The sequence below is a fragment of the Corynebacterium maris DSM 45190 genome, assembly GCF_000442645.1.
GTDB classification, from domain to species: domain Bacteria; phylum Actinomycetota; class Actinomycetes; order Mycobacteriales; family Mycobacteriaceae; genus Corynebacterium; species Corynebacterium maris.
In genome coordinates this window covers 1-45,973 of record NC_021920.1, presented here as the reverse complement: position 1 = coordinate 45,973, position 45,973 = coordinate 1, and the positions used below count along the sequence as shown (strand labels likewise).

The following is a 45,973-nucleotide window of genomic DNA, read 5'->3' as shown; positions in this document are numbered from 1 at the left end:
ATGGGTATCTTCTCCGGTCGTCATTTCCCCCGTGACATCATTCTGTGGGCAGTGCGGTGGTACTGCCGCTACGGGGTGAGCTACCGCGATCTGGAGGAAATGATGACCGAGCGGGGCGTGCCAGTCGATTACACCACGATCTATCGGTGGGTCCAGAAATACGCCCCTGAGCTGGACAAGCACACCCGGTGGTACCGGCAGGTACCTGACTGGCAGGCTAGGTCCTGGCGGGTGGATGAGACCTATATCCGGGTCGGGGAAAGTGGTGTTATCTCTATCGGGCGATTACCGCCGGTGGCCATACCCTGGACTTTTACCTCTCCCCGAAGCGCAACGTCGCGGCCGCGAAGCGTTTCCTAGCCAAGACCCTGCGGGCAACCGTGTCGGCTGGGTTCCCCCGGGTGATCCGTACCGATAAGGCACCCGCCCTGGCGAAGGCGATTGCCGAATTGAAGGCGGATGGCATCTGTCCTCCTACGGTGGAGCACCGGCAGGTGAAATATCTGAACAACGTCGTCGAGGGAGATCATGGCCGGCTGAAACGGATCCTGGGGCCGAAAGGTGCATTTAAGAATAGGACGTCCGCCTACCGGACGTTGAAAGGGATGGAGGCGATGCACTCATTGCGGAAAGGCCAGGGCACGATGTTTGCCTACGGACAACCGAACCCGGATGCGGTGATCGTCAGCCGGGTATTCGAGACAGCCTGAGAACGCCCACACGCAGCGGCCATCAGGGAATGAGAAACTGAGTCTTCGCTGCTCTCCGCCCAACTTTGCAACAGCACCACCGCGAACCACAGCGCCTGCATCCGATGGAATCGAGCGCGCGCGTCATCGAGGCTCAGCGCGACCAACTCATCCAACCACGGCATAAGCAAACCGGCGTGATGCTCGCCTAGGCGAATGACCTGCGCAGGCTCAGTGAAGGTCTCCTTGACGAACACCGGCGCATCGAGCCGATCATGCAGAAGGCCCGCGTACTGCCAGAACGCCTGGTCGATCACATAGTCGGTATCCGCGTAGATCGTGGTGACCGTGATGTGCCCCTCGGGTTCGGACCCGCACAGAACGTTCGGGCCAAGCACGATCACATCCCCAGGCCGGACGGGCTTCTGTCCGAACTCACTGAACAGGACCGCGGTGCCATCTCTGACGACGATGACCTTCACGCAGTCATACGCCACCGGCCCAATTGGCCGGTGCACGGTCCGGGTCCTCGCGAGCAGCACTTGATAGTTCGACAACGGGTGTTTATCCGTCACCGCTCATCACCATCATCTTTGAATGCCGTCGAGCGGGATGGTGAGTCGCAAAGATTCCTAGACATCTCCTGCTGAAGCTCGAGTGAGGTTCGCGAACGCGGCTGCCGCGGCGGTGAACGTGCCAGAGGAACTTCTTTGCTGGGGACGAGTATCGCCTCGGCCATGACCGCTACTTACGCATCGCGTCTGAGACTCTGCCGGTTGGCGACGAAAGCCGCGGTGAAGACGCATGCGGCGGAGACGGCGACCGCGGAGAGCAGCGGTGCTGCGATGTCCGCGAGCCCGGACCCGGGTGTGGCCAGGAGCGTCGTCGGCGCCCAGGGAGCGAGAGCATCGATGCTGCTCAGCAGCGGCAGCACGAGCATCAATACCGTGGCGGCGGCGATCGCGGCGGCGGTGCGCCGGGTGAGCACCATGATGAGGTAACCGATACTCATCGCCATGACGAGGTAGAGCGCAGAAGCAATACCGACGGTGACGATCAGTCCGGTCTCGATCGGCCCGAGGAACACGACGGTGAGTCCGGCGGCAAGCAGCAGAGCCACGGTGTAGCTGGCGATGACGGCGACCCAGTCGATGGCGAGACGGGGCACCGTGAGCCGGGCGAGATGTCTCACGCGGGTGCGGTAGAAGATCGAGGAGCCTGGCCGGGCATCCCAGTTCAGCGAGGTGATCGCGACGGCGACGGCGAGGATGAGTCCGAGTTGCATGGCGCTCTGGTTGAACAGTGCAATCCCGTCTTCCGGGATTGCATCGGCGGCTTCGATGGTGAGTTGCTCGGTGCCCGCGGCGGCTCCCAGGATCTCGGGCATGTAGAGGGCGAGGGCGGGGCCGGAGAGCCCGAAGAACGCGAACACGGCGAGTAGCCCGATGAACAGGCCGGATCGGGTGAGGCGGCGCGTCTCGACGCGGGCCGAGGAGAGGATGAGACTCATCGGTGTTCCTGATTCTGGACGATGCGGGCGAAAGAGGCGTCGAGGTCGCGGTCGCGCAGGGTGACCTCGATGATGGGTGAGCGGAAGATGTGCAGGGCGGTCATGAGCTGGGTCGCGGCGGCTTCGAAGCTGCGGAAGCGGGCGGTGCACAGCGTGTCCGTCTCGAACTCGAAGCAGGCATCGGGAACAGCGACGGCGAGATCGGAGGCGCTGATCTGTGCAGGTTTGCCAAGACGAATCGTCCAGACGGGTTCGAGTCCGTCGGTGAGAATCGACGCCGTGGTGCCCTGCGTGACGACGCGGCCCTGATCGATGACGACGATGTGGTCGGCGAGCTGTTCGACCTCGCTGAGCATATGGCTGGAGAGCAGGATGCAGCGGTGGCGCTTCTGCTCGGTGATGATGTCGCGCACGTCGGCGCGGCCGATGGGGTCGAGCGCGCTGTTCGGCTCGTCGAGGATCAGGATCTCCGGATCGGTGACCAGTGCCGCTGCGATCCCGAGGCGTTGCAGCATGCCGCGGGAAAAGTCCGCGACACGACGATCCATCACCGAGCCGAGACCGCACGCCTCGAGTGCCCCGCGTGCGAAGCCGTCACCGCCAGTGCCGCGGGCGATCCGTGCCTGGACCGTGCTCTCGCGTGAGACGGCGAGGGAGGTCTCCACGACTTCGAGGGCGGTGAGCCAGGACTCGAACTGGGGTACGTCGGGGCAGTACGCCACTCGCGCTTTCGGCGAGGCGAAGTAGACGGTGCCCGACTCGGCCTGGGCGAGGCCCGCGATGATGCTGAAGAGCACGGTCTTTCCCGCCCCGTTAGGGCCGATGACCGCGGTCACGGCGCGTTCGTCGGCGGTGAAGCCGATGCCCCGGACGCCCCCGCCTCCGGGGTAGACGCGGGTGAGATCCTTGACGGTCAGGGCCGTGGTCATCGCAGGTCCTCATCTCGGAGCTTCTGACCTCGGGTGCGGCCGATGATGAGGTAGACGACCGCGCCGAGCGGGATCGCGAGCAGCACGATCAGCGCCCACGCCCACTTTGGGAGGTGCCGGACAGGCTTCCGTGCGATGTCAACGAGCGACCATCCGATGAGGAGGACTGCGAGGATGAGCACGGGGATGAGCGGGATGAGCATCGCCGCATCGAAGTTCACGAGATTCACAAATGGTTCCGCTCGTTCGGAGGAGTTCAGTTGCCGAGCACGCGGGTGCTGCGGAAGCCCCGTGCGGTCAGCCGGATGAGGATGAGGCTCGCGAGCAGGGTTACTGCCAGCACCAGTGCGAGTGCGGGCAGCACCCACTCGGGCAGGAGCAGCACCGAGGGCACCGCGATGAGCGCTGGCAGCATCGCCACGAGGCGGATGGGCCCGCCGTTGAGCCCCGCCTTGGTATCGAGACTGCTCGGGTACAACAACGCACCAAAGAGCGTGGCGGTGGCCGACCACAAGCCCATCGACAACGGCACGACGACCAGTGCGACGCCGTAGGTCGGTGACAGCGACACCGACGCCCCGATGACGAGGGAGGTGACCACCGCAGCGAGGAAGAAGGCGAGCATCGCGACGATCCAGGCCACAGCGGTCAGCACGAGCGCGGCACCGAGATAGGCCGAGAACAGGTGCCGACGCGGGATCGGCCCGGCCAGTAACGCTTCGATCCCACCCCCGGTGATGTCGTCGGCGACCACGCCGGGAAGCGTCAGCGTAGCGACGATGGCCACGAGCATCCCCAGGATCGCCGGAGTCATCGTCAGCAGATACGAGGTCATCGGCAGGAATTCCCCGGCCGTGTCGCGAACGGCGACCAGCCCGTCGGGGTTCGTGGGAATCAAGTCGGGCATGTTCGCCAGCGTGTTCACACCGCCGGAGCCGAGGAAGACGAGCACCCCGAGCGCTCCGCCGACAAGGGCGGCGAGCCACACGGCGGTGGTGCCCTGCTGAATCCAGGCGCGTCGCGCGAACGCGGACACGCGGCGTCGGGCAGGGACGGTGGTCGTGGTCATGCGTGGGCCTCCAGCACGTCGAGGATCGTCGTCTCGGTCACCGCTTCGTAGTCGCAGTCCAGCTCGATGAGGTCGCGGCCCTGGACGATCAGGAAGTGCCGCGCCAGTTCGAGCGCTTCGGGCACGCTATGTGTGGAGTAGAGCACCGTGCGGGTCTCGCCCCATTCGCTCAGCAGGGCGCGGGTCTGCGCGGCATAGACCGGATCAAGGCCGGTGAGCGGCTCATCGAGCACGATGAACTCGGGATCGGTCATCGCGAGCCTTGCCAGATCGACCCGCTGCCGCTGACCGCGGCTGAGCGAGGACACCTTCTTACTCATCAACGAGGCAAGGTCGAAACGCTCAACCAGTTCCTCGGCGGAGACGACGGTGGCATCCGGGTAGGTGCTCGTGATGTCCGCCCAGAACCGCAGGTTCTCTTCCACGGTGAGCGCGCTCGCGAGCGCGGACTCATGCCCGAGATAGCCCACGCTGGACCGGACTGCAGCGCCGTCGGCCACGGCAGAGCCGAGCACCGTGCAGGTGCCGCTCAGAGCGGGGATGATGCCGCACAGCGTGCGCATCAGCGTCGTCTTGCCCGAGCCGTTGCGACCCAGCAGTGCGGTCACGCCCAGCCGCAGCGACAGATCGACCGGACCGAGCACCTCAGTGTCGCCGTAACCCGCCACGATCCCGGAGACGTTGGCAGTATCGGTCGCGCTCATTCGTCTGCCTCCGATCCCTTCTGTGTCGCTTCTCGTCGAGCGGCGTCTCCTGGCACGGCTTCCTCTCGCGGCATCAGCACCGTGCTGAGGGTGCGGCGACGACGATCCGGGGCCGCATCGTTGGTCAGCAGGCCTTCGAGTGCCGCCATGAGGGCACGGCCAAACTCATCGACCTCCTCATCACTCGCCCAGAACGAGGCCTGAGCGAAACTCACGCGATCGGCGTACAGGTCAGGGTCTCCCGCCTGCAGGTAGTCGCCGAAGTCGCGGATCAGACCCGAGGTGAACACCGTGAACGCCGTCAGGAGCTCTTCGTTGCTCAGAGAGTTCAGCTCCTCTGCCGAAGGGTTCGCGAACCCCGGAGCCAGCCGGTAGGTCTTCTCGCTCGCACCCCGAATCTGCTGCTCATCGGCCACCTCGATCAACTCGTGCTTGACCAGGTGGCCGACGTGCCGGTACAGGGTGGCGATCGGAACATCGGACAACCGCTCATGAAGCTGGTGCGTCGTCAGCTCCCCCTCACCCAGCAGCGACTGGACGATACGAAGCCGGACCGGATGCAGCAGTGCCGAAGAAGTAGCCATGCCTCAATGCTATCAGTATTGATATTGATAACGCGAAGTGCCTTCGTGGCTGCACTGTTCACCTCGTCGGTATGACGGTCTCGATGCGCGTGATGAGCGCGGGCGACGGGTACAAGTACCTGCTGCGCACAATCGCCGCCGCCGACGGCGACCGTTCCCTCTCGACACCGCTGACGAGGTACTACACGGAGGAGGGCACACCTCCGGGCAACTGGATGGGCTCGGCCCTGCCCGGTCTCGGTGACGGGCAGATCGGTGCTGGGGATCAGGTGTCCGAGGCGCAGTTGCAGTTGCTGATCGGGATGGGCCGCGACCCCATCACCGGCAAGCCACTGGGCCGGGCGTTCCCGCGGTACGTCTCGGTCGCCGACCGCATCAGCAAGCGCGTGAAGGGTCTTGATGCGGGGTTGGGGATGGGTGAGCGTGCCGAGCAGGTCGCCCAGATCGAGGCCGAGGAGACCGAGCGTGGCAACCGGCGTGCGGTCGCGGGCTTCGATTACACGTTCTCGGTGCCGAAGTCAGTCTCGGTGCTGTGGGGCGTCGCGGACGCCGGCACCCAGGCGCTGATCGCCCAAGCGCATCATGATGCCGTGGCGGAGGTGCTGGAGTTCATGGAGCGGGAGGTCGCCGCGACTCGCACCGGGTACACCGCCGCCGATGGCGCGGTCGCCCAGGTCGATGTCACCGGACTGGTCGCCACGGCGTTCAATCACTACGACTCCCGGTCCTCCGACCCGCAGCTCCACACGCACGTCGTGGTCTCGAACAAGGTGCAGACAGCGTTGGATGGGCGGTGGCGATCGCTGGACGGTCGGCCGATGCAGGCGCCGTCGATGACGGGGGTGATGTCGACGAGCACGGTGACAAACGAGTCCGGCTCACCGGCCCGGTGGGTGTGCTTCCACACGTGCTCGTCCACGCCCAGCACGCGTACCCCGGCAAGGTGCCCGGGGTCGTCGTAGACCAATGCACGACAAGCATCCAGGGCGAGGTCGTTGACCATATCCCAGCCCAAGCCCAGGGCTTTGGCGGTGGCGGAGATACTCATTTTGTCGATCGCCAACCGTTGCAGAATCCAGCGGGTCACCCGCCGGGTGACGGTACGTCCGCGTTCCGCACAGTCCAGTTCTGCTTGGTAGATCCGCTGGGCACACGTCTGATTCAGGCACAGGAACCGAGGCACGCGCACCTGCAGCCTGGTGGGGAACCCGACCACCGGGAGGTCGGTCAGTCGGCGCACGACGTGATCACGCAGGCGACCAGCCTGTCCGCAGCCCGGGCACTTATCGCACACCTCTACGGGGCAGGCGTTGATGACGGTGAACTCGCCGGCGTCCGCGGCATCGGTGATCGTTAATCCCAGCTCCGCGGTGCGGCAGATGGTGTCGGCGACGAGGTTGAACGTAGGCTGCATTGTAGGGTCCTGGTTCGGTCAGATGGTTGTGTGGTAACTCTCATCTTGTACCGGCCAGGGCCCCTACATGTTGTGCCACCCCGACATATCACTTCCCGCTAATTACGCACTCCAGATCCGGATGAGCCCGATAAGGGCCTGCTGCACGCCGGGTGAAAGTGAAAAGGGGCTGGATAGTGCCCTACGTTGTTAAATCTTCACAAACCTGTCGTCTCATTAGGGCACACCCTAGTGGGACACTTCCGGACCGGATATTTCAACTTTTCCAAAAGGCCGTAAACCACTTTCGACGTACCTTGTAAGGTGCTGTTGCAAAGAGTGAATTTCGGTTACGCCCGTTTGGAGAGCCGCAGTACACAACGGTGGGAAGGTCTACGACATGGGCCCAAAACGCGAGCGTGCAACAGCACCAGGAAATGAAAATCGGGCGTTCGTGGCCCCTCCACCCAACTTTGCAACAGCACCAGATCGATGGGCTTACCCGTAAGTCGTGGACGCCACGCTAGTGGGTCCTCTGTGTCCTGTGGAAAGATGTTCACGAAAAGAGGGTAACCCCGGGTCGCGACTGGGGCTTCTACCGTAGGCCTCGTTGCCTAACCGACACCAACACCGTGTCCACTACTCGGGGGACACCCCCATCGGCGCCAGAAGGACATCCTGGCGTACTTCGACATCGGCGCATCCAACGGACCGGTCGAAGCGATCAACGGACGTCTGGAGCACCTGCGCGGTATCGCCCTGGGATTCAAGAACCTCGGCCACTACATCTTGCGGTCCTTGATCCACTCCGGGCAGCTGCACACCAAGATCAACGCACTCTAAAACCGGATGAGCCAGAAAAAGACGCCCTGTCGCACTGGGGCAAGGCGCTGACAGGGCTGGTTGAGGTGATTGGCCGGCTAGCGGCGACATCCTGACTGATTTGCGTCAGATCATCGCCGCCGGTGACGGCTCCGGATGGTATGCACCGCCGCCGCCGAGGCCACGGTGATCAGGAGTACCACGAGGGCCCCGGCAACCGAAGAATGCCGCACGCCGATCCACAGGCTCAAGACCACGCCGATCAACAGGACGATGAGAGCGTTCCAGTCGCGGCCGCGAGGCTTATACACAGCTGGTCCCCTGCGGTTGACCAGCCCAGTTGTAGTGAAAGCGAATCCAGTTATCGCCGCACGGGCGATTATGGCTCAAGACCACGGTAGCTCCCGAGATAATGGCCCCCACCACGGTGCAAGCCGCCCAGCCGACCCCAGGTATGGCGCAAATGGCAGCCCCTAGAGCGACACCGCCCCCGCCAGCAATAAGATCTTGTTCAAGTGGTGTGAAATCGATGTAAAAGCCGTTGTCGTCAATTCCTCCGCTGACGTACGGTTGGGGTGCTTCGAAGTCGGGCAGCGTCAGCTCAACGCCGTCTTTGAGCGTAAACGTCACAGTTTGTTCGCCTTCATGAGCATGCTCCCGGGGGAGATCGGAAGCGATGAGCTCGTTGTAGGCTGCAACGATCGTCTCGGTGTCAAGCGCATTTTCCGGCGGATGAGCGGGGTTTTCATTACCGTGAGCGAGCGCTGGACCTACGCCAGCGAGGAGGACCGCTGAAAAGACAGCGATGACGGTGCGGGCAAAGTTACGAAATTGTTTTGCGGTGTCCATTCCTGCGGTGTCCATTCCTGCGGTGTCCATTCCTGCGGTGTCCATTCCTGCGGTGTCCATTAAGATCGGACCCCCGTGTGGGACACTTCATAGGCTATTTCCGCATGGGTCACCTGGCAATGGCGAAACAGTTATCGGGGTGGTCCCAATTACTGACCCAACGTGACCGGCGGAGACCACCGGACGCTTTGGACCTGACCCCTGTTTAGTGGACACCCAACACCCCGGCTTCACGCCGGGGATGAAAGGTAGTCTGCCACCATGCCGATCAAGACCTACACCGAGGAATTCAAGCGCGACGCTGTTGCGCTTTATCAGAGTTCCCCAGGCTCTTCGGTCCAGGAGATCGCCACTGATCTCGGGATCAGTCGCACCACGCTGAAGAACTGGATCACCAAGTACAGCACGAGCACTTCCACCGCGCCTGAGACGGCTCACGCACTGACTGAAGCAGAACGCATCCGACAACTGGAACGAGAAGTACGCAGACTCCGGGAGGAACGCGACATCCTGCGTAAGGCCGCGAAATATTTTGCGGAAGAGACGAACTGGTGATCCGCTTCCAGTTCGTTGATGACGCTAAGAACAGCCATTCAGTTAAGCGGTTATGCGAGGTCCTGAAACTCAATCGGTCTTCCTATTACAAATGGAAATCCTCTGTGCCTGCCCGCAGAAAACGACTGGTCAGCGACGCGATCCTCGGAGCAAGGGTCAAGGACGTGTTCACCAAGGAACGCGGCTGCTACGGCTCCAAGCGCATCACCGCGGAACTCAACGACGATTCGCCCGCAACCCCGGTCAACCACAAGGGTGCTGTTGCAAAGTTGGAGCAGTAGGAAGACCTGCGTGGAATAATCAGGGCCATGGGCATCTTCTCGGGTCGTCATTTCCCTCGCGAGGTCATTCTGTGGGCGGTGCGGTGGTACTGCCGCTACGGCGTGAGCTACCGCGATCTCGAGGAGATGATGACCGAACGGGGCGTACCGGTCGATCACTCCACTATCTACCGGTGGGTGCAGAAATATGCGCCTGAGCTGGATAAGCAGACTCGGTGGGACCGGCAGGTACCCGATTGGCAGGCCCGGTCCTGGCGGGTGGACGAGACCTATATCCGGGTCGGCGGCAGGTGGTGCTACCTCTATCGAGCTATCACCGCCGGTGGCCAGACCCTGGACTTCTACCTCTCTCCGAAGCGGAACGTGGCCGCAGCGAAGCGTTTCCTGGCCAAGGCCCTCAGGTCCAATGCGTCAGCCGGGCATCCCAGGGTGATCAACACCGATAAAGCACCCTCCCTGGCCAGGGCAATCGCCGAGTTGAAGTCAGAGGGAATCTGCCCGCAGACCGTGGAACACCGGCAGGTGAAATACCTCAATAACGTCATCGAAGGGGACCATAGCAGGTTGAAACGAATCCTGGGCCCCAAAGGCGCTTTCAAGAACCGAACCTCGGCGTACCGCACGTTGAAAGGGATAGAGGCAATGCACTCATTACGGAAAGGCCAGGGGACGATGTTTGCCTACGGCCACCCCAATCCGGACGCGGTGATCGTCAACCGGGTGTTCGAGGCTGCCTGAGAACGCCGACCCGCGTCAGCGAGCATCAGAGGATAAAGACTGGGTCGTCACAGCTCTCCACCTGAAGTTTGCAATAGCACCTTCCATACCTGCGTTTTAGTCACTTTTTCCTATAAATCCAAAAGTAGCCAATCATCCCCCCGACAAAGACAACGATCCCCACCCATGCTAACTCCATTTTACTCCTTCATTTAGCAGTTATTGGCAACCCATGTCATAAAACCTGCTTGCCCCAAGGTCAGAAGAACTCCTGCGAGTGGGTTAATTCCGATAGCCGCTAGAACAGCGCCAAGACTAAGAGTCCCTCCCGTACCTATGATCGAAACAACATAAGGGCAAATTTCAAAAGGATCAAGATTTGCCTGTAAAAGAATACCGTCAAGATCAACCGGTTGACTCTCGGTACTTAACGCATGCAACTGAACCGCGACTTCTCCAGCGGTAATTTCTTCCACTCTCCCATCTGGGTAGGTGGTAGTGATGATCCCAGTTTCATTATTAATAGTTGCCCAAACTTCGCCAATACCCTCTATGTATGCCGATTGAGCAGTTTCTCCACCCTCGTTACCGCCGAGGAAAATTGGAGCTTCTTGTACTGTCCCATAGATTTCTTCCAGTTCTACCTCCGTCGGCGTGGCCACTCCCTCGTCAGAATCTCCTGCCTGAACACTAGGAATGGACATACCCGACTCAATGCCCTCACCCGGCGGGATAGTGCTGGGATTTGCATGTGCAGCAGGGACAGCCGTAGACAAAACCAACCCCATAGCCACGACTGGCGCTAACCACCTGAACTTGAACATGAGTAGAGCCCCTCTATATCTTCTTGATTATTGAAACTACCTATAGCGACCTTGCTACTGGCGGGGATTTTCTCAAAACTATCATTCACTTACTTCCCCTATAATGGTTTAGCCCGGATTTTTCAGGGGAAGTCCGGGTTAGAGGACATGTCCAATCCAAAGAGCCCCTGACCCGCTACAGGAAAGGGGGAGTCCACGCGATACGTGACCCGATAGGCCGCCAGGGGAAGTTGTGAAAAGTCTCCGAACGAAGCGGCGAATCACAGAATAGTTTTATGGAAGGCGGATCTGCCTGCTGGGGCACACCCTATTGAGACGCTTTCTACGCTGGCGTTTCCCCTGTGGCTTGTAGCTTCGAATGGCGGTTTTCCGCAGCTTCGAATGGCTGTTCAGTCGACGCCGATGACAGTACTCCGAGGACTTCCTCCGGCGGCTCCCCGCCCACGTCGACATCGACTAAGTCTTATCGACACCGGTCCGCTGGCCCAGGAGCAGCAGGGGACGCGGGCGTACTACACGGTTATCCCGACAGCCTTCGAGGAGCTGCGCTCGGCGCTGAACCTGGGAGAGGCCATCGCCCCGTCCCCCAGGGGCGGATGGGGCGGGTTATTTCACCGTTTTGCCGACCGAGGTGGCGATCTGTCGGGCGGCCTGCTTGGCATACGGGCCTACCCCGGTAATCGTCGCAGCCCCGGGTCCCGCCCAGTCGCCGTAGCCAACCAGATGCAGGCCCGGATGCCTCGGGGTGTTTCCGTCGAGCAGCCGGCGCACCGGCCCCAGGGCCGGGCGAAACCCGGTGCACCAGATCAGGTGGTCGGCGTCGACCTCATCGAGGGAGGTGAACATCGGCGTGGCCCGCAGCTGCCCGGTATCCCGGGCGCCGCGCACCTCGGGCAGGACGACGATATCCCCCAGTTGGGAGTCTGCCCCGGGGTCAGGCTCCCCACGCCCAATGGCGAGCGCGCGTTGACGGTTGCGGCGAAACAACACGCGTCCGTCCACGTCATCGGGCATCCAGCGCGGGGAGCGGCGGGTGTACCAGGTCACCTCAGCGACCCGGGTGAGTTCCGCGGCGATCTGGGCACCGGAGTTCGCGCCCCCGACCACCGCCACCTTCGTGCCCCGGAAAGGCTCGATGCCAGGGTAGCTCGCCGAGTGCCAGTGGGTACCAGCAAAGGAACCGGGATAGAAGGGAATGAACGGGGCGGACCAGGTGCCCGTGGCCGCGACGACGTGTGTGGCCGTGAAGGTCTTCTTCCCCGCCCGGATGTAGTAGATCCCGTCGTCGTAGTTGACCCGGTCCACGTGGACCGGGCGCTCCACCGGGATCCGGTAGCGCTGCTCATACGCGGTGAGATAGTCCACCACATGTTCGGCCGGAGGAAACCCATCGTAATCGGGCATCGGCCAGCCAGGCAGGTTGGAGAATTCCGCGGTGGAAAACAACGTCATCGACGGCCACACATGCACCCAGCCCCCGCCCGGGCGGGGTTGGTCATCCAGGACCAGGGTGTCCACCCCTGCCCGGAGCAGATAGTAGGCGGTGGCCAGCCCTGCCTGGCCACCGCCGATGATGATCGCCTCGTGATGGTCGCTGCCGCTCACATATTCTCCTGTCGTGTCGTGCCCCGTCATCGCCTGCCGCTTAACCGATCTGCAGGACGGTGCGCAGCTCGGCGAACAGTTCCGGTTTCACCCGGTGGATGACGCTGCGCCCCTCCCGGGTGCGCTCCAGCAACCCGGCTTCGGTGAGCCTTTTCAGGTGATGGGAGATCGTCGGCTGGCTCAGGCCCACCATGTCGGTGAGCTCATTGACGCTGACCGGCCCACACCCACCGGCGGCCAACTGGGAGAGGATCTGCAAACGGACCGGCTCGGCCAGGACCTTGAACAGTGCGGCATACCGGTCGGCCTCCCCGTCATCGAGCGGGCCGGTGCCCAGGGAGCAGCAGGCCGAGAGATCGGTGAGCGGAAGGATCTGTGCGGTCGTCATGCCACCACTATATATTGACGCACATCGATATTGGAAGTAGTTTGAGTATCGACCATGATCAATACAACGAGAAGGTGACGCATGACCGCACCCGCCCAACCCCGGGCCATACCTGCCCGGATATCTTTCCTGGATCGTTTCCTGCCCGTCTGGATTCTGCTCGCCATGGTCGCGGGTCTGCTGCTGGGCCGCTCCCTGCCCGGGCTGGCACCTTTCCTCGGTTCCCTGGAGGTCGGTGGCATTTCCCTGCCGATCGCGCTCGGCTTGCTGGTGATGATGTACCCACCGCTGGCCAAGGTCCGCTACGACAAGACCAAGGAAATCGCCGCCGACAAACGGCTGATGAGCGTCTCATTGCTGCTCAACTGGGTCGTCGGACCGGCGTTGATGTTCGCCCTGGCCTGGATCTTTTTGCCCGATGAGCCGGAGCTGCGCACGGGGTTGATCATCGTCGGCCTGGCCCGCTGTATCGCCATGGTGCTGGTCTGGTCGGACATGTCGTGTGCCGACCGGGAGGCCACCGCCGTGCTGGTGGCGATTAACTCCGTCTTCCAGGTGTTCATGTTCGGCGTACTCGGCTGGTTCTACCTGCAGGTCCTGCCCAGTTGGCTGGGTCTGGAAACCACGTCGGCGGAGTTTTCCTTCTTCTCGATCGTCACCTCCGTGCTCGTCTTCCTCGGCATCCCCCTGCTGGCCGGGGCGGCCTCCCGGATCATCGGCGAAAAGACCAAGGGCCGTGCCTGGTACGAGAACAAGTTCCTGCCCGCGATCTCCCCGCTGTCACTGATTGGCCTGCTGTACACCATCGTCCTGCTGTTTTCCCTGCAGGGCGAGCAGATCACCTCGCAGCCCTGGACCGTGGCCCGGCTGGCCGTGCCCCTGCTGATCTACTTCGTCGGCATGTTCTTCATCTCGCTTATCGCCTCCAAGGCCTCGGGCATGAACTACGCCCAGTCCGCCTCGGTGTCGTTCACGGCCGCGGGCAACAACTTCGAACTGGCCATCGCCGTCTCGATCGGCACCTTCGGCGCGACCTCCGCGCAGGCGTTGGCCGGCACGATCGGCCCAATGATCGAGATCCCCGTGCTCGTCGGCCTGGTCTACGTCATGCTGTGGCTGGGACCGAAGCTCTTCCCCGGTGATCCGACCCTGCCGGCCACCACCCGCCCCAGTACCACCATCCCTACGTCCGAGAAGGAGACCATCACCTCATGAGCACCCGACCGAAAGTCCTGTTCGTCTGCGTCGGCAACGGCGGCAAATCCCAGATGGCCGCAGCACTCGCGACCAAGCACGCCGGTGACGCACTCGAGATCCACTCCGCCGGCACGAAGCCGGGCACCAAGCTCAACGCCCAGTCGATGGAAGCCATCAGTGAGGTCGGCGCCGACATGTCCGGTGACCACCCGAAGGGCATTGACCCGCAGCTGTTGCGCGAGGTTGACCGGGTGGTCATCCTCGGCTCGGATGCCCAGCTCGAGCTGCCCGACGATGCCCGCGGCACGCTTGAGCGGTGGGTCACCGATGAGCCCTCCGAGCGCGGCATCGACGGCATCGAGCGGATGCGTCTAGTCCGCGACGACATCAACGCCCGCGTGCACAAGCTCGTTTCCGAGCTGACCGGCAACTGACTTCCCTCCCGCCGGAGAGATGGATAAGACCCTGTCGTGACCACCACTCCGGAAACCGCCCTCAGTGGGTGCTGTTGCAAACTCGCGTTTTGAGCCCATTTCGCGGACCTTCCGACCGTTGTGTACTGCGGTTCTCTAAACGGGTGTAACCGAGATTCGCTCTTTGCAACAGCACCCTTGCCCAGAGTCGAGGCCGAGAGTGGGGCATGCTCCAGTCGTTGCTGGTCACGTTGTCGAAAGCGTCGAATAGCGACTCAGCATCCTCTTTCCGGGCTGTGGTCTTCCCCGGCGGGCCGCACCGCATTTAGGTCCTGGCCTTATCTGCCATCTGCTCGTGTTCGTTTGTTCTGGCTGCCTCGACGGGGGCAAGTTCCGAGTGTTTGGTGCGGGCGGCTCGCAGGCCGTTGGCGATGACGATGACCTCGGCGACCTCATGGACCAGGACGACAGCGGCCAGTCCCAGCACGCCGGTGATCGCCAGCGGGAGCAGGATGATGATGATCGCCAGGGACAGCACAATATTCTGGTTGATGATTGCCCGTCCCCGTCGGGCATGATGCAGGGCCCGGGGGATCAGGCGCAGGTCATCGCCGGTAAACGCCACGTCCGCGGACTCGACCGCGGCATCCGAACCCTTGGCACCCATGGCGATGCCGATATCGGCCGATGCCAGGGCGGGGGCATCGTTGATGCCATCGCCGATCATCGCCACCGGACCCCGCTCGGCTAGGTCGGCCACGGCGGTGGCCTTGTCCTCTGGGCGCAGCTCGGCCCGGACATCCGTGATGCCAGCCTCATGAGCCAGGGCATTCGCGGTACGGGTGTTGTCGCCGGTGAGCATGGTGATCCCGAAACCCTCGTCCGTCAGCGACGCGATGACCTCGGGGGTTTCCGGGCGGAGTTCATCGCGCACCCCGACCGCTCCCACGGGCCGGTCATTGCGGTGGACGATGACTACGGTCATGCCCTTGCTCTCGAGGGCCTCGACCTGGGCTGCCAGGGGGCCAGGCGTTAGCCAGCGGGGGCTGCCGACGGCGATCTGCGCCCCGTCGATGACGCCGGTGATTCCCTGGCCGGCGGCCTCGTCGACCTGCTGGGCGGTAGGGGCTTGCGGTGAGGCAGTAGTAATGGCCGCGGCCAGCGGGTGGGTGCTGTGGGCCTCCAGCGCGGCAGCCCAGCCGAGGACATCCGCCCGGCTGGTGTCCTCGGTGGTGAGCACGTCTGCGACGGTGGGCTGGTTGCGGGTCAGGGTGCCGGTCTTGTCCAGGGCCAGGTGGCGGATACCACCAAGGCGCTCAAACGCGGCGCCGGACTTGATGACCACGCCGAACTTGCTGGCCGCCCCGATCGCGGAGACGACCGTGACCGGTACCGAGATCGCCAGCGCACACGGCGACGCCGCGACCAGGACGACCAGGGCGCGTTCAATCCACACGCCCGGATCCCCGAGCAGGGACCCGACCACGGCGACCAGCACGGCCAGGATGAGCACCCCGGGTACCAGGGGGCGGGCCAAACGATCGGCGATGCGCGCCCGTTGGCCCTTGTCGGCCTGGGCCTGTTCCACCAGGGCGACGACGGTGGTCAGGGAGTTGTCCGTGCCGGCGGCAGTGGCCTCGACCTCCAGGGCACCGGTGGTGTTGATCGACCCGGCCAGCACCGCATCACCGGGGCCGACCTCGACGGGGATGGATTCCCCCGTGATCGCAGAGACATCCAGACTGCTGCGTCCGGACCGGACCACCCCGTCGGTGGCTAGGCGTTCCCCGGCGGCCAGGCGCAGCACATCCCCGGGGACGAGGCCCTCGACCGGCACGGTACGGGTGGCCCCGTGGGTGATGATGGTGGCGGTGGAGGGGATCAGGGCCAGGAGGGCGCGCAGGCCTGAACGCGCCTTGTCCATCGCCCGATCCTCCAGCGCCTCGGCAATGGAGTAGAGGAAGGCCAGGGCGGCTGCTTCTTCGATGAAGCCGAGGAGGACGGCACCGGTGGCGCTGATCGTCATCAGCAACCCGATACCCAGTCGGCCGGAGGTGACCAGCCCCTTCAGTGCCCCGGGGGCGAACTGGGAGGCACCCAACAGCAGCGAAACCCAGAACAAGGCGGTGGCCACCAGCCCGGCCCCGGGGATAAACCACTCGAGGATCAGGCCGATGAGCAGGGACATACCGGAGGCCACCGGGATGAGGACGGCACGGTCACGCCACCAGGGGGTGTGCTCCTCTTCTTCAGTCATCGGTGCGGACGGTTCACAACCACAAGCGGAGGTCATTACTGCTGGCCTCCGTCCGTATCGCAGCAACCGGCGACCGGGCACTGCGGGTCGAGACAGGCGGCGTTCTCATCAACCGCCAGGGTGGTCTCCACCAGGGCATTGAGTGCGCGGGCGAGGTGGGCGTCGACGATCTCATAGCGGGTGCGCCGGCCCTCCGGCTCGGCGACCACGATCCCGCAATCCCGCAGACACGTCAGATGGTTGGAGACATTCGAGCGCGTCAACTCCAGGTCTCGAGCCAACTGCGCTGGATAACCAGGGGCCTCCAACAGGGACAACAGGATCCGGGACCGGGTGGGATCGGCCATGGCACGTCCTAGCCGGTTCATCACGTCAAGACGGGAAGCAATAGTCAGCATGCACTGACCATACACCGATTACTGACCTATTGGGCAAATGCCCTTTCCATCTGCCCTACCTCTCCTACAGGGGAACAGGGAGTGCGCTGCCCCTGGCCTCGACGGAGACTGGCGAGGACACAGTTGAAGTCGACGAGGCTGAGCTGTCCTGCACCGCACCTACGTCGGATCCGTGGAACGCGGGGAGCGCAATATCGCCCTCACCATCCTCACTCCGGCCACTGTCCTGGACACAGACGCTGGAATGCTGCTGACGGGCGTGCAGCGCCAGCCGCAGTAGTTCCTTCCCAAAGGACACCCCGCAGCTGCACTAGGAAGTTCGCAACTCGACTCCCGTTTTTTCGCGTGTGAGATCACGCCTCTTCCTGGGACTCCTGGGAGGACATGGCGACGTGGGCCCAGTGGTAGACCTGCTCAAGTGGCACCTCCGTCAGGTCGGCGATCTCATCCGGGGAAAGATCCAGGTCGATGAGCTCGGCAACGATCTGGCCAAGGGTGGTTTCCAAGGTCTGGATCATGTCGAGGTGAGCGATCAACGCGGCCATGCGGTCGGCGCGTTGTTGCTGCTTGAGCCGGGGACCCGCCAGGAGGGCACGGGCTCGTTGCCTCGCTGCCTGGTGACTATCGCGGGTCATCGACACGTTGTCCTCACATCCGGAAACAGGGACATCACCCAACCTAACTCCCCTCCCCGACACAACCCTAGAGGGATTCGAACAGAATCGAACACGCCGGTGTTTTCTCCCATCCTGTCCAGCATCGTCTGTGCCCCCCTATCGGGGAGGGTGCGCGGTGGTGACCCACAGTGTTTTTGGTGCTGTTGCAAAGTTGGGGCAGTAGGAAGAGCGACGTGAAATAATCACAGCCATGGGTATCTTCTCCGGTCGTCATTTCCCCCGTGACATCATTCTGTGGGCAGTGCGCAGGTCACTGCCGCTACGGGGTGAGCTACCGCGATCTGGAGGAAATGATGACCGAGCGTGGTGTGCCGGTCGATCACACCACGATTCTCACCGCTGGGTCCAGAAATACGCCCCTGAGCTGGACAAGCAAACACGGTGGTACCGGCAGGTACCTGACTGGCAGGCCAGTTCCTGGCGGGTGGATGAGACCTATATCCGGGTCGGCGGCAGGTGGTGCTACCTCTGATCTGGCGATCACCGCCGGTGGCCAGACCCTGGACTTTTACCTCTCTCCGAAGCGGAACGTGGCCGCAGCGAAGCGTTTCCTGGCCAAGGCCCTCAGATCCAATGCGTCAGCCGGGTATCCCAGAGTGATCAACACCGATAAAGCACCCTCCCTAGCCAGGGCAATCGCCGAGTTGAAGTCAGAGGGAATCTGCCCGACAACAGTGGAACACCGGCAGGTGAAATACCTTGGGCAACATCCTGGAAGGCGACCATGGTCGGCTGAAGCGGATCCTCGGGCCGAAAGGCGCGTTTAAGAACCGGACATCTGCATATCGGACGTTGAAAGGGATGGAGGCGATGCACTCATTGCGGAAAGGGCAAGGCACGATGTTTGACCTCACGGGCAACCGAACCCGGACGCGGTGATCGTCAACCGGGTCTTCGAGACGGCCTGAGAACGCCCACACGCAGCGGCCATCAGGGAATGAGAAACTGAGTCTTCGCTGCTTTCCGCCCAACTTTGCAACAGCACCAAATAAAAGGCGGAGTTATGGCTGAACACATTGATTCTATCGACGATTTAAAGCGTGCCCTTAGCATCGAGGATCTCTGAAATATGAGCAGCGAAAAAGTCCTTGAACTAGTCAAGTTGATTCAAAACGGCCAGGTAGGCGAAATTGTCCTACCTACCCTCTTTGCTGCTGCGCCAGACACTATGGCGAAAGTGTCTCAAGCAATGGCCGATTCTTTCCAACAGGCCCTATCTAGCAATAAATACAGCTCAGATAGGCTTTATGACAGTTTTGATAAGACGAAAAGCATACTTACGCAAGTCATTGACGACCCTAATTCATCAGAAGAAAGTCGCCGAGATGCCCTCGATCGGTTAGAACGCCTTGACGACAAGCTCATGGAGCATGACGTCAACAACAAAAGATTTAATCTGCAATCACTGCAGGTAAGTAAAGAAACAATTCTTATAGGCTCAGTTTTGGTTGCGAGTGCTGTGGTGGCAACTGTCAGTCCAGAGGCCAAGAAGCTTTTGGCTCAAAATGCACCAAAGGTATTATCCTCAACCGCCAAAATGTTACTTCCAGGTAAGAAATAGTCCCTATTTATAGATAGCTCCTGGCGGTTAATCCTGTCATCCTGGCTCTCGTCGAGCTGCAACTCTCGCATAGCGTGGTTGCTAAGGAGGTGTGCCCAATTGGATTACAAGTACCTACACACTTGATCGGTGCTGCACGTTTCAGGGTCCGGGTGCGCGGCGTCCTGTCTGAGGTCCTCGATAGTGTCGCGCAGCACGGAGAGCTGCGCGATCTGCTGCTCGATCTCAGCGAGGCGCACGTCAAGCAGGTCGCGCACGTGCTCGCAGGGCGCATGGCCGCCGTCGCGGATGTCGAGGATCTGGCGGATCTGGGCGAGGGTGAGGCCCGCGGCCTGGCCGCGGTGGACGAAGTCGATCCGAGCGACCGTCTCGGGCGCGTAGTCGCGGTATCCGGACGGCGTGCGCTCGGTCGGGGGCAGAAGGCCCTGTTCCTCGTAGAAGCGAAGGGTCTTCGCGGTAGTGCCCGCCCTCTCGGCGAGTTCTCCGATCCGCATTGCTGTCTCCCTCCGTGGCCGCGCTTGACCTTCCCCTGCACTGGAAGGTCCAGTATGGCTGAGACAGAGCAGAAAGCCAAGAGTTGACAGGAGCAGCGATGCCTACGAAGTACGATCTCGCCATCATCGGATCGGGAGGCGGCGCGTTCGCCGCTGCGATCCGCGCCAGCACGCTCGGAAAGTCGGTGGTGATGATCGAGCGCGGGACGCTCGGCGGCACCTGCGTGAACACGGGCTGCGTCCCGTCGAAGGCGCTCATCGCCGCGGCCGGCGCGCGGCACGTCGCCGTCGACGCCGCAACCCGGTTCCCCGGGATCGCGACGACGGCGGATCCCGTCGACATGCCCGCGCTGATCGCTGGGAAGCAAGCGTTGGTGGAGTCGCTGCGCGGCGAGAAGTACGCCGACGTCGCCGACTCCTACGGCTGGCAGGTCCTCCGCGGCGACGCCTCGTTCGTGGGCACCCCTGATGCGCCAGTTCTCGATGTTGCCGGAGCCGACAGAAGCGTCGAGACCATCGAGGCCCACCACTACCTGGTCGCGACTGGTTCTCGCCCGTGGGCACCGCCGATCGACGGCCTGGAGGAGACCGGATACCTGACCTCGACCACGGCGATGGAGCTGACGGAGGTCCCCGAGTCGCTGCTGGTGCTCGGCGGCGGCTACGTCGCCCTGGAGCAGGCGCAGCTGTTCGCCCGCCTCGGCTCGCAGGTCACGCTGCTCGTGCGGTCCCGGCTCGCCTCGAAGGAGGAGCCGGAGGTGTCGAAGGCGCTCCAGGAGGTGTTCGCCGACGAGGGCATCCGCGTCGTCAGCCGCGCAGTGCCCACCCGGGTCTCCCGCGGCACGGGAGGCGAGGCCGTCGTGACCGCCGCCGTGTCCGGCGGCTCGCAGGAGTTCCGCGCCGACCAGGTCCTGGTCGCCCTCGGACGCCGTCCCGTCACCGATGGCCTGAACCTCGATGCGGTCGGGGTGAAGACCGGAGACTCCGGCGAGGTGGTCGTCTCCGACCGGCTGCAGTCCTCGAACCCGCGGATCTGGGCCGCGGGCGACGTGACCGGGCACCCCGAGTTCGTCTACGTCGCCGCCCACCACGGCACCCTCGTCGCCGAGAACGCGTTCGCCGACGCCGACCGGTCCGTCGACTACGCCCGCCTGCCGCGGGTGACGTTCACCGGGCCCGCGATCGGCGCGGTCGGGATGACCGAGAAGGACGTCCTCGCCGCGGGGATCCGCTGCGACTGCCGCGTCCTGCCCCTGCACCACGTGCCCCGCGCCTTGGTGAACCGCGACACCCGCGGGTTCATCAAGATCGTCGTGAACGCCGAGACGAACGAGATCCTCGGCCTGACCGCCGTCGCCAAGGACGCCGGGGAGCTCGCCGCCGCAGGCGTCCACGTGCTCGGCAGGACCGTCGCCGAGGTCGCCGACGCCTGGGCCCCCTACCTGACCATGGCCGAGGGCATCCGGATCGCCGCGAAGGCCTTCACCACCGACCCGTCGCTGCTGTCGTGCTGCGCATGAACGGCAACGCAGGCAATCGGGGAGATCTCATCCTGAAGAGGTGCAGACGATGAGCGCCCCTCCCCCTTGGTGGCTCCTGCCGGTTTTGAGATAAAGATGATTCGATAGGGCACACCCTATTGGGACACTCTCCCGCCAGACATTTCCCCTGTCCCAAAAAGTGGGTTCGCTCTTTTGATACACTATGTATCATAAAGTCAATGACCTTTTGGCACACTAGGGGAATCAGATGGCCAGGCCGGGCACACTACTCAACGAGGACCTGCGGACCCCGCAGGAAGAAATACGCATCGTACGCAAACACAAGCACGCCACCACGATCCAGCGCCGCGTCCAACGTGGGCACCGCTGGGTGTGGGACTCCACCGCCGAGAAGGTGGCCACCGAGCGCGTGCTTGACGACGACGCGGCGCGGTGGCGCGCTTTCGAGAACAACCCGAAGCTCGCGACCTGGCACAGCACCCTTCGTGAGCCGCAAGCCCTGGTGAAGATCCACCGCTCCTACAAGTTCGTCACCAAAGCGCAGGTCTACTACGGCCGCGACGACACCGGTGCCACCCGGTGGGGTGAGATTGAGGAGATCTCCTCACCGGATGTCGTGCGTGATGGCGGGGCCGGCTGGGGCTTTCACCCACCCGCCTGGGAGACGACCCCCGACACATCCGTGGAGGAGCAGAACAGCCAGGCCGACGAGAACGCCGTCGATGGCCGCACCGACACCGCGGCAGCGGCCACAAAGACCAATGACCAGGCTGTAGCCCCCGAGGTAGACACCGCGGCGACACCCGCCCCGGCAGCCGACCCTACGCCGGCGCCAACCGCGCCCGCACCGCCACCGACGGGCCAGAAAGTCTCCTACCTGCGGGTATCCAGCAAAGACCAAAGCATCGCCCGCCAACGCGAAGCCCTGGCCCACCTCGGCATCCGCAAAGAGTTCATCGACGAGATCTCTGCGCGCTCCCGCGCCGACCGTCCCGGTCTTGAAGCCTGCCTGGAGTATCTGCGCGACGGCGATGAGCTGCACGTGGCCAGCATCGACCGACTCGCCCGCTCCCTCATTGACCTCAAAGAACTGGTCACCGAGCTCACTACCCAGGGCGTGACGGTCGTTTTCCATAAGGAGGGCCTGCGGTTTGCCGCCGACACCGACGACCCGACCGCCAACCTCATGCTCGGCGTCCTCGGCTCCTTTGCCGAGTTCGAGCGCGCGATCATCCGTGAGCGCCAAGCCGAAGGCATTGCACTGGCAAAGAAGGCCGGCAAATACACCGGCCGACCCAAAGCACTCTCTGAGGAGCAGGTGGCCGACGCGCGGCGACGCATCACAGCCGGTGAATCGAAGACATCCGTGGCCAAGGCACTCGGTGTAGGACGCTCCACCCTGTATCGCTACCTCTAAACCAACCTTTTACCTGGCCTTATCGATGAAACTCCGGAATCGCCCTGCCTGCGCGGGCAAAAATCCCGCCACGAAGCGGTACCCAATACGCAAAGAAACTTCGCTTCCCTCGTCGTCAGCGCTGGCCCAACACCCCACCCACGTCATGCCGGCAGCGACCACACACAGCACCACCTGTGGCGGGGAGAGGTCCCAGTCTAGGGGCGCTGCATCGTGGGGTTGCCGTACTCGTCGTAGTAGCGCGGGGAAGTCTCACCGGTCATCTTGTCGAACCAGATCGGGTTACCGTACTCGTCGTAGTACCCGCACACCGCAGCAGGACCGACGCACCCATCCGGATTCGGTTCCTCTTCGTAGAACCCGGTCTGTGGTTGTGGTGGGCCCCAGGCGGGGTCATCGTTAAAGCAGTTGACTGTGTCGGCGACAATCGAGCCATCCGACATCAGCGCTGCATTCGGCTCCCAACACTGCACGAACTTCGGCGGCCCGTAAGGGTCATAGTCTTCCGGGCGCATCATCGGCGGGACTGGGGGTGCGACAGCGCTCTGGTCGGTAACAACTGCCGGATCTGGGGAGGTTTCCTCGACGATCGGCGCCGGCTCCGCGGGGGCTTGTTCGGCGACCGCCTCTTGTGTCGCCGGCTCCGCAGAGGTGGTGGTCTGACTGGTCGTCGTAGTGGTCGTCTTCGACGTCGTCGTCGTGACCTCGCTACTGCTGGACACAGGCTCCGGAGCATCACTTGCCCCGCACCCTGCCAACCCGAGCGCAAAAACCACGCTGGCCAGTGTGGTGATGATCTTGTTCATGCCGCTTCCCCGCTCTGTTTTGATGTACGGCACAGATTAGCCTGACAGAGACCTGACACCTTTACTGCAGCGTCTTTCCAGCCCCGACTACCCCACCCACACCGCTTGCCGCGGGGTAGCTAGACGCAATCACCGGTGTCGGTGCACATAGCGAATCTCGGCTGCGCCCATTCGGAAAACCGCAGTACAAAACGGTCGAAAGCTTCGCGAAATGGGCTCAATATGTGAGTTTGTACCAGCGCCTAAAGCACTATCTGTGACACGAAAGCTCACAGAGCACGGCTCGCCTCCCGGCACCGCTTGAGATTCCCTGGAGCACGCAACCACTGGACAAACGGAACGGGCTCGGCGTCGTCTGTGACCTCGTGTTCCCAGACTTTTCGCCACACTCGCCACTCCTGCATGGAGGTGCGGAACTTCGCCGGCAGGACGCGTTGATGTAGTTGATATTCCAGCCCGGGGTCGTGGCTGACATCAAGAGCAGTGGCACGCAGCGGCCAGTTCTTTTTGCTGAGTGCCCAGGTGTCTTTGTCCTTATAGAACAAATGCGTGTTCATGGACTCTTCCCAGACCTCGCGCACCAGGCCGACATCATCTTTTCCGGTGACGGGATCCACGCCGCCGGGGTGACCGCGCAGCTGGATCAGCACGGGCTCGGTAGCGATCCATCGCACGCCCAAGAACTGGCGTCGCAGGGCGCCGGCTTTGGGCAGATCGTATCCGGCGTCCTGGGGCACCATGTTGTGGCCAAGGCAGGCGTCGCGGTAACCGGTCAGGATTTCGCGCATGCGGGAAAGGGATTTTTGGGCGGTTTCGACCTCGATGGCACGTAGCTCACCGCGGTCGGTGACCTCCAGTAGATCCGGGATGCGAAACGCTGTGTGCACGCCCGGCATCGGGAGCGTCAGCCACCGCTCGACGCTGCCGTGTTCGGTGTGCTCCACCGCCGGAACAACACCGGGGGAACCGTCGATGCTGCGGCGCACACCAGCCTCAGCGAGGAAGTGATCCCGGGCGTCGAGATTGGCGCCGGAGACTGTTTCGTAGAGACGGATTTCGCGTTCGGTGATAACCGTTTTTCCGGCCGCCAAAAGGCGTAGCGCTTCCTCGGCCACCAGCAGTCGGTGCGGCAGGGTGGAATCCGCCGGAGTTTCCATCACGCGCAGCGGTGAATCCTCGTCCGTGGCCGCCTGTCGGCCAATGGTGGTGGGCCACACGACGGTGCCTGCCCACGGGGCTGTGTCAAGACGTTTCACCAAGCCTGCTTGGGCCATGCGGCGAACACGTTTGCGCGCGTAATCATGGCTTCCTTTATAGATGTAACGAGCGGCCTGACGCACCGTAATTACCCCCAGCCGCGTGGACCATTCCAGCAGTCGTTGATCGGCTCCAGATCGGCGCCACCCGTCGCCTTTATTCAGGCCCGCATCCGCTCCGCGATTACGTTGGCGTCGCTTCCGTGAAATGACATCATAACTAGGGGTCGTCGGCACCTGTAAGCGCACCTGCTCAGACACATCTACGACACGAGCCACAGACAACCTCCTACGGGGTGATGAAACATGCTTCTAGGGTACGCGAAAACCACCCAAAAAACTGGGCCGCCAACTGGGCCGCGGCCCGGCCTGAACACTCACCCCACACCCAAACCCCCTGACCTGCGCAAACACCCCCTTTTACTGGGCCACGTGTGACCGTCATACACGATTGACCACCCTCCCCTGCGGTCGGTCACACCCCCACACAGATCCTGGCTTCGCTGCGGGGTGGTGGTGTGTCCGTCTGGCAGTCTCGGGTCCGTCCCTTTCGGTCCTTCCGTGACACTGACTCCAGGGGCAGTCTCCGCCTGTGAAACCTGCGCTTGCTCGGTTCCCCAATCGGTGCCTGCTCCCTTGTCGTCCGGGCGTGTCACTCCAGGCTGCGTAAGGGTCGGTTCGGCGGGTGCCGGACTGGTGGCGCAGCGCCATCCTCGTTCCTCGGATGTCGTGCTATGCCACCGTCCGTCAGGTCCCGCCGAAGCGTGCTGCGGGTGGTGCGTTCGGTGTTGACCGCGGGGCTAGCTTCGTAGTGTTCTTCGGGCGCGGCGAGGTCACGCCGACGGTGTCTCTGGTGGGGCCTTTACCCGAGAGCAGGCGCACAGTTTTTCGCGACGAGATCGGGCTGTCGACGGCGCCCGGTGGGGCACTTGGCCGAGACCACATCGACAGGTTGTGCGCGGCCGTCGCAGACCGCAAAACTTGGTGAGGCGGGGTGCTGTTGTGCCGTTGTCATACACCCGCACCGTCACCGGTGCCGAGGCCGGCGACGAAGTCGTCGTCCGAAGAAATCCACGGGAGAAAACTTCCGCGACCGTACGCCGCCGCGGACCGTGATCACGCGTCGCCCGGCCGGCACGGATCACCCGCGTCGCGCCGCCACCGCGACCCCCGCGCAGCGCCGCGTGCCTCACTGAGTTGGAGGATCGTCGGCGCCGCGAAAAGCGTGCCGCGCACACACCGGTGAAGGCCCCACTAACGCGATCGTCGGCGTGGTTTCGTCGCGCCCTGCTGTGCGCCCCCCCCACCGCCGCAGCCCCCACCGGGCGCATCGTCGGCGTGACCGCAGCGGCGAAGCTCGCCGACTGTCTTGCCTCCGTCACTACCGACGGCACGCAGCCCGTCCGCTTATTCGTCCGCCGACACGGTCACAGCCCAAGGCACACACACCGGTAAAGGCCCCACCAGAGGCATCGTTGGCGTGTCCTCGCCGCGCCCGAAGCACACCCCGAAGACTCCCCCGCCGTTCACCGCGACGCGTACGCCACTCAGCCCGAGGCACGCACACCATGGCAGCCCCCACCAGACGCATCGTCGGCGTGACCGCATCGGCGAAGCCCGACCCTTGTCCTGCCTCCGTTACCACCAGCGGCACTCAGTCCTTCCGATTGTCCTGCCGCCGTCACGGTCACAGCCCAAGGCGCACACTCGGGTAAAGGCCCCACAAGTCGCATCGTCGGCGTGATCTGGTCGCGCCCGAAGACAACCCCCGTCGTCAACGACGACGTGAGCCACGCCCACGCCCGTGACAGACACGGGCCACCCGCACGCGGACGACAGCCAGGCCTCGGTCTGCGCCCGCAGCGACGCCGCCGTGCCGGCGCCGCGGCCACAGCCGCGTCTGCTGTGCGCCCACACACGGCCGCAGCCCCCACCAGACGCATCGTCGGCGTGACCTCAGTGGCGAAGCTCTCCGCTCAACTCACCTCCGTCACCACCAGCGGCACCCGCCCGTCCGCTTATCCGTCCACCGTCACCACCACAGCCCAAGGCACACACACCGGTAAAGGCCCCACAAGTCGCATCGTCGGCGTGATCTGGTCGCGTCTGAGGAAAGCCCCGTCGTGGACCCCAGCTGTCTACGACGGCGCCCGCCCCGGCCGCGCACACACCGGGCCTCGGACACCAGGCGCTCACGGCCCGCGCGGGCCACGAAGATCACCCCTGTAGCCCACCCCGCGGCCTCACACGCCGGCCCAGCTCCTCGACTGGAACAGCGCCGCGCAGGCGCGCGGCACACGCCCCCCTGCCGGGGGCTCGGCACAGCGCGCTGACGCGCGCAGGCGCGAGCCCGCCCGCTTACGCGGGCGCGTGGCCGGCGCCTGTCGCGAGCATCAGCGAGCGAGTCTGGTGTGTCTTCGCAGGGCGGGGGCGCTCAGTCGCCGCTGTGGCCTGCGCTTACTCGCCACGCGGGCTCGCCCTCTGACGCCGGGCGGGCGTTCGCTGCACAAGCAGCGGAAAGTCGTGCACACCCGGAAGATAGCGTGCACGGTACGCACTACCTTTTAGCAAGGAGAAAAACCCGTGACCAGCTCCTACACCGCTGGCGGCGACCTCGTCGGCCAAACCAGCCACACGGCCCCGCTCCGCGAGCACTGCCACCACCCCGGGTAAATATGCGCAACCTGACCAGGCACAACACCTGACACTGCCCATCATCAGGCACAGACCGGTGGTAAATATGCATGCCCTCCCACCTGCGCGTCACCCGTCCTATTCCAGGGTCTCTGCCAGGCGCTTCCCCACGACATCACGCCAACTACCCCAGCCCAGGCGGGCGGGCCGCCCGGACTGTCCGTGATTGCCGAGGTACCCACCTCATCCCCACGCCACTTCTCACCCCGACGGCCCAGCCCGACGTCCAAGTCCACTTGAGCTGCATAAACACCCCAGACCACTGGCTAGTATGCGCACCCTGCGCTTTCGCTTCCTCCGCCTGATAACAATGTCGCGGGCCGGCCTCACTGCGTCTTTATGCCCGCGGTTAGACCCTGTACCGCGACTCCCGCACCCACACCCAGGACGAAGGAGACCGAGAGACGTATGCGTAGCTTGACCGGCACACATAACGATGTTGCGACCGGCCAGACCCGGCCCAAGCCGCACAGGGTCGACACCCGATCGCTGGCTCGCTGTCAGTACGTGGCCATGCCCCACCCGCAGCACTCCGCGGTGCTCGTCCTGGACATCGGTATCCCCAGCCACTCCGCCAGCGGGTGCAGCGAGGGGCTCCGGCCGCAGACCGACGCCCTGCTGACCCGCTGGGCCGAGCACGGGTCAGCCTAGGTCAGAGTCAACCCGATCAGCGGCACGTGCCATCTGCTGTGGCTGATCGACTGCGTTTACGTCGCCGCCAGCAGTGCGAGCACCCGCCTGCTGGCCGCGACACAGCGCTGAGTCGGACCCGCCGGCCAGATGGGTATGAGCCTCGGCAAAGGGGGAAATACCCCAGAAAACTCGTCGCAGGCAAAACGCCGTCATCACGGCAGCGGGATCCGCGCCCCACCAGTGGGCGGGCAGGGAGTATGACGTCGACATCATGCTTTAAGAAAACACCAGGACCGGTTGGCCTCATCCCCAGCAGTGCGGGCAGACCGCACGGACTGTCCGCACGATGTCGACAAGCCATGGACAGTTTCTACCTTCCACCCATCGGCCGTATCACCGAGCACACCAACAGGCGCACGCACCAGAAACCCGGGACAGCCCACCACGACTGGAGCTACAGGCGCCCCCGCCCCGCTCTGTCTGTAGTTGGGGCGTTTTCGTGCACACCCGTGTGCACACCCATCTGATAGCCACCGTCGTATGTGGGTCATACACGCGCTGACCGCACGGACTGTCCGTGTCCTCCCACCCGGGATGCGCCACAACACCGCCGCACGCCAGGTGCGCAGCAATAACGAGAAAAATCCCGCACCGACGCCGTTTTACTCGGGGAATGCGTGCACACCCGCATGGTAAGACGCCGTCACATGCGTGCACACCCGCGTGATAAACCCGGGCCGCCCAGTTTTCCCCATCGAGCTGTGGCCACAACGCTGCCGCAGTCCAACTGCGCGAAAACCGCCCTCAGATTTTCCCTCATGTCCTGTGACCAGGGAAAACGCTCAGCTCGCCCGGTCCGTGCACACCCACATGAAAAAGTAATTTTCAGGCCACAGAAAAGGAGTCACTATGCCTAGGAGTCACACTCTCCGCACCCCCACCCGCGACCCGGGGATCGTGCAAGACCACATCCGAGCACACGGTCATGCACACCGGCCTGCATACGGCTTTGCCTCTCCACCTAGAAAGAGACGGCAGGAAACACGCACCACCGCGCCCATCAGGGAAAACGTGATCATCGCACGTGCCGGGCAGCCTAAAAACAAGGCCTTCTACACTGAAAAAGACCAAGTCCCGGGCGCTGCGCCAACAGCCCCGGGAATGACCCCACCAACCACAAAAGAGAAAGACGTGAGGATTTATGGCTAATCATAGCCCCCACGCCAACGACGGCAAGAAGTCCAACCACATTGACATCTACGAGCAGCTGCGCCGGGTGCAAAAAGCTGGGATTCTCGACCCCTACGCCTACGCGCCCGCCGACTTCATCGGGATCTTTCCCTACAGCCACCGTGCCGGCGACAAGATCACCCTCGTCGACGGTGACAAACGGATCACGCTCATGGCGCCTGACGGGCTGCCCTACGGACGCTATCCCCGACTGATCATGATGTGGCTCGGCCGAGAGGTCGTCCGCCGGAAAGGGACGATGCCGATGGATGAGGCGAGAAAAATCCCCTTGGGGAAGTCACTCGCCCATTTTCTGCGCGAATGCGGCGTCATCAAAGCAGCCAACCCCGATGGCACTCTGCGACCAGTCAGCACTCGGTCCTACCGAGCGCTCAAGGCGCAGCTGCTGCGCCTGGCCAACACCACCATTCACATCGAGACCACAGGGAACGGTGCCCAAGGGGCGGCTACGACCTGGGACAACACCTTGATTTCCGAAGAAGGCTTCTTCTGGTGGGACATCCTCGACAACACAGATGACAGCGGGGAGCAGTACATGTTGCTCAGCGAAAAAGTGTTCATCCGCATCGGACAATCCTGTGTGCCGGTCGACCCCGTACACCTGTCAGAGCTCTCTACCAGCGTGGCCGCCACTGACCTCTATGTCTGGACCACCAAACGTAAAAGTACCCATAGCGGCTACACACGCGTGACCTGGGCACAACTGAGAGGTCAAGTCGGCGCGACGTTTCCTGACACAGATCAAGGCATGCGCAACTTCCGTAAACAAATCCGGTTAGCCCGGAAGAAAGTGCTGGCCACCTGGCCAGAAGCCGGAATCCGTGAGTGGCAGGGAGGCCTAGAACTGGTAGGAAAGGAAACTGCCGTTCCTAAAAAATACGCTTTCCCCCGCCCCTAAGTGCTTATCCTCTCAGGGCCCCGCGATCAGATCGCGGGGCCCTTCTTCTGTGGATAACACCATGTACCTTGACTACCGCAACCATGTGCCACGACTACCGCAACCATGTGCCACGACTACCGCAACCATGTGCCACGACTACCGCAACCATGTGCCACGACTACCGCAACCATGTGCCACGACTACCGCAACCATGTGCCACGACTACCGCAACCATGTGCCACGACTACCGCAACCATGTGCCACGACTACCGCAACCATGTGCCACGACTACCGCAACCATGTGCCACGACTACCGCGCCTTCTGTGAAAATGCCTGCTCACACCGTCTTTTCGACACTGCCCCTATAGGAGCCTTTAGGCTCCTATACCCCTGTAGATCTACCTGCTAGGTAAATGCCTGCGCGCGCCTTGCTGTGGATAACTATCGACACGGCATCTTCCTACTTCTGGCCACAACGCAGGCTGGCGCGGCGACTTCGTCGCCTTGCCCCGAAAAAATTTACCCACCGCTAGCGCTACTGACGGTCAAAGCAGGGAGTGATAACCATCGGGAACCAATCACTGAACAGACGAGTCTAAGTAAAAATGGCAGTACTTTAGACCAGGATTTTCCTGGTGAGCAGCGGCCACAGGCTCCCAAAAAAATAGCGACCCCTCACCAGGTAAAAGATTTGCTGTAATGCAAACAAAAACCTGATGAGGAAGGTCACCTTCATGGAAGATATTACCAGAATTGTCATCGTGACTCTACCCCTGCCAAATCTGTTTCAACCCCTGGCCACCTGGGCCCCCTAAATCAACAGGCTCACGGGATAATGGGTACAACCACTGCCACCTGTAGAAAAGGACGTTGCCCGTGAGCCCGTCGGATTATCTTGATCGCCAAACCTCGCTGCAGCGCCTCCGCGCCTTCGGCCACCGCTGGACAACCACCATCACCAACTGGCGAGAATCCGGGGAAACTGCGACAGAAAAGAAATACGCCCAATCCTTCTGGGCTGACCTGCTGGACTGCTTCGGGATCATCGCCGCACGCCAGCGGCTGTTCGAGCGCGAAGCTAGCCGGGCGAGCACCGGCAAACACGGCTGGATCGACTTCTTCATGCCCGGGGCGGCCATCGGCGAGGCCAAATCCCTCGACGTCGACCTCACGGCCGCGGCCGGCCAGATCGACGATTACCTCGGCGGCGGGACCATTAGCCAGGCCGAGTTTCCCCGCTACGCGATCCTGACGAACTTCGAGACCATCCAGATCCACAAACTCGACACCACTGACTCAGCCGTGGTCTTCCACGTCGCCGACATCGCAGCCCACTACGATGACCTGCTTTTTCTCATCGGCGCCGACACTTTAAGCCGCGAGGAAGAAGAAGCCGCCTCCATTACGGCTGCTGAGCTCATGGCTGATCTCTATGTCGCAGTCCTCGGCGACGATGAGGTCGATGAACCCGTCGGTGATGACCCGAACGTCCCGGCCAGTCCCGAGGACGAGGACGAGCGGGAGGCGACGACCTCGATTTTGATGACCCGGCTGCTGTTTTTGCTCTACGGCGACGACGCCGGACTATGGGAGACCGATCTGTTCTACCGGTGGGTGGATCAAGAAACCACCGCCGCCAGCCTCGGCCCGCAGCTCAGTCAGCTCTTTGAGCTGCTCAACACCCCGGTCAGCCGCCGTCCGAAGCGTCTGCCGGATCTGCTGGCCCGGTTCCCCTATGTCAACGGCTCCATTTTCGCCGACGAGATCGGCATGGAGTACTTCACCCCCGAAACCCGCGACGCGCTACTGGCGGCCTGCCGATTTCGGTGGACCAGTATCAGCGTCTCCGTATTCGGCGCGATGTTTCAGCTGGTCAAATCCAAAGAAGCCCGCCGGGCCGCCGGGGAGCACTACACCTCCGAGACCAACATCCTCAAAACCCTCGGGCCCCTGTTCCTCGATGACTATCAGGCCCGCGCGGATCGGTTGATCCGCAACAAATCCAGCCGACTCAAAGACTTCGACGCCCTGATGGACGAGATGGCCGCCAATATCTATGTCGACCCGGCGGCCGGCAGCGGCAACTTCCTCAACCTCGCCTACGCGCGTCTGCGCGAGATTGAAACTGCGTTGATCGTGGAAAAACGCCAACGCTTCACCACCACCGGTGGATCAGCGATGACGTTGTTCATCGAGGCGGAGCAGAAGCTCTCGATTGATCAGTTCCACGGCTTCGAGATCGGATGGTGGCCCGCCAAAATCGCCGAAACCTCCATGTTCCTGGTCGATCACCAAGCCAACCAGAAACTAGCCAAAGCCATCGGCGAAGCTCCCGAGCGGTTGCCGATTACCATTACCGCGCACATCCACACCGGCAACGCGCTGCGCCTGGATTGGCGTGAAGTGTTGCCGCTGCCGAAGGGCAAGACGTTTATCTTCGGCAACCCACCGTTTATCGGCCAGTACACCAAGACCGACGAGCAGACCGCGGACATGAAACACGTCTGGGGCACAGACTACGACGGTTACCTCGATTACGTCACCGGCTGGCATAAAAAAGCCATCGACCTCTACCGAGAGCGCTCCGGTGAGTTCTCCTTCGTGACGACCAACTCCATTACCCAGGGCCAACCGGTGCCGGCCCTGTTCCGCCCGGTCTTTAAGGCCGGGTGGGTCATCAAGTTCGCCCACCGCACCTTCTCCTGGGACTCCCAAGCCCCAGGACAAGCGGCTGTACACTGCGTGATCGTCGGGTTTACCAAGGACACCACCATTAAGCCCCGTCTGTGGGACTACCCGGACGTCAAAGGTGAACCCGTGGAGCAGAAGATCACCCAGGGAATCAACGCCTACCTCATCGATGGGCCGAATATCCTGATCACCAAACGCTCGAAAGTGCTTTCCCCGGAGCTAGGAACGGTTATTAAAGGATCGCAACCTACAGATGGCGGGAACCTTGTTCCGAAAGCAGGCACACCACGGCCTACCCATGACTCTATAGCCATGAAATACGTGCGCTACTTCGTCGGTGCCAAAGAACTCATCAACGGCACCGACCGATGGTGCTTCTGGATGGCTGGCGATGACTTTAATCCCGGTGATTTACGGAAGTCTGCGGTCCTTCGTGATGTAACGCAAGCGGTGCAGAAAATGCGTGCAGAGAGCAAGAAAGCACCGACACGAGAACAGGCCGCGACTCCACACCGCTTTACAGAGATCCGGCAGTTCGAGAAAAACTACTTGGCCATTCCTTCGCATGTCTCAGAAAACCGTCGGTATTTCCTTGCCCAGCGTTTCGATCCCGAAGTGATCTGCGGTAATGCGAATTTCCAAGTGGAAGACCCCGACGGTTTGCAGTTCGCGTTGATCTCGTCGTCCATATTCATTACCTGGCAGCGTGCCGTTGGCGGGCGTATCAAGTCAGATCTGCGGTTTGCGAATACCCTGACGTGGAACACCTTTCCCACCCCGGAGCTGACCGACAAGCAGCGCAGCGCCATCATCACCGGAGGACAGAAGGTGCTCGGTGCCCGCGCGCTCCACCCTGATCGCTCATTAGCCGATCACTACAACCCACTCGCGATGAGCCCTGAGCTGCTAAGCGCACACCGCGCCCTAGACAAGGCTGTGGACACAGCCTTCGGTGCACCTCGAGTACTGAAGAATGAGAGGGAGCGTCTCGAAGTGCTCTTCGCCCGCTACGCCGAAATGACCGAATAGCAGCACTCCTGTTCAGGTAAAAAGTGTGTCCAAGTGATGTGACGTCATGGGCGTGGGAGACAGATGCAATGAACCTCACCCAGACACCTGTGCTCGGGAGGCATAATGGGAGCGGGCTGATGCCTACCCTGCCAATGATTGGATCCAGGGGACCTCTCCGTCCTGGCAGCAGTCCAAGTAAAGGGAGACAGCCACCCATCCCACCAAGCTGACCCTGTGGCTAGGACAAGCACGAGAGCACAGAGTAACCCGGCAAAGAAATAAAGAAATCTACAAAAGAAGACCCCCTACCCTAACGGGGGCACCGTACTATTGCTTATGGCCTGTCACCCTTTCCTCTACGCCCAGTGGGAAGCTCAATTCCAGCCTTTTCCAAAGCACGTTGCACCGTCCTGTTCGATACGTTGAACTCTTGGGCAGCATCACTCACTAGAGGGTAAGAATCAGTCTGTTCGTATACCCGGTCGAAGTATGCCGCTATTTCATAGGCCTTGCTACGTCCACCGGCGGCTCTACGTTTATTCGCTCTTGCGAGTTTCTGCGAAAGATCCTTCACGTACGCACTATCTGGGTCTTTCCATCGTTCGGCGGCTTTCTTGCCACCTCTGCGCCCGAGGGTGGCGAGGGCTTTGCGCTCCGAGCTGCTCATCTTATAACCGGTCGCGGGGCCTTCTGTGGCGCCAGCATCGCTGGAACGTTTGTTGCTGGACACGTAGCCGCGGACGCGGCGAGCCAGAGAGCGCAGATCCTTCATTGGGGGTTCTTCTCGGGCGCGTCCGTCGGCGCCGACGGAGTGGGCGACCTCGTAGGCCTGGCGGTAGGCGTCGATGATTGCATCGTCGGTCATCTTCTTCCCGGCCCGGTGGAGTTTTCCCCCGGTCTTCAGCGCATGTCGGAAGGCCGTGACGTCGCGTTGAGCGCGGCCCGGGGACTGCCAGACCACCCGCACCCCGTCGATGACATCTGGGTCGGCTGCGGCGAAAGCATCGCTGAGATCGTCGTCTTCGAGCCCGGCGAGGACGTCGCGGGCCTGGCGGGCGCGTTCGGTGTTGGTCCGGGCGGCGTTGATCAGCTCCCGGCCGCTGGAAAACCGCTGCGTGTGTTTGCGGTCGTCAACGCCTTTGTCTTCTATCGTGGCCACCGTTTCTCCCTGGAGCATCCATAATCCTGCTGAGAGCAGGCGCATGTGAAACACCTCGTGGTGCTGGGCGTACCAGCAATATGCCCCCAGATTATCCCCCGTGTAGATCGGGTTACGCGACCAGCCGTGGGCGAAGTTCTTATCCGCCTCGAAATAGCCCTGCAGCTCCGCATGCAGGGCCTCCAGCAGCGCCCACGGCTTCGAGGAGGTTCCCTGGGTGCGGTAGACGGGGTCTATGTACCAAATGAGCTGGGATTTGCCGGATTCCGGGTTGATCCCGATCCAGTTCGGCCCGAGGTTAAAGTGGGCCAGCTTAGCGACCTTATCGGCGACATCCAGGCTTAGATCCGAGGGCCGACCACCGGGGGCGCCGACGTGGTCGACGTCGATGACGATGACCGCGGCAAAACTCGGGTTGGTGAAGTGGATGTATTCCGCCAGGTGCGCGCGTTCCCGCGGCCACACCAGGGGTGTGCGCCGGCCGTGTTTGTCGCGGGTAGTGGACCAGGCTTTGGTGATCGAGGACCGGTCACGCGCGCAGTGCAGACTATCTCTGCCGAGGTGATCGAGCAGGATCTCAGCGTCGTGATGGCACCAGCCCCGATCAGAAAGTTCACCGGTGGTGTGGGTGACCATCTGGGCGTTAAACCAGGCCTCGAGCTGGCCGCGGTAGTCCGCCTCGGTGGTGTACCGGCGAGTGCCTGACCACAGCGACGGGGCGGGATCGTCTGATGTGACCGGCACGTAGACAGGCGCAGTGTCGTGATGACACTCCCGCTGCAATAATGTTGCCGGCGTGCGGGGAGTTGCTATGCTGTTGATTACAGCTCACCTCGAAATTGGCTCTAAAACTTCTTCGATGTGAGAGCAAGAGATCTGGCAGGATCGACTTGCACCCAAGAAGGTCCCGGTCGCACCCGGGGCCTTCTTCATTTCCAGTTGTTGCCTCCCAGTATGTCTTGTCTCTGGAGGCTGTGCGGGTTGTGACGCGCCGTAAAAGCACTTTGCCCGCAGCGGCGTGCTTACCCTGCCCCTTCTACCCTGGCGGTAGGCCGTTCCCCCGAGAGGGTGATCATCGTGCGTCTCGTCGGTGCCCGCGAGCATCAGATCGCTGCCCGTATCCAAGACGGTGGCGTGGGGCAGCTGCCTCCCACACCTGTGATCGGCCGAGATGAAGAAAACTACTCTGAGCAGGACAGACTAAGAAACTAAAATCATTTCAGCGCTACCAAGTTTACAATATATATAGAGATCTGGAAGGAAAAGAGAAGTTATTTATGAAGGTTGAGTTCAGTTTTGAATCCGGACTAACGACACCTAAAAATGCCGAGAAGTTCGAGAAGATTTGGGCGCAATTCATTAACAAGGTCCAGGATGATTATCAGATCGACCTGGATAATCAAGAAATGCTTCGTGCCCATATCGCCGAACATCATGGCCATGTTCTTAACCTGATGGATATTTTCTGGAAAAGCGCACTGGACGCCGTCAATTGGGGGTCGGAAATCCTTCACGAACATCTCGAAGAAGGCTCAGAAGATGATGCCCGCGCCACGCTATTTACGACCTTGACAGGTCTTGGCAGCCGGGCCTTGCTCGCCTTTAGCGAAGTATCCTGGCTGCTACGAGGCGGTTACCCGCACGGGGCTTTTACCCGCGTTCGCTCTCTCCACGAACTTTTTATTGTCGCGGCAATCCTCTCGGAATATGGTTCTCCTGAGTCAGAACATCCCGACCTTGTGGATCGCTATCGTCGTCATCATGAAGTCTTCGCCAACACAACTGCTAGAGATCTGATCGCCACCGACGTCCCGGGTATCACCGACACCCTTAACGACGGTGTCCTTGACAAGCTCGATACCCGGAAGAAGGAGCTCATTGCTACCTACGGCAAGAAATTTGCAACGACCTGGGGCTGGGCTGCACCTTTGTTTCCCAATGAGTTCCCCTCATTTATAGGTTTGAACAGGCTGGTCATGCCCAGCTTGACCGCCTACTACGGAATCGCGAGCGAGCATGTACATGCAAGCTCTGCCGGCTTAATTGATGCCGGAGAACCGGACGAGGCAGGGGCGATGGGGTTCAATGGCGGACCGAGCACTGAGGATCTCGGTTTTCCGGCCATCCTCGCAGCCACATTCCTGCTTGCTGTGGTGGGCGCCATTGTCCCAGTAGAGATTCATGACCCGAAAACGGGCAAAAAGATCGACACCGGCCGCCGCATGCTCGAGGTCCTAGCTCGGCTCCACCAAGAAATTCTCAATGCTTGGGACAAGAAACCAGCAGAAAGTGACTCAGGTGATGCTGAATCAGCCGAGGAGGGTTCATAACAGTGGTCTCAACAGTGCATTTCTTTATCCCGCTTGGACGAGCGCTCCGCGTGCCTGACGGCTTTACTAGGACCAAATATCCCACTGGGCAAGATGAGCCAGAACAAGGCGTACCCGTTCCGATGTCCGACAGTGCGCATTTTGTCTTCCACCAGTTGGTTCTTAAAGGGTCCCCGCACCTGCCGATGGAAGCTGGCTTCACCGTCGCCGCTAAAAGGACACACACCCGGCCCCGAGAAGAAGGGCCTCCTGGCATTTTGCGCACCGCTCATCAGACGGTGGTGGAAGCCATGGTGGAGTTAGATTACGCATCCTTGGTTCCTACGCAGCACCGAAGTGATGAGGGTCCCGACGAAACCACCCTGGCCTTCGACTATGCGGTTGCAGAGCTGAATGTCCTGCTACGTGCGATCGCACTGGCTGTGGAGGAACCACTCCGGCTCGTGACAAGGGAATCGATCCCGCCGATGATTCCGATTGCCACCTCTGACACGAAACCCTGGGAGATGATCGGTAAGACTGATCTACCGGACGTGAAAGCCTTAAGTGTATTCAATGTCAATTGGAATATTCCTATCGCACCTGGCGAGGGTGAAGATCACGAACAGCTAGACGCCTGGATCGATGCTGCCCTAGTCAATCTTTCTGCGGCCGGACCATTCATGAGCTACCGGGATTTTCTTCGGGAAGCTGATGTGAGTTTCTTCCGGGAAGGAAACTACCGGATCGCAGTCATCTTATATGCCTCTGCCTGCGAGGCTTTATTCGATGAGCTGCTGCAACATAACCTCTGGGAGAAAAACCTGCGCCCAGAGGAGGCGGCAAAGACATTTTCAAAAGGGAAAAAAGGGAGAGAAAGACCTCGAGGGATCGTCGATCTCGTAAAGAACGAACTCGGAAAATTCTACTCCACCCCAGGATGGGGACATGACACACCTGGTGTCATTGATAAGTGGATCGCTGACGTCGCTGACCTTCGAAATCGAGCTATTCACGATGGGTACATGCCCACCTCCGACGAAGTGCGAGAATGTGTGGCAACTGTCACTGATCTAGTGAAGTTCCTATCTGACCAGGTCTTTAACAGCAGGCAAAATCAGCCTGTCACTGCGCTGGCTCTTCTCGGCCAGTCGGGTCTTGAGTCACGAGGTGGGTGGGATGAACAGTTTTCTAGCTACGAAACCAATCTGGAAGATGTGAATTTTCGCCTCCGAGTTTTCCGAAGGTGGGGAAATGCCCTATCGTACTTCCGGGCTGGCGACCGTAAAAAACCTGCTCCTGCGATCGAACAGGCGATCTGCTACATGGTCATCTACCCCCAGGGCAAGACCGAATTCTTTCTTATAGATCATAACGGTGTCATGGCGCAGCCGATCCCCCGCGAAGAAATCATTGTGTCCACCGCGGTCGAAGAAAGTCTCCGGCGCTTTGAGGATGTTGATGACCTAATCCCTAGAGTGATTAATTTTTCCCACGAGGACCTCAACCTTTCACAAGAGCCGAAGTGGGAGTACTACATCTACGATGTACTCCCTGGCCATGAGGTTGTCTTCTCCCCACTCAAGCCCAATATTGACGGCGACACATACTAGTATGCGTTAATTCCTGCTTCGAAAAGTCAATTCCTGGGATCATAAGGTTTACGGTTCACACGAGAAATATGATTTGACGATTAGTAGGCTGCGTCGTCCTTTTCGGCCCGTTAGAAAATGTTTGCGGGAATTTCCCTGCCGGTGTCACTGCTACGCGGTAGCGTTATTTTTAGCGCCATCGACCCCCACGTCTGCGATATCCCGGAAGGAGGGAAGCGGACATGACCGACACGTCCCCGAGACCACCTGTCGTGCACCGTGGGTATAAACTGCGCTTGGATCCCAACCTTGCTCAGCTAGAGGTGCTGCGACAGCAGGTGGGGACGGCTCGTGTCGCCTACAACATGATGTGCGCCTATACCCACGACATCCAGGCCGCACGGGATGGACGATGGAAAGAGCTCGTCAGCACTGGTGTTAATTTCTCGGTTGCGTGGGACCAGGTAAAGAAAGAAGCCAAGGCTAATTTTGCCCTGCAATATCCCGGTTACCAGCAGTTTTCCAAGATTCTCACCCAGCAGGTGGCCCGTCATCGCCACGCTGCTGCAGCTATCGAAGCGGGGGCGGATCCCGCCGCTGTCTGGGGTGAGGAGGAACGGTATGCCACCCCCTGGTTGCACACCGCGCACCGGCGGGTGCTGGTCTCTGGGCTGCAAATGTGTGGAAATTCCCTCTCCAATTGGCTGACGTCTCAGTCAGGAAAACGTAAAGGCCCAGCGATGGGGCCGCCACAGTTTAAAAGAAAACACCATTCGCGCGAGTCATTTACTATCCCCGCCCCTGAGGCGATGGGCCCGAAAGGCTTCGCGACCTACAAGCGTGGCGAAGCACGGTCGGGGGAGATTACCGACTACCGGCACGTCCGTCTGTCACATATGGGTACTTTCCGGACAGTCGATAGCACAAAACGCCTGGTAAGGGCACTGCGACAGGGCGGAAAGATAAAATCTTACACCGTCTCTCGCGCCGCCGACCGATGGTATGTCTCCTTCCTGGTGGAACGCCCCGCCCCGCAGAATCCACCGCACCCCACCCGCCGCCAGCAGGCCGCTGGCGCTGTCGGTCTCGACTTCGGTGTCAGCCGACCGGTTACCCTCTCCACCGGGGAGAGCATCCCCAACCCCCGTCACTTGGCCCGGGCGGAGAAGAAGATCAAGCGCACCCAGCGCAAGCTGGCCCGCACCCAGAAAGGATCCAACAGGAGAAGAAAACTTGCTCAGCGTCTGGCCCGCCACCACCACACGGTCGCGCTCCGACGTCACGGATTTCTCCACGAGGTGACCACCGCCCTAGCGGGTGGGTTCGCCGCGATTGGGGTCGAAGACCTCAACGTGGCGGGTATGACCTCCTCGGCGCGCGGCACTGTGGACAACCCGGGTAAGAATGTGAAGCAGAAGGCGGGCCTCAACCGGGCCATCCTGGATGTCTCGCCCGGGGAGTTTCGTCGCCAGCTCGACTACAAGTGCACCGAACGCGGCGTCGCCCTTATTGCGGTCGACCAGTTTTTCCCGTCGTCGCAAATCTGCTCAGCGTGTGGCTCGAAAACCAAAATGCCACTAGCCAAGCGAGTCTACGACTGCCAGCAGTGCGGGATACTGATCGACCGAGACGTCAACGCCGCGATCAACGTCCTGCGCGAGGCAGCTCGTCTAGCGCAGTTCAGCCTTGGCGATAGCTCCGCCCCGGAGGGGGCAGAGGGTAAATGGCCGTGGACACCCACAGCACACCGCACCCGGCCAGGTGTCGGGGACGGAGCAGGGGTAGAAGCGGCAAGGCCCGCGTGGTCACAGCAGTCGAGTAATCGGCTGCTCGTCCCTTATAACGTGCGGATACAAAGCGAGCAGAAACACCCGTTACAGGTCAGATAAACGCTGGTCGTAAAGGGTTCTCTCCCCGCATACAGGGACGATCCCTGACCGCCGCCCTTACGGGGTCCGAACACGAAGTTCTCTCCCCGCATACAGGGAGGCGACCTGAGTCAAAGACGCTGACGGTGAACAGACCTGCGTTCTCTCTCCACACGCAGAGATAATCTCGACACTATGGGGGATGTCAGACAGATACCGAGGTTATCTCCCTGGGGCGGGACAGCACGGCAGAACTTTTCTTAGACACGGAACGCGCCAACCAGTAATACTGTTTTACAGTTGCTGTATAGCCGTAAATACAGTTGCCCTGTTCAAAGGGTTAAGTAGGTTATCTGTATGTACAGAAGCCGTACATACAGTAGCGGACTGCGTTCTGTGCAAGCCGGACGGCGCCAGCTAGATTCTCACCCTTTAGTATCTGTTGCGCTTCACAAGCACAGCCGTCGAGGCTGCCGGTATAGGACGCTCAGAGCCACGAAGGGCACCGCGATCGCCCCACCCGGACCCCGAGCCCGCCAGGAACAGGCTCCGGAGGGAAGACCCGTGCCAAGCACCCGCTTACTGCAGGAGCTTTCACTAACTAATCCGCCGCACACTCGTTACGTCCGTGTCATTGCGACAGCCCACCAAAGCGAGGAGAGCGACGGTGGGAAACGCCCCGCACAAAGAGCTGGCTGACTACCCCGACACCCCGTCGCAGACCTCTCTAGCAAAACTAAGACATCACGCCTATTCCTACAGCTACTGTACATACAGTTAAGCTTTTTATCTCTTTTACCAGCATAAACGTATTTACGGTTATACAGCTACTGTATAGCTGTATAATGAAAAGCATGCGTCACCGACAAGGAGTATCCACGTGATTATCAGTGTCATCAATGCCAAAGGCGGGGTAGGAAAAACCACCACCGCCATCTACCTCGCCTCTGTGCTGGCTTCCCGCGGCCACCAGATCCGGTTTCTCGACATGGACCGTCAAGGCTCCGCCATGGAGTGGTTCGAACGCGCCGAGGATAACGGCACACCGCTGGCCTTCCCCGTGGAAGTCACGATCCCGCGGCAACTTAGCCGGATCGCACGACAGGACCACAACGATCAGATCATCATCATCGACACCCCACCCGGGGACACCGATGCGATTGATGCCGTCATCGAGGTCTCTGACTTCGTGCTCGTCCCCACCCGTTCGCGCAGCGCGGATATGACCCGTGTCTGGGAAATCCTGCCACTGCTGCAGGACCGCCCGCATGCTGTGCTACTGACGTTTGTGCGTGCCGGCACCACGTCGCTGACCGACGCGCTGACCGCACTCAAAGACAACGATGCTTCGTTCCTGGAGGCGTATATCCCGCTGCGGGAGTCCATCGGTAACTCCTATGGCTACGCACCCACCCACTTCGACGGCTACGAGGCCGTCACCGACGAAATCCTGGAGGCATTGAAATAATGGCTGTCAAAAAACCCAACGACATGGCACCCCGCCCGGCACAGAAGACGCCGACCACCGCAGGCGATGTATTCCACAGCAACCGCCAGTCGGACTACACCACCAAATTCACCGTGCAGCTCGACACCGAGCTGCACCGCAAACTCAAACTCGCCGCCGCCCTAGAAGAGCGCACCATGCGCGAAATCACCGAAGACGCCCTGGCCCACTACCTCAATACCACTAAATCCGCTCGCCCATAAATACAGCAACCGTAAATACAGCAGTCTGTTTATATCCTTTTACCAGTAGAGCTGTATAACCGTATATGCGGCTACCGCAAATACAGCTTCGGAGCGCCTCACGTACCATTTCCTCGAATGAGGGCATAAGACACAGGGGTGCACGACCTGGTTTACTGCCTGGGGCACCCTTGTTCTTTTTGCCGGACCGGGCCCTGCACCGATCCGGCTGATCCTGGCTAAAGTCGCTGCAGAGCAGGCGACTGCAGTCGTAGATCAGTGATGCAGGTAATCGCGTCTGCCCCGGTGCTAAAGGGCGCCGAGCCGGTGAACTCGCCTTGGGTGATCGTGATGATCCCGGAGATATCTCTCGGCAACCAATAGCCGATGAACCCGTTGTCGAAGGTCGTGGTGGTCTCGTCGACCAGCACCGCGCCGGTGTCGTCTTCTGTGATGGTGACCTCGATGCGGGCGTTGCGCATCTCGCCTACACACGTGGTCAGGCTGTGATAGGTGCAGTCATGGGTGTGGGTGACAAACGGCGCCACAGAAATGTAGGCGACATCCTCGGGCAGATCCATAGAGATCTCTTCGTCCGGGGTGCTCAGTACGAGCTGATCGGAGTACACAATCGCCGACAGGTCCTCCGGGCGGACATTGGCGGGCAGCACATCCAGGTGATCGATGATGCCGGCGACGTCGCGGCCGGTCAGGTCTGCTGCGGCCAATAACCCCACTTCGTCGGGGGCGGTGACGGTGGGGGAGGGGGTGGCGGTGCACCCGGCTAGGGCGAGGGCGGAGACGGCGAGCAGGGCAGAAAATCGATGCACGGCAGATCCTTTACTCACGTTTAAATGATCACACATAAATATTAGCGCATGTATCGGTTGCGGGCTGCGGCAGGGCTGGTCTCGGGGTAGTGGGCACGCACCCCGGAGGCCGAGACTCCGGGCCGATAGCAACGATGTTTTCGGTGTTTTTCCAAAGCTTGGACGCTTGCCCATCTTCCGCACGGGCCCCGGCGGGGCTACCGCGGTCGCTGCTTTGATGGCACCCCACGTCTCACGAGACCACCTCGCGGCTTGCGGTATCTCCCCGCAGCACACGGCGCTGGATAAGAACTCCCCGCAGACGGGTTGTATCCAGTGCTTTTCCTGGTTTCCTCGGCGAGGACGACGCTGGCCGAGGTTGCCCGACCACCCCCAATACCGCTGGCGACGCCTGCAGCCAGGACAGCGACACCACCCGCAGGGTGCACGCTCCACGGGGAGCAAGGAGTGACACGTGAGGTCGCGGCGCCACGATCTACAGGCCCACAAGGGGTGGGAGCAGCCTCGTGAGCATCGGCGCTCACCCCTCGCGTCCGAGTACGGTGTCACGTCGGATTAGCGGGCATGATGTGTCCGAAGTGCCGTGTATTCCGTCCTGGCGACCGCCTGATCCCCCGAGGCCAGCTAGCCCCCGGCACTACACGGAATTATGCGCCGTCAAATGTCATACGATATGGGAAAAGCACCGCGCGGGAGGTACTCATGGCAGTGCTTTTCTTTTATCCTCATATAAACCAGTGCAATTGCCCTTACCCTCGCTTTTGAGGAGACATTCGCCATTAAGGACGGTATGGGCAGAAAGCACGATTAAATTAAGGAGACTATGGATATGGCGCGACAGCAAATCACCCAGTACTTCGACGATCTCGACGACTCACCGTTACAAGAAGACGAGGTGAACATCATCCGTTTCAGTGTTGAGGGAACTGATTATGTTCTGGACCTCTCGGAAGACAACGCCCGGGCTTTTCATGAGGCGCTCGAGCCTTTTATCACCGCCGCTCGCGAAGACGCCAAGGATGTGTTGCAGAAAACCGACCCCGCGGACATCCGTACGTGGGCTCAGAACAAAGGCATGGACGTGGCCAGCCGTGGCAAAATTCCTCACGCCATCCTGCAGGCCTATCGCGACGCCCATTCCTAAAATGGACGGGGCATGGTCGGCATGCGCGACAGTTCCGGTCACGAGAATAATCGACCAATGGGGGCGTGTCTGGCAGTTTCCCTAGTCAGGCATTCCTTAGACGCGGCTTTCTGCCCAGCTACATTCACTGTCCAGTGTGACACCGCGTTATAGGGCAAGCTCACACTGACCGCTCCACCCGCCGTACTGTGTGAGCTCTTGGGGGTTGAAAGCCTCGGCAAACCGGCTCTTCAGGTTTCAGGGTGCGTACCCAGTGAGCGCGCCACAAAGTTCCCTTATTTCCTCAAAAGAATTTTCCTTATTTGAGTAAATAAGATTACCTGCCCTGTGTGTCTAGGAACTCCGTCAAGCATTCCTCCACAATCGAGCGCATGGAGCGCTCCTCGAGCGTGGACATCAGCTTGAGTCGCTTGTGCAGATCAGCGTCGACGTCGATAGAGAGCTTTTTCGTCGGCACGTTGACGAAGATGTCTTCGACGTGGGCTGCGTCGGCGACAGGCTTTTTGGGGGCGAAGCGGTTTTCTTTACTCATGAGATGGCCTCCAGGATTTCTCGGGCTACCGAGCCGTAGCCCTCATCGGTGGTGGGGGTGGCACCAAAGCTGGCGCGAATGCTCTCCCGGATCGGGATGCGTGAGCGAAAGACGCCGATGTCGTTCGCTTCTAGGGCGGCCACGGCCTCATCGAGGCTTTTGGTGCCCAGACGTGCGGAAGTAATCAGCACACCGTGGGGAAGGTGATCGACAGTCGGCAAGGTCTCCCATACGCGGTCGACCTCGATCAGTGAGGTCTGTGTCGGAATGAGCACAAAGTCAGAGACCTTGATGGCCGCATCAATCGAGCGCGTATCACCCGGCGGAGTGTCCAAAATGGTGACAGCATTCTGGCCGGCGCGGGTGATCGTTTTGTCGAGGCGACCGACGTTGGAGACCTCCACGGGAAAGGGCAGCGGGTCGTCGGCACTTTCCGCGAGATCAGCCCACCGACTGGCCGAGCCTTGCTGGTCGAGGTCGATGACGGTGACAGGTTTGCCCTCGGCGGCAAACGCGCAGCCGAGGTAGATGGCGGTCGTGGTTTTTCCGACCCCGCCTTTGGCGTTGATGACGCCGATGATCATGACGGCTCTCCTGACAGCAAAAATGTGGATACCTACAAATAAGGGATGTGGTAATAAGGTTAGCGGGATTGTGGGAAAGAGTAAAACAACAAAGGTGGATCCCCAGGTACAAGGGCTGCCGAGCGCCTCTTTTACGAAAGTGTCTTACTCGGGGGGTGCTGTTGCAAAGTTGGGGCAGTAGGAAGAGCGACGTGAAATAATCACAGCC

Annotated in this window: 36 protein-coding genes and 6 pseudogenes; 20 read left to right on the top strand and 22 right to left on the bottom strand. The window is 61.3% G+C overall.

Annotation, left to right across the window (positions count from 1 at the left end):
* Window positions 1-710 (top strand): annotated as a pseudogene (locus B841_RS13195) (IS6 family transposase).
* Here B841_RS13195 and B841_RS13190 read toward each other — a convergent pair.
* The 7 genes from B841_RS13190 to B841_RS13160 form a co-directional block, all read right to left on the bottom strand.
* The gene (locus B841_RS13190) at window positions 653-1,171 is read right to left on the bottom strand and encodes a hypothetical protein (protein ID WP_318532940.1); all 519 of its coding nucleotides are present in this window, start codon (window positions 1,169-1,171) and stop codon (window positions 653-655) included. The pseudogene B841_RS13195 and the gene B841_RS13190 overlap by 58 nt on opposite strands.
* Before the next feature lie 266 nt (window positions 1,172-1,437).
* The gene (locus tag B841_RS13185) at window positions 1,438-2,199 is read right to left on the bottom strand and encodes a hypothetical protein (RefSeq protein WP_020935866.1); all 762 of its coding nucleotides are present in this window, start codon (window positions 2,197-2,199) and stop codon (window positions 1,438-1,440) included.
* Complete coding sequence (locus B841_RS13180; RefSeq protein WP_020935865.1) at window positions 2,196-3,128, bottom strand: ABC transporter ATP-binding protein; 933 nt, start codon at window positions 3,126-3,128, stop codon at window positions 2,196-2,198. Before B841_RS13180 ends, B841_RS13185 begins: the two co-directional genes overlap by 4 nt.
* Window positions 3,125-3,358 carry a PLD nuclease N-terminal domain-containing protein gene (locus B841_RS13175; protein ID WP_020935864.1) on the bottom strand — a complete coding sequence of 78 codons (234 nt, stop codon included), beginning with the start codon at window positions 3,356-3,358 and terminating at the stop codon, window positions 3,125-3,127. Before B841_RS13175 ends, B841_RS13180 begins: the two co-directional genes overlap by 4 nt.
* A gap of 26 nt (window positions 3,359-3,384) precedes the next feature.
* On the bottom strand, window positions 3,385-4,197 hold the full coding sequence (locus B841_RS13170; protein WP_020935863.1) for a hypothetical protein: 813 nt from the start codon (window positions 4,195-4,197) through the stop codon (window positions 3,385-3,387).
* Window positions 4,194-4,901 carry an ABC transporter ATP-binding protein gene (locus B841_RS13165; RefSeq protein WP_020935862.1) on the bottom strand — a complete coding sequence of 236 codons (708 nt, stop codon included), beginning with the start codon at window positions 4,899-4,901 and terminating at the stop codon, window positions 4,194-4,196. Before B841_RS13165 ends, B841_RS13170 begins: the two co-directional genes overlap by 4 nt.
* A complete protein-coding gene (locus tag B841_RS13160; RefSeq protein ID WP_020935861.1) occupies window positions 4,898-5,485 on the bottom strand; it encodes a helix-turn-helix domain-containing protein in 588 nt (195 codons plus the stop codon). Before B841_RS13160 ends, B841_RS13165 begins: the two co-directional genes overlap by 4 nt.
* Window positions 5,486-5,556: 71 nt before the next feature.
* Between B841_RS13160 and mobF the strand changes: the two are divergent.
* Window positions 5,557-6,312 (top strand): annotated as a pseudogene (gene mobF / locus B841_RS13155) (MobF family relaxase); the annotation flags it as partial.
* 14 nt (window positions 6,313-6,326) lie between these two features.
* On the opposite strand, the pseudogene B841_RS13750 reads toward mobF, so the two are convergent.
* A pseudogene (locus B841_RS13750) lies at window positions 6,327-6,899 on the bottom strand (transposase family protein); the annotation flags it as partial.
* A 621-nt stretch (window positions 6,900-7,520) separates the two neighbouring features.
* Between B841_RS13750 and B841_RS13745 the strand changes: the two are divergent.
* Window positions 7,521-7,721 (top strand): annotated as a pseudogene (locus tag B841_RS13745) (transposase); the annotation flags it as partial.
* A 282-nt stretch (window positions 7,722-8,003) separates the two neighbouring features.
* On the opposite strand, the gene B841_RS13950 reads toward B841_RS13745, so the two are convergent.
* The gene (locus B841_RS13950; RefSeq protein ID WP_156844898.1) at window positions 8,004-8,579 is read right to left on the bottom strand and encodes a hypothetical protein; all 576 of its coding nucleotides are present in this window, start codon (window positions 8,577-8,579) and stop codon (window positions 8,004-8,006) included.
* Window positions 8,580-8,810: 231 nt separating this feature from the next.
* On the opposite strand from B841_RS13950, the pseudogene B841_RS13945 reads away from it, so the two are divergent.
* Both B841_RS13945 and B841_RS13130 read left to right on the top strand, forming a co-directional pair.
* A pseudogene (locus B841_RS13945) lies at window positions 8,811-9,358 on the top strand (transposase); the annotation flags it as partial.
* Window positions 9,359-9,412: 54 nt separating this feature from the next.
* Window positions 9,413-10,123, top strand: coding sequence for an IS6 family transposase (locus tag B841_RS13130; protein ID WP_020935855.1), 711 nt, complete (start codon window positions 9,413-9,415; stop codon window positions 10,121-10,123).
* A 191-nt stretch (window positions 10,124-10,314) separates the two neighbouring features.
* Here B841_RS13130 and B841_RS13940 read toward each other — a convergent pair whose 3' ends face one another.
* From B841_RS13940 to B841_RS13120, 3 genes are all read right to left on the bottom strand, one after another.
* Window positions 10,315-10,806 carry a hypothetical protein gene (locus B841_RS13940; protein ID WP_156844897.1) on the bottom strand — a complete coding sequence of 164 codons (492 nt, stop codon included), beginning with the start codon at window positions 10,804-10,806 and terminating at the stop codon, window positions 10,315-10,317.
* A 726-nt stretch (window positions 10,807-11,532) separates the two neighbouring features.
* Entirely contained in the window at window positions 11,533-12,561 is a 1,029-nt protein-coding gene (locus B841_RS13125; RefSeq protein WP_052337839.1) for an ArsO family NAD(P)H-dependent flavin-containing monooxygenase, read from the bottom strand.
* Between the two features lie 10 nt (window positions 12,562-12,571).
* Window positions 12,572-12,919 carry an ArsR/SmtB family transcription factor gene (locus tag B841_RS13120; RefSeq protein WP_020935853.1) on the bottom strand — a complete coding sequence of 116 codons (348 nt, stop codon included), beginning with the start codon at window positions 12,917-12,919 and terminating at the stop codon, window positions 12,572-12,574.
* 81 nt (window positions 12,920-13,000) lie between these two features.
* Between B841_RS13120 and arsB the strand changes: the two genes are divergently transcribed.
* Both arsB and B841_RS13110 read left to right on the top strand, forming a co-directional pair.
* Window positions 13,001-14,134 carry an ACR3 family arsenite efflux transporter gene (arsB, locus tag B841_RS13115; protein WP_041632425.1) on the top strand — a complete coding sequence of 378 codons (1,134 nt, stop codon included), beginning with the start codon at window positions 13,001-13,003 and terminating at the stop codon, window positions 14,132-14,134.
* Complete coding sequence (locus B841_RS13110) at window positions 14,131-14,550, top strand: arsenate-mycothiol transferase ArsC (protein WP_020935851.1); 420 nt, start codon at window positions 14,131-14,133, stop codon at window positions 14,548-14,550. The genes arsB and B841_RS13110 overlap by 4 nt, the downstream gene beginning before the upstream one ends.
* Window positions 14,551-14,854: 304 nt before the next feature.
* Here the strand turns inward: B841_RS13110 and B841_RS13105 are convergent, their stop codons facing one another.
* The 3 genes from B841_RS13105 to B841_RS13095 all read right to left on the bottom strand — a co-directional run bounded on the left by B841_RS13105 (window position 14,855) and on the right by B841_RS13095 (window position 17,819).
* The gene (locus B841_RS13105; RefSeq protein ID WP_211215567.1) at window positions 14,855-16,822 is read right to left on the bottom strand and encodes a heavy metal translocating P-type ATPase; all 1,968 of its coding nucleotides are present in this window, start codon (window positions 16,820-16,822) and stop codon (window positions 14,855-14,857) included.
* Window positions 16,822-17,184, bottom strand: coding sequence for a Cd(II)/Pb(II)-sensing metalloregulatory transcriptional regulator CmtR (gene cmtR / locus B841_RS13100; protein WP_041632431.1), 363 nt, complete (start codon window positions 17,182-17,184; stop codon window positions 16,822-16,824). Before cmtR ends, B841_RS13105 begins: the two co-directional genes overlap by 1 nt.
* A gap of 353 nt (window positions 17,185-17,537) precedes the next feature.
* A complete protein-coding gene (locus B841_RS13095; RefSeq protein ID WP_020935848.1) occupies window positions 17,538-17,819 on the bottom strand; it encodes a hypothetical protein in 282 nt (93 codons plus the stop codon).
* Window positions 17,820-18,051: 232 nt separating this feature from the next.
* Between B841_RS13095 and B841_RS13720 the strand changes: the two are divergent.
* Together B841_RS13720 and B841_RS13715 are read left to right on the top strand one after the other, a co-directional pair.
* Window positions 18,052-18,769, top strand: a pseudogene (locus B841_RS13720) (IS6 family transposase).
* 161 nt (window positions 18,770-18,930) lie between these two features.
* Entirely contained in the window at window positions 18,931-19,422 is a 492-nt protein-coding gene (locus B841_RS13715) for a hypothetical protein (protein ID WP_245561094.1), read from the top strand.
* Between the two features lie 104 nt (window positions 19,423-19,526).
* Here the strand turns inward: B841_RS13715 and B841_RS13090 are convergent, their stop codons facing one another.
* Complete coding sequence (locus B841_RS13090) at window positions 19,527-19,916, bottom strand: heavy metal-responsive transcriptional regulator (RefSeq protein WP_020935847.1); 390 nt, start codon at window positions 19,914-19,916, stop codon at window positions 19,527-19,529.
* Window positions 19,917-20,014: 98 nt separating this feature from the next.
* On the opposite strand from B841_RS13090, the gene merA reads away from it, so the two are divergent.
* Together merA and B841_RS13935 are read left to right on the top strand one after the other, a co-directional pair.
* Window positions 20,015-21,436 carry a mercury(II) reductase gene (gene merA, locus B841_RS13085; protein ID WP_003859023.1) on the top strand — a complete coding sequence of 474 codons (1,422 nt, stop codon included), beginning with the start codon at window positions 20,015-20,017 and terminating at the stop codon, window positions 21,434-21,436.
* A gap of 229 nt (window positions 21,437-21,665) precedes the next feature.
* Window positions 21,666-22,835, top strand: a complete 1,170-nt coding sequence (locus B841_RS13935) for a recombinase family protein (protein WP_020935846.1) — start codon at window positions 21,666-21,668, stop codon at window positions 22,833-22,835.
* Between the two features lie 197 nt (window positions 22,836-23,032).
* On the opposite strand, the gene B841_RS13075 is transcribed toward B841_RS13935, so the two are convergent.
* Window positions 23,033-23,557: a hypothetical protein gene (locus tag B841_RS13075; RefSeq protein WP_156844896.1), complete on the bottom strand. Its 525-nt coding sequence runs from the start codon at window positions 23,555-23,557 to the stop codon at window positions 23,033-23,035.
* A gap of 353 nt (window positions 23,558-23,910) precedes the next feature.
* Complete coding sequence (locus B841_RS13070; protein ID WP_156844895.1) at window positions 23,911-25,176, bottom strand: hypothetical protein; 1,266 nt, start codon at window positions 25,174-25,176, stop codon at window positions 23,911-23,913.
* Window positions 25,177-27,999: 2,823 nt separating this feature from the next.
* On the opposite strand from B841_RS13070, the gene B841_RS13065 reads away from it, so the two are divergent.
* The 3 genes from B841_RS13065 (at window position 28,000) to B841_RS13055 (ending at window position 34,076) form a co-directional block, all read left to right on the top strand.
* Window positions 28,000-28,242: a hypothetical protein gene (locus B841_RS13065; protein WP_020935843.1), complete on the top strand. Its 243-nt coding sequence runs from the start codon at window positions 28,000-28,002 to the stop codon at window positions 28,240-28,242.
* A gap of 1,183 nt (window positions 28,243-29,425) precedes the next feature.
* Window positions 29,426-30,373, top strand: coding sequence for a replication protein RepA (locus B841_RS13060; protein ID WP_020935842.1), 948 nt, complete (start codon window positions 29,426-29,428; stop codon window positions 30,371-30,373).
* Window positions 30,374-31,232: 859 nt separating this feature from the next.
* The gene (locus B841_RS13055) at window positions 31,233-34,076 is read left to right on the top strand and encodes a DNA methyltransferase (protein WP_020935841.1); all 2,844 of its coding nucleotides are present in this window, start codon (window positions 31,233-31,235) and stop codon (window positions 34,074-34,076) included.
* A 316-nt stretch (window positions 34,077-34,392) separates the two neighbouring features.
* Here B841_RS13055 and B841_RS13050 read toward each other — a convergent pair whose 3' ends face one another.
* The gene (locus tag B841_RS13050) at window positions 34,393-35,961 is read right to left on the bottom strand and encodes a replication initiation protein (protein ID WP_020935840.1); all 1,569 of its coding nucleotides are present in this window, start codon (window positions 35,959-35,961) and stop codon (window positions 34,393-34,395) included.
* A 533-nt stretch (window positions 35,962-36,494) separates the two neighbouring features.
* Between B841_RS13050 and B841_RS14160 the strand changes: the two genes are divergently transcribed.
* The 5 genes from B841_RS14160 (at window position 36,495) to B841_RS13025 (ending at window position 42,696) form a co-directional block, all read left to right on the top strand.
* Window positions 36,495-37,547 carry a DUF5677 domain-containing protein gene (locus tag B841_RS14160; protein ID WP_020935839.1) on the top strand — a complete coding sequence of 351 codons (1,053 nt, stop codon included), beginning with the start codon at window positions 36,495-36,497 and terminating at the stop codon, window positions 37,545-37,547.
* 122 nt (window positions 37,548-37,669) lie between these two features.
* Window positions 37,670-39,139, top strand: a complete 1,470-nt coding sequence (locus B841_RS14065; protein WP_245561095.1) for a hypothetical protein — start codon at window positions 37,670-37,672, stop codon at window positions 39,137-39,139.
* A 221-nt stretch (window positions 39,140-39,360) separates the two neighbouring features.
* Window positions 39,361-41,007, top strand: a complete 1,647-nt coding sequence (locus B841_RS13495) for an RNA-guided endonuclease InsQ/TnpB family protein (protein WP_020935837.1) — start codon at window positions 39,361-39,363, stop codon at window positions 41,005-41,007.
* Between the two features lie 859 nt (window positions 41,008-41,866).
* Window positions 41,867-42,454, top strand: a complete 588-nt coding sequence (locus tag B841_RS13030; RefSeq protein WP_020935836.1) for a ParA family protein — start codon at window positions 41,867-41,869, stop codon at window positions 42,452-42,454.
* A 23-nt stretch (window positions 42,455-42,477) separates the two neighbouring features.
* Window positions 42,478-42,696 (top strand): hypothetical protein, encoded by a 219-nt coding sequence (locus tag B841_RS13025; RefSeq protein ID WP_156844894.1) that lies wholly within the window; start codon window positions 42,478-42,480, stop codon window positions 42,694-42,696.
* 218 nt (window positions 42,697-42,914) lie between these two features.
* Here the strand turns inward: B841_RS13025 and B841_RS13020 are convergent, their stop codons facing one another.
* A complete protein-coding gene (locus B841_RS13020) occupies window positions 42,915-43,505 on the bottom strand; it encodes a CueP family metal-binding protein (RefSeq protein ID WP_020935834.1) in 591 nt (196 codons plus the stop codon).
* Window positions 43,506-44,334: 829 nt separating this feature from the next.
* Between B841_RS13020 and B841_RS13015 the strand changes: the two genes are divergently transcribed.
* Window positions 44,335-44,649 carry a histone-like nucleoid-structuring protein Lsr2 gene (locus tag B841_RS13015; protein WP_020935833.1) on the top strand — a complete coding sequence of 105 codons (315 nt, stop codon included), beginning with the start codon at window positions 44,335-44,337 and terminating at the stop codon, window positions 44,647-44,649.
* A 316-nt stretch (window positions 44,650-44,965) separates the two neighbouring features.
* On the opposite strand, the gene B841_RS13010 is transcribed toward B841_RS13015, so the two are convergent.
* Window positions 44,966-45,181, bottom strand: coding sequence for a ribbon-helix-helix domain-containing protein (locus tag B841_RS13010; protein ID WP_020935832.1), 216 nt, complete (start codon window positions 45,179-45,181; stop codon window positions 44,966-44,968).
* Complete coding sequence (locus B841_RS13005) at window positions 45,178-45,765, bottom strand: ParA family protein (protein WP_020935831.1); 588 nt, start codon at window positions 45,763-45,765, stop codon at window positions 45,178-45,180. The genes B841_RS13010 and B841_RS13005 overlap by 4 nt, the downstream gene beginning before the upstream one ends.
* Between the last annotated feature and the right edge of the window lie 208 nt (window positions 45,766-45,973).

Bases quoted from the DNA above. Each gene is read 5' to 3' on its own strand.
- cmtR (WP_041632431.1), bottom strand. From the start codon at position 17,184: ATGCTGACTATTGCTTCCCGTCTTGACGTGATGAACCGGCTAGGACGT.
- B841_RS13090 (WP_020935847.1), bottom strand. From the start codon at position 19,916: ATGCGGATCGGAGAACTCGCCGAGAGGGCGGGCACTACCGCGAAGACC.
- B841_RS13060 (WP_020935842.1), top strand. From the start codon at position 29,426: ATGGCTAATCATAGCCCCCACGCCAACGACGGCAAGAAGTCCAACCAC.
- B841_RS13010 (WP_020935832.1), bottom strand. From the start codon at position 45,181: ATGAGTAAAGAAAACCGCTTCGCCCCCAAAAAGCCTGTCGCCGACGCA.
- B841_RS13160 (WP_020935861.1), bottom strand. From the start codon at position 5,485: ATGGCTACTTCTTCGGCACTGCTGCATCCGGTCCGGCTTCGTATCGTC.
- B841_RS13495 (WP_020935837.1), top strand. From the start codon at position 39,361: ATGACCGACACGTCCCCGAGACCACCTGTCGTGCACCGTGGGTATAAA.
- B841_RS13950 (WP_156844898.1), bottom strand. From the start codon at position 8,579: ATGGACACCGCAGGAATGGACACCGCAGGAATGGACACCGCAAAACAA.
- arsB (WP_041632425.1), top strand. From the start codon at position 13,001: ATGACCGCACCCGCCCAACCCCGGGCCATACCTGCCCGGATATCTTTC.
- B841_RS13935 (WP_020935846.1), top strand. From the start codon at position 21,666: ATGGCCAGGCCGGGCACACTACTCAACGAGGACCTGCGGACCCCGCAG.
- B841_RS13025 (WP_156844894.1), top strand. From the start codon at position 42,478: ATGGCACCCCGCCCGGCACAGAAGACGCCGACCACCGCAGGCGATGTA.
- B841_RS13125 (WP_052337839.1), bottom strand. From the start codon at position 12,561: ATGACGGGGCACGACACGACAGGAGAATATGTGAGCGGCAGCGACCAT.
- B841_RS13170 (WP_020935863.1), bottom strand. From the start codon at position 4,197: ATGACCACGACCACCGTCCCTGCCCGACGCCGCGTGTCCGCGTTCGCG.
- B841_RS13110 (WP_020935851.1), top strand. From the start codon at position 14,131: ATGAGCACCCGACCGAAAGTCCTGTTCGTCTGCGTCGGCAACGGCGGC.
- B841_RS13130 (WP_020935855.1), top strand. From the start codon at position 9,413: ATGGGCATCTTCTCGGGTCGTCATTTCCCTCGCGAGGTCATTCTGTGG.
- B841_RS13165 (WP_020935862.1), bottom strand. From the start codon at position 4,901: ATGAGCGCGACCGATACTGCCAACGTCTCCGGGATCGTGGCGGGTTAC.
- B841_RS13105 (WP_211215567.1), bottom strand. From the start codon at position 16,822: ATGACCTCCGCTTGTGGTTGTGAACCGTCCGCACCGATGACTGAAGAA.
- B841_RS14065 (WP_245561095.1), top strand. From the start codon at position 37,670: ATGTCCGACAGTGCGCATTTTGTCTTCCACCAGTTGGTTCTTAAAGGG.
- B841_RS13185 (WP_020935866.1), bottom strand. From the start codon at position 2,199: ATGAGTCTCATCCTCTCCTCGGCCCGCGTCGAGACGCGCCGCCTCACC.
- B841_RS13120 (WP_020935853.1), bottom strand. From the start codon at position 12,919: ATGACGACCGCACAGATCCTTCCGCTCACCGATCTCTCGGCCTGCTGC.
- B841_RS13005 (WP_020935831.1), bottom strand. From the start codon at position 45,765: ATGATCATCGGCGTCATCAACGCCAAAGGCGGGGTCGGAAAAACCACG.
- B841_RS13065 (WP_020935843.1), top strand. From the start codon at position 28,000: ATGCGTAGCTTGACCGGCACACATAACGATGTTGCGACCGGCCAGACC.
- merA (WP_003859023.1), top strand. From the start codon at position 20,015: ATGCCTACGAAGTACGATCTCGCCATCATCGGATCGGGAGGCGGCGCG.
- B841_RS13180 (WP_020935865.1), bottom strand. From the start codon at position 3,128: ATGACCACGGCCCTGACCGTCAAGGATCTCACCCGCGTCTACCCCGGA.
- B841_RS13095 (WP_020935848.1), bottom strand. From the start codon at position 17,819: ATGACCCGCGATAGTCACCAGGCAGCGAGGCAACGAGCCCGTGCCCTC.
- B841_RS13715 (WP_245561094.1), top strand. From the start codon at position 18,931: ATGAGCAGCGAAAAAGTCCTTGAACTAGTCAAGTTGATTCAAAACGGC.
- B841_RS14160 (WP_020935839.1), top strand. From the start codon at position 36,495: ATGAAGGTTGAGTTCAGTTTTGAATCCGGACTAACGACACCTAAAAAT.
- B841_RS13940 (WP_156844897.1), bottom strand. From the start codon at position 10,806: ATGTCCATTCCTAGTGTTCAGGCAGGAGATTCTGACGAGGGAGTGGCC.
- B841_RS13015 (WP_020935833.1), top strand. From the start codon at position 44,335: ATGGCGCGACAGCAAATCACCCAGTACTTCGACGATCTCGACGACTCA.